At 67.0% G+C, this 56,191-nt stretch carries 58 protein-coding genes and 1 riboswitch (2 of these 59 only partly in view); of the genes, 34 read left to right on the forward strand and 24 right to left on the reverse strand.

The genetic code is table 11. The annotated features are described in order from the left end of the window. A protein-coding gene (locus QSJ18_RS09920) for a multifunctional oxoglutarate decarboxylase/oxoglutarate dehydrogenase thiamine pyrophosphate-binding subunit/dihydrolipoyllysine-residue succinyltransferase subunit (RefSeq protein WP_286326230.1) crosses the window boundary here: on the forward strand, positions 1-3,075 show its 3' portion. It extends 699 nt beyond the left edge of the window; only the last 3,075 of its 3,774 coding nucleotides appear in the window; its start codon lies off the left edge, out of view; its stop codon occupies positions 3,073-3,075. Positions 3,076-3,198: 123 nt separating this feature from the next. Here QSJ18_RS09920 and QSJ18_RS09925 read toward each other — a convergent pair whose 3' ends face one another. Further along, positions 3,199-3,780 (reverse strand): TetR/AcrR family transcriptional regulator, encoded by a 582-nt coding sequence (locus tag QSJ18_RS09925; RefSeq protein WP_286326364.1) that lies wholly within the window; start codon positions 3,778-3,780, stop codon positions 3,199-3,201. A 130-nt stretch (positions 3,781-3,910) separates the two neighbouring features. Between QSJ18_RS09925 and QSJ18_RS09930 the strand changes: the two genes are divergently transcribed. Together QSJ18_RS09930 and QSJ18_RS09935 are read left to right on the forward strand one after the other, a co-directional pair. Continuing rightward, complete coding sequence (locus tag QSJ18_RS09930) at positions 3,911-5,446, forward strand: flavin-containing monooxygenase (protein WP_286326231.1); 1,536 nt, start codon at positions 3,911-3,913, stop codon at positions 5,444-5,446. A 24-nt stretch (positions 5,447-5,470) separates the two neighbouring features. Then, positions 5,471-6,301 (forward strand): SDR family NAD(P)-dependent oxidoreductase, encoded by an 831-nt coding sequence (locus tag QSJ18_RS09935; protein ID WP_286326232.1) that lies wholly within the window; start codon positions 5,471-5,473, stop codon positions 6,299-6,301. 4 nt (positions 6,302-6,305) lie between these two features. Here QSJ18_RS09935 and QSJ18_RS09940 read toward each other — a convergent pair whose 3' ends face one another. After that, the gene (locus QSJ18_RS09940; RefSeq protein WP_286326233.1) at positions 6,306-7,226 is read right to left on the reverse strand and encodes a glycine betaine ABC transporter substrate-binding protein; all 921 of its coding nucleotides are present in this window, start codon (positions 7,224-7,226) and stop codon (positions 6,306-6,308) included. 89 nt (positions 7,227-7,315) lie between these two features. On the opposite strand from QSJ18_RS09940, the gene QSJ18_RS09945 reads away from it, so the two are divergent. Further along, positions 7,316-8,401 (forward strand): magnesium and cobalt transport protein CorA, encoded by a 1,086-nt coding sequence (locus QSJ18_RS09945; protein ID WP_286326365.1) that lies wholly within the window; start codon positions 7,316-7,318, stop codon positions 8,399-8,401. Positions 8,402-8,428: 27 nt separating this feature from the next. Here QSJ18_RS09945 and QSJ18_RS09950 read toward each other — a convergent pair whose 3' ends face one another. Continuing rightward, the gene (locus QSJ18_RS09950) at positions 8,429-9,004 is read right to left on the reverse strand and encodes a suppressor of fused domain protein (RefSeq protein WP_286326234.1); all 576 of its coding nucleotides are present in this window, start codon (positions 9,002-9,004) and stop codon (positions 8,429-8,431) included. 109 nt (positions 9,005-9,113) lie between these two features. Then, positions 9,114-9,177: riboswitch (guanidine-III (ykkC-III) riboswitch) on the forward strand. 9 nt (positions 9,178-9,186) lie between these two features. Between QSJ18_RS09950 and QSJ18_RS09955 the strand changes: the two genes are divergently transcribed. Then, a complete protein-coding gene (locus QSJ18_RS09955) occupies positions 9,187-9,501 on the forward strand; it encodes a DMT family transporter (RefSeq protein WP_286326235.1) in 315 nt (104 codons plus the stop codon). Between the two features lie 48 nt (positions 9,502-9,549). On the opposite strand, the gene QSJ18_RS09960 is transcribed toward QSJ18_RS09955, so the two are convergent. The 5 genes from QSJ18_RS09960 to QSJ18_RS09980 form a co-directional block, all read right to left on the reverse strand. After that, positions 9,550-10,722 carry an ABC transporter ATP-binding protein gene (locus tag QSJ18_RS09960; protein ID WP_286326236.1) on the reverse strand — a complete coding sequence of 391 codons (1,173 nt, stop codon included), beginning with the start codon at positions 10,720-10,722 and terminating at the stop codon, positions 9,550-9,552. A gap of 3 nt (positions 10,723-10,725) precedes the next feature. Continuing rightward, the gene (locus QSJ18_RS09965; protein ID WP_286326237.1) at positions 10,726-11,553 is read right to left on the reverse strand and encodes a carbohydrate ABC transporter permease; all 828 of its coding nucleotides are present in this window, start codon (positions 11,551-11,553) and stop codon (positions 10,726-10,728) included. Positions 11,554-11,556: 3 nt separating this feature from the next. After that, positions 11,557-12,756, reverse strand: coding sequence for a carbohydrate ABC transporter permease (locus tag QSJ18_RS09970; RefSeq protein WP_462476040.1), 1,200 nt, complete (start codon positions 12,754-12,756; stop codon positions 11,557-11,559). Next, positions 12,753-14,201, reverse strand: a complete 1,449-nt coding sequence (locus QSJ18_RS09975; RefSeq protein ID WP_286326238.1) for an extracellular solute-binding protein — start codon at positions 14,199-14,201, stop codon at positions 12,753-12,755. The genes QSJ18_RS09970 and QSJ18_RS09975 overlap by 4 nt, the downstream gene beginning before the upstream one ends. Positions 14,202-14,415: 214 nt before the next feature. Next, the gene (locus QSJ18_RS09980; protein WP_286326239.1) at positions 14,416-14,907 is read right to left on the reverse strand and encodes a YflT domain-containing protein; all 492 of its coding nucleotides are present in this window, start codon (positions 14,905-14,907) and stop codon (positions 14,416-14,418) included. 143 nt (positions 14,908-15,050) lie between these two features. Between QSJ18_RS09980 and QSJ18_RS09985 the strand changes: the two genes are divergently transcribed. The 4 genes from QSJ18_RS09985 (at position 15,051) to QSJ18_RS10000 (ending at position 19,515) form a co-directional block, all read left to right on the forward strand. Next, the gene (locus QSJ18_RS09985; protein ID WP_286326240.1) at positions 15,051-16,385 is read left to right on the forward strand and encodes a magnesium transporter MgtE N-terminal domain-containing protein; all 1,335 of its coding nucleotides are present in this window, start codon (positions 15,051-15,053) and stop codon (positions 16,383-16,385) included. After that, positions 16,382-16,912: a DUF1003 domain-containing protein gene (locus QSJ18_RS09990; RefSeq protein WP_286326241.1), complete on the forward strand. Its 531-nt coding sequence runs from the start codon at positions 16,382-16,384 to the stop codon at positions 16,910-16,912. The genes QSJ18_RS09985 and QSJ18_RS09990 overlap by 4 nt, the downstream gene beginning before the upstream one ends. 277 nt (positions 16,913-17,189) lie before the next feature. Continuing rightward, on the forward strand, positions 17,190-18,359 hold the full coding sequence (locus QSJ18_RS09995) for a lytic transglycosylase domain-containing protein (RefSeq protein ID WP_286326243.1): 1,170 nt from the start codon (positions 17,190-17,192) through the stop codon (positions 18,357-18,359). A gap of 10 nt (positions 18,360-18,369) precedes the next feature. Continuing rightward, positions 18,370-19,515 carry an Mrp/NBP35 family ATP-binding protein gene (locus QSJ18_RS10000; RefSeq protein ID WP_286326244.1) on the forward strand — a complete coding sequence of 382 codons (1,146 nt, stop codon included), beginning with the start codon at positions 18,370-18,372 and terminating at the stop codon, positions 19,513-19,515. A 50-nt stretch (positions 19,516-19,565) separates the two neighbouring features. Here the strand turns inward: QSJ18_RS10000 and tatB are convergent, their stop codons facing one another. The 4 genes from tatB to sigE all read right to left on the reverse strand — a co-directional run bounded on the left by tatB (position 19,566) and on the right by sigE (position 23,025). Further along, complete coding sequence (tatB, locus tag QSJ18_RS10005; protein WP_286326245.1) at positions 19,566-20,039, reverse strand: Sec-independent protein translocase protein TatB; 474 nt, start codon at positions 20,037-20,039, stop codon at positions 19,566-19,568. An 8-nt stretch (positions 20,040-20,047) separates the two neighbouring features. Further along, positions 20,048-21,592: a S1C family serine protease gene (locus QSJ18_RS10010; RefSeq protein ID WP_462476041.1), complete on the reverse strand. Its 1,545-nt coding sequence runs from the start codon at positions 21,590-21,592 to the stop codon at positions 20,048-20,050. A gap of 4 nt (positions 21,593-21,596) precedes the next feature. Continuing rightward, complete coding sequence (locus QSJ18_RS10015; protein WP_286326368.1) at positions 21,597-22,130, reverse strand: hypothetical protein; 534 nt, start codon at positions 22,128-22,130, stop codon at positions 21,597-21,599. Between the two features lie 289 nt (positions 22,131-22,419). Next, entirely contained in the window at positions 22,420-23,025 is a 606-nt protein-coding gene (sigE, locus tag QSJ18_RS10020; RefSeq protein WP_286326246.1) for an RNA polymerase sigma factor SigE, read from the reverse strand. Positions 23,026-23,352: 327 nt separating this feature from the next. Between sigE and QSJ18_RS10025 the strand changes: the two genes are divergently transcribed. Beyond that, positions 23,353-23,991, forward strand: coding sequence for an O-methyltransferase (locus tag QSJ18_RS10025; protein ID WP_286326247.1), 639 nt, complete (start codon positions 23,353-23,355; stop codon positions 23,989-23,991). Positions 23,992-24,007: 16 nt separating this feature from the next. Here QSJ18_RS10025 and manB read toward each other — a convergent pair whose 3' ends face one another. From manB to rfbD, 3 genes are all read right to left on the reverse strand, one after another. Beyond that, entirely contained in the window at positions 24,008-25,120 is a 1,113-nt protein-coding gene (gene manB, locus QSJ18_RS10030; RefSeq protein WP_286326369.1) for a mannose-1-phosphate guanylyltransferase, read from the reverse strand. A gap of 62 nt (positions 25,121-25,182) precedes the next feature. Continuing rightward, positions 25,183-26,085, reverse strand: a complete 903-nt coding sequence (locus tag QSJ18_RS10035) for a glycosyltransferase family 2 protein (protein ID WP_286326248.1) — start codon at positions 26,083-26,085, stop codon at positions 25,183-25,185. A gap of 4 nt (positions 26,086-26,089) precedes the next feature. Then, entirely contained in the window at positions 26,090-27,070 is a 981-nt protein-coding gene (rfbD, locus tag QSJ18_RS10040; RefSeq protein WP_462476043.1) for a dTDP-4-dehydrorhamnose reductase, read from the reverse strand. A gap of 201 nt (positions 27,071-27,271) precedes the next feature. Between rfbD and QSJ18_RS10045 the strand changes: the two genes are divergently transcribed. The 5 genes from QSJ18_RS10045 to QSJ18_RS10065 all read left to right on the forward strand — a co-directional run bounded on the left by QSJ18_RS10045 (position 27,272) and on the right by QSJ18_RS10065 (position 31,406). After that, complete coding sequence (locus tag QSJ18_RS10045; RefSeq protein ID WP_286326249.1) at positions 27,272-27,469, forward strand: hypothetical protein; 198 nt, start codon at positions 27,272-27,274, stop codon at positions 27,467-27,469. Further along, complete coding sequence (locus QSJ18_RS10050) at positions 27,466-29,331, forward strand: LCP family protein (protein WP_286326250.1); 1,866 nt, start codon at positions 27,466-27,468, stop codon at positions 29,329-29,331. Before QSJ18_RS10045 ends, QSJ18_RS10050 begins: the two co-directional genes overlap by 4 nt. Before the next feature lie 49 nt (positions 29,332-29,380). Beyond that, complete coding sequence (locus QSJ18_RS10055; protein WP_286326251.1) at positions 29,381-30,106, forward strand: TIGR03089 family protein; 726 nt, start codon at positions 29,381-29,383, stop codon at positions 30,104-30,106. Positions 30,107-30,168: 62 nt separating this feature from the next. Further along, positions 30,169-30,549 (forward strand): nitroreductase family deazaflavin-dependent oxidoreductase, encoded by a 381-nt coding sequence (locus QSJ18_RS10060; RefSeq protein ID WP_286326252.1) that lies wholly within the window; start codon positions 30,169-30,171, stop codon positions 30,547-30,549. Continuing rightward, positions 30,549-31,406, forward strand: a complete 858-nt coding sequence (locus tag QSJ18_RS10065; RefSeq protein WP_286326253.1) for a dienelactone hydrolase family protein — start codon at positions 30,549-30,551, stop codon at positions 31,404-31,406. Before QSJ18_RS10060 ends, QSJ18_RS10065 begins: the two co-directional genes overlap by 1 nt. Before the next feature lie 35 nt (positions 31,407-31,441). On the opposite strand, the gene purE is transcribed toward QSJ18_RS10065, so the two are convergent. Further along, positions 31,442-31,954 carry a 5-(carboxyamino)imidazole ribonucleotide mutase gene (gene purE / locus QSJ18_RS10070; protein ID WP_286326254.1) on the reverse strand — a complete coding sequence of 171 codons (513 nt, stop codon included), beginning with the start codon at positions 31,952-31,954 and terminating at the stop codon, positions 31,442-31,444. Further along, on the reverse strand, positions 31,947-33,224 hold the full coding sequence (locus QSJ18_RS10075) for a 5-(carboxyamino)imidazole ribonucleotide synthase (RefSeq protein ID WP_462476042.1): 1,278 nt from the start codon (positions 33,222-33,224) through the stop codon (positions 31,947-31,949). The genes purE and QSJ18_RS10075 overlap by 8 nt, the downstream gene beginning before the upstream one ends. 78 nt (positions 33,225-33,302) lie before the next feature. Between QSJ18_RS10075 and QSJ18_RS10080 the strand changes: the two genes are divergently transcribed. Further along, positions 33,303-33,863, forward strand: a complete 561-nt coding sequence (locus QSJ18_RS10080; RefSeq protein WP_286326256.1) for a GtrA family protein — start codon at positions 33,303-33,305, stop codon at positions 33,861-33,863. Here the strand turns inward: QSJ18_RS10080 and QSJ18_RS10085 are convergent. From QSJ18_RS10085 to QSJ18_RS10095, 3 genes are read right to left on the reverse strand one after another with little or no spacing between them, the layout of a single operon-like run. Further along, positions 33,835-35,202, reverse strand: coding sequence for a sensor histidine kinase (locus QSJ18_RS10085; protein WP_286326257.1), 1,368 nt, complete (start codon positions 35,200-35,202; stop codon positions 33,835-33,837). The two genes, QSJ18_RS10080 and QSJ18_RS10085, sit on opposite strands and share 29 nt — an antisense overlap. A 35-nt stretch (positions 35,203-35,237) precedes the next feature. Further along, a complete protein-coding gene (locus tag QSJ18_RS10090; protein ID WP_286326258.1) occupies positions 35,238-35,912 on the reverse strand; it encodes a response regulator transcription factor in 675 nt (224 codons plus the stop codon). After that, on the reverse strand, positions 35,909-36,463 hold the full coding sequence (locus tag QSJ18_RS10095; RefSeq protein WP_286326259.1) for a PH domain-containing protein: 555 nt from the start codon (positions 36,461-36,463) through the stop codon (positions 35,909-35,911). Before QSJ18_RS10095 ends, QSJ18_RS10090 begins: the two co-directional genes overlap by 4 nt. A 197-nt stretch (positions 36,464-36,660) precedes the next feature. On the opposite strand from QSJ18_RS10095, the gene QSJ18_RS10100 reads away from it, so the two are divergent. Next, entirely contained in the window at positions 36,661-37,332 is a 672-nt protein-coding gene (locus QSJ18_RS10100) for a DUF6069 family protein (protein ID WP_286326260.1), read from the forward strand. Positions 37,333-37,348: 16 nt separating this feature from the next. Here the strand turns inward: QSJ18_RS10100 and QSJ18_RS10105 are convergent, their stop codons facing one another. After that, positions 37,349-38,140 carry a biotin--[acetyl-CoA-carboxylase] ligase gene (locus QSJ18_RS10105; protein ID WP_286326261.1) on the reverse strand — a complete coding sequence of 264 codons (792 nt, stop codon included), beginning with the start codon at positions 38,138-38,140 and terminating at the stop codon, positions 37,349-37,351. 181 nt (positions 38,141-38,321) lie between these two features. Between QSJ18_RS10105 and QSJ18_RS10110 the strand changes: the two genes are divergently transcribed. From QSJ18_RS10110 to QSJ18_RS10120, 3 genes are read left to right on the forward strand one after another with little or no spacing between them, the layout of a single operon-like run. Further along, on the forward strand, positions 38,322-39,950 hold the full coding sequence (locus tag QSJ18_RS10110; RefSeq protein ID WP_286326262.1) for an acyl-CoA carboxylase subunit beta: 1,629 nt from the start codon (positions 38,322-38,324) through the stop codon (positions 39,948-39,950). Further along, positions 39,947-40,180 (forward strand): acyl-CoA carboxylase subunit epsilon, encoded by a 234-nt coding sequence (locus QSJ18_RS10115; RefSeq protein ID WP_286326263.1) that lies wholly within the window; start codon positions 39,947-39,949, stop codon positions 40,178-40,180. The genes QSJ18_RS10110 and QSJ18_RS10115 overlap by 4 nt, the downstream gene beginning before the upstream one ends. A 5-nt stretch (positions 40,181-40,185) precedes the next feature. Then, positions 40,186-40,857, forward strand: a complete 672-nt coding sequence (locus tag QSJ18_RS10120; RefSeq protein ID WP_286326264.1) for a Maf family protein — start codon at positions 40,186-40,188, stop codon at positions 40,855-40,857. Positions 40,858-40,922: 65 nt separating this feature from the next. Here the strand turns inward: QSJ18_RS10120 and QSJ18_RS10125 are convergent, their stop codons facing one another. Continuing rightward, positions 40,923-41,630, reverse strand: a complete 708-nt coding sequence (locus QSJ18_RS10125) for a neutral zinc metallopeptidase (protein WP_286326265.1) — start codon at positions 41,628-41,630, stop codon at positions 40,923-40,925. Positions 41,631-41,640: 10 nt separating this feature from the next. Between QSJ18_RS10125 and QSJ18_RS10130 the strand changes: the two genes are divergently transcribed. The 7 genes from QSJ18_RS10130 to QSJ18_RS10160 all read left to right on the forward strand — a co-directional run bounded on the left by QSJ18_RS10130 (position 41,641) and on the right by QSJ18_RS10160 (position 49,486). Beyond that, positions 41,641-41,886 (forward strand): hypothetical protein, encoded by a 246-nt coding sequence (locus tag QSJ18_RS10130; RefSeq protein WP_286326266.1) that lies wholly within the window; start codon positions 41,641-41,643, stop codon positions 41,884-41,886. Between the two features lie 196 nt (positions 41,887-42,082). Beyond that, positions 42,083-42,985, forward strand: coding sequence for a sulfurtransferase (locus QSJ18_RS10135; RefSeq protein ID WP_286326267.1), 903 nt, complete (start codon positions 42,083-42,085; stop codon positions 42,983-42,985). Next, positions 42,985-43,428 (forward strand): SufE family protein, encoded by a 444-nt coding sequence (locus tag QSJ18_RS10140; protein WP_286326268.1) that lies wholly within the window; start codon positions 42,985-42,987, stop codon positions 43,426-43,428. Before QSJ18_RS10135 ends, QSJ18_RS10140 begins: the two co-directional genes overlap by 1 nt. Continuing rightward, entirely contained in the window at positions 43,425-44,930 is a 1,506-nt protein-coding gene (locus QSJ18_RS10145; protein WP_286326269.1) for a condensation domain-containing protein, read from the forward strand. Before QSJ18_RS10140 ends, QSJ18_RS10145 begins: the two co-directional genes overlap by 4 nt. A gap of 190 nt (positions 44,931-45,120) precedes the next feature. Beyond that, positions 45,121-46,917, forward strand: a complete 1,797-nt coding sequence (locus QSJ18_RS10150) for an acetyl/propionyl/methylcrotonyl-CoA carboxylase subunit alpha (protein ID WP_286326270.1) — start codon at positions 45,121-45,123, stop codon at positions 46,915-46,917. A gap of 12 nt (positions 46,918-46,929) precedes the next feature. Then, complete coding sequence (locus QSJ18_RS10155) at positions 46,930-47,292, forward strand: hypothetical protein (RefSeq protein WP_286326271.1); 363 nt, start codon at positions 46,930-46,932, stop codon at positions 47,290-47,292. Between the two features lie 616 nt (positions 47,293-47,908). Beyond that, complete coding sequence (locus tag QSJ18_RS10160; RefSeq protein WP_286326272.1) at positions 47,909-49,486, forward strand: HNH endonuclease signature motif containing protein; 1,578 nt, start codon at positions 47,909-47,911, stop codon at positions 49,484-49,486. Between the two features lie 8 nt (positions 49,487-49,494). Here the strand turns inward: QSJ18_RS10160 and QSJ18_RS10165 are convergent, their stop codons facing one another. Continuing rightward, a complete protein-coding gene (locus QSJ18_RS10165) occupies positions 49,495-50,082 on the reverse strand; it encodes a nucleotidyltransferase family protein (RefSeq protein WP_286326273.1) in 588 nt (195 codons plus the stop codon). 146 nt (positions 50,083-50,228) lie between these two features. Here QSJ18_RS10165 and QSJ18_RS10170 point away from each other — a divergent pair, with 146 nt between their 5' ends. From QSJ18_RS10170 to uraH, 3 genes are read left to right on the forward strand one after another with little or no spacing between them, the layout of a single operon-like run. Beyond that, the gene (locus tag QSJ18_RS10170) at positions 50,229-52,247 is read left to right on the forward strand and encodes a solute carrier family 23 protein (RefSeq protein ID WP_286326274.1); all 2,019 of its coding nucleotides are present in this window, start codon (positions 50,229-50,231) and stop codon (positions 52,245-52,247) included. A 9-nt stretch (positions 52,248-52,256) separates the two neighbouring features. Next, positions 52,257-52,835: a 2-oxo-4-hydroxy-4-carboxy-5-ureidoimidazoline decarboxylase gene (gene uraD / locus QSJ18_RS10175; protein WP_286326275.1), complete on the forward strand. Its 579-nt coding sequence runs from the start codon at positions 52,257-52,259 to the stop codon at positions 52,833-52,835. Further along, positions 52,832-53,158 (forward strand): hydroxyisourate hydrolase, encoded by a 327-nt coding sequence (gene uraH, locus QSJ18_RS10180; RefSeq protein ID WP_286326276.1) that lies wholly within the window; start codon positions 52,832-52,834, stop codon positions 53,156-53,158. Before uraD ends, uraH begins: the two co-directional genes overlap by 4 nt. A 26-nt stretch (positions 53,159-53,184) precedes the next feature. Here uraH and QSJ18_RS10185 read toward each other — a convergent pair whose 3' ends face one another. Beyond that, complete coding sequence (locus tag QSJ18_RS10185; RefSeq protein WP_286326277.1) at positions 53,185-54,312, reverse strand: nitronate monooxygenase; 1,128 nt, start codon at positions 54,310-54,312, stop codon at positions 53,185-53,187. 72 nt (positions 54,313-54,384) lie between these two features. Between QSJ18_RS10185 and QSJ18_RS10190 the strand changes: the two genes are divergently transcribed. The 4 genes from QSJ18_RS10190 to QSJ18_RS10205 all read left to right on the forward strand — a co-directional run. Beyond that, complete coding sequence (locus QSJ18_RS10190; protein WP_286326278.1) at positions 54,385-54,777, forward strand: hypothetical protein; 393 nt, start codon at positions 54,385-54,387, stop codon at positions 54,775-54,777. 76 nt (positions 54,778-54,853) lie between these two features. Continuing rightward, a complete protein-coding gene (locus QSJ18_RS10195; RefSeq protein WP_286326279.1) occupies positions 54,854-55,228 on the forward strand; it encodes a hypothetical protein in 375 nt (124 codons plus the stop codon). Between the two features lie 294 nt (positions 55,229-55,522). Next, complete coding sequence (locus tag QSJ18_RS10200) at positions 55,523-56,131, forward strand: hypothetical protein (RefSeq protein WP_286326280.1); 609 nt, start codon at positions 55,523-55,525, stop codon at positions 56,129-56,131. Between the two features lie 43 nt (positions 56,132-56,174). Then, positions 56,175-56,191, forward strand: the 5' portion of a protein-coding gene (locus QSJ18_RS10205) for a hypothetical protein (RefSeq protein WP_286326281.1). It continues 139 nt past the right edge of the window; the window shows 17 of its 156 coding nt (coding positions 1-17); it begins with the start codon at positions 56,175-56,177; its stop codon lies off the right edge, out of view.

Here is a 56,191-nt window from a genome sequence, read left to right on the forward strand (position 1 = left end):
ATCGACCTCGTCGGTAAGGACGGCAACCGCACGCTCGTCGTCGCTGCCATCAAGAACTGCGAGACGATGGGCTTCGCCGAGTTCTACACGGCGTATCAGGACATCGTCCGGCGGGCTCGTGACGGCAAGCTGACCGCCGAGGACTTCAGCGGCGTCACCATGTCACTTACCAACCCGGGCACCATCGGCACCGTGCATTCGGTACCTCGCCTGATGAAGGGTCAGGGCGCGATCATCGGCGCGGGCGCGATGGAGTACCCGGCCGAGTTCCAGGGCGCCAGCGACGAGCAGATCGCCGAACTGGGTGTCGGCAAGCTGATGACGCTGACCTCGACCTACGATCACCGGATCATCCAGGGCGCCGAGTCCGGCGACTTCCTGCGCACGGTCCATCAGCTGCTCCTCGACGACGCTTTCTACGACGAGATCTTCACCGCCTTCCACATCCCCTACGAGCCGATCCGCTGGCGCCGCGACATTCCCGCGGGCACCGTCGACAAGAGCACCCGGGTGCTCGAGCTGATCGCCGCCTACCGCAGCCGCGGCCACCTGATGGCCGACATCGATCCGTTGATGATGGACAGCGATGCCCGCACCTCGCACCCCGATCTGAACGTCCTCACCTATGGTCTGACCCTCTGGGACCTGGACCGCAGCTTCAATGTCGGCGGCTTCCACGGTCAGGACCGGATGAAGTTGCGCGACGTGCTGGCCGTGCTGCGCGACGCCTACTGCCGTCACATCGGTGTGGAGTACACCCACATCCTCGAACCCGAGCAGCAGCGCTGGATCCAGGAACGTGTCGAGATCAAGCACGTCAAGCCGCCGGTCGCCGAACAGAAGTACATCCTGAGCAAGCTCAACGCCGCCGAGGCGTTCGAGACCTTCCTGCAGACCAAGTACGTCGGCCAGAAGCGCTTCTCGCTCGAAGGCTCCGAGTCGGTCATCCCGATGATGGATGCGGTGATCGACCAGAGTGCCGAGCACTCACTGCGCGAGGTCGTCATCGGCATGCCCCACCGCGGTCGGCTGAACGTGCTCGCCAACATCGTGGGCAAGCCGTACTCGAAGATCTTCACCGAGTTCGAGGGCAACCTGAACCCGTCACAGGCGCACGGTTCCGGTGACGTGAAGTACCACCTCGGCGCCGAGGGCAAGTACTACCAGATGTTCGGCGACAACGAGATCAACGTGTCGCTCACCGCCAACCCCAGCCACCTCGAAGCCGTCGACCCGGTCCTCGAAGGCCTCGTGCGCGCCAAGCAGGACCTACTCGACGAGAACGACGAGTTCTCGATCCTGCCGCTGATGCTGCACGGCGACGCCGCTTTCGCGGGTCAGGGTGTGGTCGCCGAGACGCTGAACATGTCGATGCTGCCCGGCTACCGCACCGGCGGCACCGTGCACATCGTGGTCAACAATCAGGTCGGCTTCACCACCGCACCCGAACATTCACGTTCCAGCGAGTACTGCACCGATGTCGCGAAGATGATCGGCGCGCCGATCTTCCACGTCAACGGCGACGACCCGGAGTCGGTGGTGTGGGTGGCCAAGCTGGCCGTCGACTACCGCGAGGCCTTCCACAAGGACGTCGTCATCGACCTCGTCTGCTTCCGCCGCCGCGGCCACAACGAGGGCGATGACCCGTCGATGACCCAGCCGGCGATGTACGACGTCATCGACACCAAGCGCGGCGTGCGCAAGAGCTACACCGAAGCCCTAATCGGCCGCGGTGACATCTCGACCAAGGAGGCCGAGGACGCCCTGCGCGATTACCAGGGCCAGCTCGAGCGGGTGTTCAACGAGGTCAAGGAACTCGAGAAGTACCGGCCCGAGCCGAGCCCGTCGGTCGAATCCGATCAGGCTCTGCCGACCAAGCTGGTGACCGCGGTCGACAAGCTGACGCTGCAGACCATCGGCGACGCCTTCGTCAACGTGCCCGACGGTTTCACCCCGCATCCGCGCGTCAAGCCGGTCCTCGACCGCCGTCAGTCGATGTCCCGCGACGGTGGCATCGACTGGGCCTTCGCCGAGCTGCTGGCCTTCGGTTCACTGGTCCTGGAAGGCCGGACGGTCCGCCTGTCGGGCCAGGATTCGCGACGCGGCACGTTCACCCAGCGCCATTCGGTGCTGATCGACCGCGACAGCGGCACCGAGTACACACCGCTCAACCACCTCAAGCCGATCGACGGCGAACACGGTGGCGGACAGTTCATGGTGTACGACTCGCCGCTGTCGGAGTTCGCGGTCGTCGGTTTCGAGTACGGCTACTCGGTCGGAAACCCGGACGCGCTGGTGCTGTGGGAGGGACAGTTCGGCGACTTCGTCAACGGCGCCCAGTCGATCATCGACGAATTCATCTCCTCCGGCGAGGCCAAGTGGGGTCAGCTCTCCGACGTCGTGCTGCTGCTGCCGCACGGACACGAGGGTCAGGGCCCCGACCACACCTCGGGTCGGATCGAACGATTCCTGCAGCTGTGCGCCGAGGGATCGATGACAGTCGCACTGCCGTCGACCCCGGCCAGCTACTTCCATCTGCTGCGCCGCCACGTGCTCGACGGCATCAGCCGCCCGCTGATCGTCTTCACCCCCAAGTCGATGCTGCGCAACAAGGCCGCGGTGTCGCCGATCGAGGAGTTCACCGAGGACAAGTTCCGTTCGGTGCTCGACGATCCGCACTTCGCCTCGGCCGGCGCCGATCGCAGCAAGGTCAAGCGGGTGCTGCTGGTCAGCGGCAAGCTGTACTACGAGCTGGCCGCCCGCCGCGACAAGGAGAACCGCGAGGACATCGCGGTGGTTCGCGTCGAGCAGCTGTACCCGGTGCCGCATCGTCGTCTGCGCAGCACCCTGGAGCAGTACCCCAATGCGACCGACTTCGCGTGGGTCCAGGAAGAGCCGGCCAACCAGGGTCCGTGGCCGTTCCTCGGCCTCTGGCTGCCCGAGGTGCTCCCGGACGTCCTGCGTGGCCTGCGGCGGATCTCCCGGCGCGCCATGTCGGCGCCGTCGTCGGGATCGTCGAAGGTGCATGCCGTCGAGCAGCAGGAGATCCTCGACGAGGCTTTCAAGCCCCAGTGATCTTCGCCGGCCGGTGATCACCCACCGACCCAGACAACAACGGTGCCGCGTGTCGTTCTCGACACGCGGCACCGTTGTGTTTCTGGCATCAGGTCCTGACGGCCCTCGATCACCGGCGGATCGTCAGGTGGTGACCGGCGCACCGCTGGCCGCGATGATCGCGGGCAGCGCGGCGGTGATCATCCCGAGCAGTTCGTCGCGGCTCATGACCGGATCGGTCAGCCATCCGATGGCCACCTCCTCGACGAAGGACATCCAGCCGTGGACAGCGACCTCGACGATCGGCGTGACGGTGATGCCGAAGGCCGGTCCGTGGTCGAGGACTCGGGACGCCATCACCTGGCGGGTGCGGTCGAAGATCTCGCGCATCGCGGGATCGGCGCTGGCCGCACCGCGTACGAAGACCTGGTAGGCAACGCTGTTCTCGCTGATGTAGTCGACGAAGTTGGCGAGTGAGGACCGCAGGATCTCCAGCGGATCCTGCAGGGATTCATCCGGCGCGGTACAGACCAGCATGTCGTCGGCCTGCTTCTGCGCGATCGCGATGTGGAAGTGCTGTTTGGATTCGAAGTAGTGGAACAGCAGCGCGCGCGAGACTCCGGCGGCTTCGGCGATCGCCTCGATCGACACCTGTTCCAGCGGGCGCTGCGCGATCATCTCCATGCCGAGGGTGAGCAGTTGGTCTCGTCTGGCCTCCGGACTCATCCGGGTGCGCTTGTTCTGCGTCGCCGTCACCATCACTCCTTCCACCAGCCTGTCATGCCAGCCTAACCTCCTATTGACTGATGATCAATTGGCTATTGACACTCGTTCAGTAAGCCCATATGGTGGCTCCATGACAACGAACGATGTAGAGATCGCGATCATCGGCGCCGGCTTCTCCGGTCTGGGTGCCGCCATCAAGCTCCGACAGAATGGCGTCGACGACTTCATCGTCCTCGACCGCGGACAGGACTTCGGTGGTACCTGGCGCGACAACACCTACCCCGGCGCCGCCTGCGACGTCCCATCCCAGTTGTACTCGTACTCCTTCGCCAAGAATCCCGCCTGGTCGCGGTCGTATTCCCACCAGCCCGAGATCCACCGCTACATCAACGACGTCGCCGCCGAGCACGGCATCGGCGCCAAGACCCGCTTTCGCACCGAGGTGACCAACGCCGCCTGGAGCGAGGACGACCAGCGCTGGATCATCGACATCGAGACCGACGGCACGCCCGGCCAGGTTCGCGCCCACACCCTCATCGGCGGCGTCGGCCCGCTCTGCGAACCCAACCTGCCCGACATCGAGGGCATCGACGGCTTCGGGGGCAAGATCGTCCACTCGGCCCGCTGGGACGCCGACTACGACTTCGCAGGCAAGCGCGTCGCCGTCATCGGCACCGGCGCCTCCGCCATCCAGCTGGTCCCCGAGGTTGCCAAGGTCGCCGCACACCTCGACGTCTACCAGCGCACCGCACCGTGGATCGTCCCGCGCACCGAACGCGCCTACAGTGGCGCCGAGCATTGGGCCTTCCGCAACATCCCCGGCTACCAGAGCGCGCTGCGCGGCCTCGTCTACGCGGCCAACGAGGCCACCGCCTTCGGTCTGACCTACTCCCCCCGCGCCCTCAAACCCGTCGAACTCGTCTGTCGTGCCAACATCGCCCGCGGCATCCGTGACAAAGCGCTGCGCGCCAAGGCCACTCCTAAGTTCCAGGTCGGCTGCAAGCGCATCCTGCGCTCCAACGACTGGTACCCGGCCCTCGACCGCGACAACGTCGACCTGGTCACCGACGGTATCGACCGCATCACCGCCACCGGCGTCGTCACCAAGGACGGCACCGCGCGCGACGTCGATGTCATCGTCGTCGCCACCGGTTTCCACGTGACCGACTCGCCGGTGTTCGGCAAAATCGTCGGCGCCGACGGCCGCAGCCTTGCCCAGGTGTGGGACGAGATCGGGATGCAGGGGTACAAGGGATCGTTCGTCCACGGCTTCCCCAACCTGATGCTGATGATCGGACCGTCGACCGGATTGGGCCACACCTCGATGGTCTACATGATCGAGTCGCAGCTCAACTACCTCGTCGACTACGTGAAAACCGTTCGGCGCGAAGGCATCACACGCACCGAGGTGACCGAGGACGCACAGCGTGAGTTCAATGCCGGTATCCAGCACAACCTGCGCAACAGCGTGTGGGTGAACGGTGGCTGCGCCTCCTGGTACAAGGACGCCAACGGCAACATCACCACCCTGTGGCCCGGCTTCACCTTCAACTTCCGGCGGGCCACGCGTAAATTCGACATCGCCGCATACCGTGTCGAACGGGGCGCCTCCCCGGTCCGCGCCTTGCCCACGGCCGACGAAACACCGGCCGGCGCCGGCGTCTGATCACGAGCCCGACAGGAGAACACAATGAAGGACTTCACGAACAAGGTCGTCGTGATCACCGGCGCAGGCTCGGGCATGGGACGGGATCTGGCCGTGAAACTCGCGCGCCGTGGCGCCCGTCTGGCCATCTCGGATATGAACCCCGAGGGCCTCAAGGTCACCGAGAAGCTCGTCGCCGAAACCGGCGCCGAGGTGCATGCCCAGATCCTCAACGTCGCCGAACGGGAGGCCGTACTCACCTACGCCGACACCATCGTCGCCCACTACGGCGTGGTCAACGTGGTGTTCAACAACGCGGGTATCGCACACCACGGTGAGGTCGAACGCACCGAGTTCAAGGACATCGAGCGCGTGATGGACGTCGACTTCTGGGGTGTGGTTAACGGGACCAAGGCATTCCTGCCGCACCTCATCGCCTCCGGCGACGGTCACCTGGTCAACACCTCCTCGCTGTTCGGCCTGCTGTCCGAGCCCGGTCAGGCCGCGTACAACTCGGCGAAGTTCGCCGTCCGCGGATTCACCGAATCACTGCGCCAGGAAATGATCATCGCCAAGCACCCGGTCAAGGTGACCTGCGTACACCCGGGCGGCATCAAGACCGCGATCGCACGCAACGCGACGGTTTCCGGCGACCATGACCAGAAGGCCACCGCAGCCTTCTTCGACAAGTACCTGGCCCGGATGACCTCCGAGGACGCGGCCGACGTGATCATCAACGGGGTCCGGAAGAACAAGGCCCGCGTCCTGGTCGGCGCCGACGCCAAGGTCCTCGACATCTGGGTCCGTCTCGTCGCATCGCACTACCAGTGGGTCACCGCCAAGGTGACCGGCTGGGCGCTGACCAAGGCGAAGTAGCGCGTCACAGACCGTGATCGCCGAGCCAGGTGATCGCGACCTCCCGCGGATTCTTGCCCGCGTCGACCTGCCGGGCCATCGCGGCGAGATCCGCGGTGGTGATCTCGCCTGCCACCTTGTTGACGGTCTTGACATCCTCGCGCGAGAGCGCCGCCGTCCGGAACACGGGCACCAGGATCTGCGGGCGCGGCCCGACGATCGGAGGTACCGGACCGGTCTCGAGCGGCGCCTTCAACGCCTGGACTCCGTCGGCCTCCTCACCGAGTCCGGCCACCGCCAGCGGCGAGAGCACCCCGATGGCCCTACCCTCGGCCAGGCCGTTCAACAGTTCGACGACGTCGCCGACGACCCGTACCGGCCCGAGCCGACAACCGGCCGTGACGAAGGCGCGCAGCGTCTCCGGTGACGGGTCGGTGATCGCGAGTACCGGTAGATCCGTCGGCAGTCGCGAGCAGTCGCCCAGCGACCCGACCCCGGATTGTTCGGCGAGCCGGGTGGCCACGAAGATCTGCGGCGCCGCCGACACCGGCGTCGGGTCGCCCACCGAAACACCTTGTGGCAACGAGCGATTGACGTCGTCGTAGACCTCGTCGGCCGATCCGATGCGCGGCTGCCCGGTCACGCCGTGGGTGGCATAGGCCGGGGTCAGCTCCGACAGCAGCCCACCGGTGAAGGCCGGGAAGAGATCGAGTTCGGCGTGGTCCATCTCGTCGAGCAAGCGCGCGTCGTCGCCGGTCGTCATCTCCCCGGCGACCTCGCTGCCGCTGTTACGCAGGGCGCCCGCGTAGATCTCCGCCATCACCCGCAGCGCCGCCGTGTCGGCCGATCCGATCCGGATCGGATCGGTCGGCGCCGAACTCGGCTGCGCACAGCCGGCCAGACCCAGCGCGACGGCGACCACCACGGTCAGGATTGCTTTCCTCACGCGACCAACCGTAGCCGGTTGGGTGGACCTGCCGCGCCGGTCGTCCCCCGCCAGCGCGCCGCGCGCGTAGCATCCTTGGAGTGCCATCGATGCCCAATCTGCGCCCCGGTCGCCGCGGGTCGGAGGTTCCCGCGCGCGAAGGCAGGCCCGCGACACGGATCCCGGTACCGGTGGCCCGTGCCGTGGTGGACTGCGCCGTCTATGTCGACGGCAAACGCCAACCCGGCCGGATCGGCTACGCCGAGGCCCTCGGACAGGTGCGCGCCACCGGACGCGGTTTCGTCTGGGTCGGACTGCACGCACCCGACGACGCCCAGATGGCCGACGTCGGCACCGCATTCGGCCTGCACGAACTCGTCGTCGAGGACGCGGTCCACGCACATCAGCGCCCGAAACTGGAGATCTACGACGACACCCAGTTCCTCGTCCTGCGCACCGTCAAATACGTCGAACACGAGTCGATGGCACATGCCAGCGAGGTCGTCGAAACCGGTGAGATCATGATCTTCGCCGGTACCGACTTCGTGGTCACAGTCCGCCACGGCGATCACACCCACCTCTCCGGCGTGCGTCACCGACTCGAAGAGAATCCCTCTCGGCTGGCCCTCGGGCCGACCGCGGTGCTCCACGCGATCGCCGACCGGGTGGTCGACAGCTATCTCGCCGTCACCGAGCGGATGGACTCCGATGTGGTGGCCACCGAGGAGGCGGTCTTCGGCCGACATCGACACGGTCTGCAGATCGACCCGGTCTATCTGCTCAAGCGGGAGGTGTTGGAGATGCGGCGTGCGGTCTACCCGCTGACCACACCACTGGCCCGGCTCACCGACCCACAGAATCCGATGGTGCCCAAGGAGATCAAGCGCCACTTCCGCGACGTCGCCGACCACCTCGCGACCGTCGTCGAGCGGGTCGTCGAGTACGACGAGGTGCTCACCTCGTTGCTCGACGCGGCGGCGGCGAAGGTCGGGCTGCAACAGAACACCGACATGCGCAAGATCTCGGCCTGGGTCGCCATCGGTGCGGTGCCGACGATGGTCGCCGGCATCTACGGCATGAATTTCGACCACATGCCCGAACTGCACCAAACCTGGGGCTATCCGGCGGTACTCACCGCCCTGATCATCGTGTGCACCGCACTCTTCGTCGTCTTCCGCCGACACGACTGGCTGTAGCAGCCAGATCCTTCGGTGCGTTGCCGGTCAGGGATTGGCGGTAGCCCGCTTCGGCGCGGTGACGTCGATGCCTGCTTCGGCCCACGCCTCCCGCAGGGCATCGGCACCTTTCAAGCGCACCCAGGCCGCCTCGTTGGCGGTGATCGGCACCGCACGCAGCAACGTCACCGGTTCCATCGGATCCGGCAGTGCGACGGCACCGAGGTCGTCGGGTGCGAGCAGTACGGCCGTGCAGATGGATCCGTCCCAGAGCGGTTCACCCAGATCGATCAGCGAGTCCGGCCCGAGGATCAGCCCCTCGACGGCCGGCGCGGCGGCCAGCGCGGCCATCCGCTTGTGCAGTCCGGGCAGCGGAGTTCCCGGGCGCATCCGCACGACGAGTTCGGCGCGCGGGCCGAGCACCGGGTCGGCGTGCAGATCGGTGGGATCGGTCATCGGGTGACGTGCGCAACCCGAGGTCACGTAGATCACCTGATCGTCGGTGCCGAATCGCAGCACATCGATCGGCTCCACCCCGAGAAACGTCACCGACGCACGTTGCGGTTCGACGCCGATCGCCTCGTGTAGATGTTTGCCGACGGTGTCGGTCACATTGTCGCTCACCCGTGCCAGCCTAGTTGTTCGGTTTCGACGGATCCGTGATGCGGGCTTGACGCCGGTGGGCGCACGAAAATTGCGCTCGTCACCGTTATTTCTGTCATTTGATAGAATTAGGCGGTCGACAACGACAACCGGACGAGGTGCGCCGTACCCGACTCGCGACAAGACGACGCAGGAGGTTTCTCATGTCGTGGCTCGTTCTGGTCGTTTCAGGTGTGTTCGAGGCAGTCTGGGCCACCGCCCTCGGCCGCTCCGAAGGATTCACCCGACTCGGCCCGTCGATCATCTTCGGGGTCGCACTGCTGGTGTCGATGGGCGGTCTTGCCTACGCCATGCGCGATCTTCCGACCGGCACCGCCTACGCGGTCTGGGTCGGTATCGGTGCGGCGCTGACAGTCGGCTTCGCCATCGTCACCGGCGCCGAAAGCGCGTCCGTGCTACGGATCGCGTTCATCCTGGCCATCGTCGCATCGGTGATCGGCCTCAAAATGGTGTCCTGAGCGGACCGGCGCAGGTGGCGCGGAACCACGCCACCTGCGCCGGAAAACTCAGCCGCGCAGGGTTTTACCCGAGGCCTGATCGAAGACCGCGACCTTGGCCGTGTCGAAGAACAGTTCGGTGTTCGCGCCACGAGACACCCGCGACTCGGGCGAGAGGCGTGCGATCAGCTGACCGCCGCCGAGGTCGGCACCGGTGTCGGCGGACAGTTCGGCGAGCGCATCGCTGGCCGCCCGTGGCGACCCGACCGAGAAATGGGCGTAGATGTCGGAGCCCATCGACTCCACCACCTCCACCGACGCGGCGAACACCGAACCCCGCGAACGGGTGTCGGCGTCGAGCAGGGCCGCGTCCTCGAAGTGCTCGGGCCGGATGCCGACGAGCACGTCACCGTTGCTGCCGACATCGCCGGCCCGCGAGACGACCTGCTGCTGGTCGGCGAGTTCGATCACCCCGATCGGCGTCTCGACGCCCTCGGCGCTCAACCGTCCGGGCAGGAAGTTCATCGACGGTGATCCGATGAAGCCGGCGACGAAGACGTTCGCCGGGTTGTTGTACAGCTCCTGCGGGGTACCGATCTGCTGGACATGACCGGCGCGCAGCACGACGACCCGATCGCCGAGGGTCATCGCCTCGGTCTGATCGTGTGTCACATACACGGTTGTGGTGTTCAGCCGATGCTGGAGCTGGGCGATCTCGGTCCGCATCTGCACACGCAGTTTGGCGTCGAGGTTGCTCAGCGGTTCATCCATCAGGAAGGCCTTGGGCGAACGCACGATCGCACGTCCCATCGCGACGCGCTGACGCTGGCCGCCGGACAGATTGGCGGGTTTGCGATCCAGATACGGTCCCAGATCGAGGATGCGCGCCGCCTCGTCGACCTTGGCCGCGATCTGGTCCTTCGGCAGCTTGGCCAGGGTCAGTGGGAAAGCGATGTTCTGACGCACCGACATATGCGGATAGAGAGCGTAGCTCTGGAACACCATCGCGATGTCTCGGTCCTTCGGTGCGCGATCGTTGACCCGCTCACCCCCGATCCGCAGTTCACCGGTGGTGATGTCCTCCAGACCGGCGATCATGTTCAGCGTCGTCGACTTACCGCAGCCGGACGGGCCGACGAGGATGACGAACTCGCCGTCGGCGATCTCCAGATCGATACCCGCCACCGCCGTCGAACCGTCGGAGTACTGCTTGCTGACGTTGTCCAGCACGATGTCTGCCATGGGTTATCCCTTCACGGCGCCGGAGGTCAGCCCGGCCACGATTCGACGTTGGAAGAAGAGCACAAAGATGATGATCGGCACCGTGATCACGACGGCGGCCGCCGCGATCGATCCGGTCGGATCCTCGAACTGACTACTGCCGGTGAAATTCGCGATCGCGACCGGGGCGGTCATGGCCCGCTCGGTCGAGGTCAGCGACAGCGCGAGTAGCAGGTCGTTCCAGGCGAAGATGAATACCAGGATCGCCGCGGTCACCACACCCGGCGCGGCCAGCGGGGCGATCACTCTGGTGAATGCCTGCCACGGGGTGGCACCGTCGATCTTGGCCGCCTTCTCCAGCTCCCACGGGATCTCCCGGAAAAAGGCCGACAGAGTGTAGATCGCCAGCGGCAGCGCGAAGGTGATGTAGGGCAGGATCAGACCGGGCCAGGTGTCGAACAGGCCGAGTCGCCGTTCGATGTTGAACAGCGGTGTCACCAGTGAGATCTGCGGGAACATCGCGATCAACAGCGATGCGCCGATCAGGATCTTCTTGCCGGGGAAACTCAGCCGCGCGACCGCATAGGCCGCCATGGTGCCCAAGATGACGGCGATCAGCGTGGTGATCAAACCGATTCCGATCGAGTTGATCAGCGCCGAGGTGAACATATTCGTGTCGAAGATGCCCTGGTAGTTCTCCCACGTCCAGGTCTCCGGGATGAACCGGCCGTCGTCGATCTGCTGCGGCGGTTTGAAGGACAGGCTGATGATCCACAGCAGCGGGATCAGCACATAGAGCAGCACCAGGAGGTTGGCAATCGTCCACCAGGCCTTGGATTTCACGCTGTGCATCGCCTACCGCCCCTCGTCCTCGGCACCAGGCGCCGCAGTACCGAAACCCTTGATGAACACGAATGCGATGATCGCCACACAGATGAAGATCAGGATCGAGATCGCCGAGCCCACACCGAGGTTGAACGCCTTGAACAGATTGTCATAGCCGAGCATGGACACCGAACCGGTGTTGTTGGCACCGGCGGTGAGCACGTAGATGTTGTCGAAGATCCGGAAGGCGTCCAGGGTGCGGAACAGCAACGCCACCAGGATGGCCGGCTTCATCAGCGGGATGATGATGCGCCACAGTCGAGTCCATGCACCGGCACCGTCCACCTGAGCGGCCTTGAGCAGATCGTCGGGCACCAGGGCCAGACCGGCGAGCAGTAGCAGCGCCATAAACGGCGTGGTCTTCCACACCTCGGCGAGCACGATGATCGCGAGTGACGGCCATTGCTCGGTGAGCGGCGCCGTCCCGTCGGGGAGCAGATTCGCCAGGTAACCGGTTTCCGGAGTCCACGCGTAATACCAGGAGAAGGCCGCCGCGACGGTCACGATGCCGTATGGGATGAGCACCATCGTGCGGATGACACCCTTGCCGAAGATGGTGCGGTGCATGACCAGAGCGATGGCCATACCCAGCACCAACTCGATGAGGACCGACACCAGCGTGATGCCCAGCGTCACCCCGAACGCGCTCCACCAGTAGCCGTCGGTGAGCACCGTCGCATAGTTGGAGAACCACACGAACTCGCGTTCACCCGGCGCCGACAGGCTCGCCTTGTTCAGCGACAGCCAGACCGCGTAGACGATCGGATATCCGGTGACCACTGCCATCATCAGCGCGGCAGGCGCGATCAGCCAGAAGGCGAGTTTGCGTTCGGCCGCCTTGCCTTCGCTGAGTTTGCGCTTTCCCGCCGGTTCGGGCGTACGCGATGCCTCGGTGTCCCGGGCGATGACCGCGGTACCCGCGGTCGTCGGCACCGCGGCGCCTACCGCCTGCGGTGCGGCGTGGGCCGGTGGTGCCGGGCTGGAGGACGCCGGTGGCGTCCAGATGTCGGAATGGACGGTCGGCGTGTCGGATCCGGGCACCGCCGGAATCGAACCGGTCCGCGTGGTGGCGTCCTCGGGCAGCGAATGGCGTCCCGCCCGCTGCGGCGAGTCACCCCCGTCGGCACCGTCTGCCGACGGTGCCGTCGGGTTGTCGTCTCCGGTTGTCACGGAACCAGCCCTTCTCCATCGATGGCCTTCTGGACTGCATCGGCGAGTTCATCGACGAGCGTCTCCGGATCCCACTGGCCCACCGGACTCAGCTTGGCCACCACGAGGGTCGAGATCGCTTGGTAGACCGGCGTCTTCGGACGCACTGCGGCGCGCCCTTCTTTCAGTTGTTTGAGCACCTCGTCGGCCATCGGATAGATCGCACGGAACTCGGCGTCGTCACTGTAGAGACTTCCGATCACCGGTGGCGGGCCTGCGTTGAGCGCGAAGTACTTCTGCGACTCCTTGCTCGTGATGCATTCGGCGGCCTTGAACGCCAGTTCCTGCTGCTGCGAGGTACCGGCCACGGCGATGTTGAACCCGCCCAGAGTCGCCTTGCCGGGCCGGTTGCCGACCCCTGGATAATTGGTGAAGTTGAACTTCTTGCGCATCTCGATGTTCAGCGGCCGTAGCTGTTCGGGCTTCGGCTTGTCCGCGCCGTCGGCGTACAGCCCGGAATACTTCTGCAACTCCGTGAGAAAGTCGACGCTGCCCTTGGCCGCGTTCTCCTGCATACCGGCGAAGACGAAGGGCCAGTTGACCTGGTAGAGCGCTTTGCCCTTCTCCATTCCGGTCCGCGCGGTGCCCTCGTCGGAGTTCGTCAGCGACGGGTCGTGACCGGGAGCTGTGGCGACCGCCTTCAGGACCCGCAATGCCTCCACCGTCGCGGCCCGGTGCGCCGGAGTGTCATTGAGCGCCTGCCGATCCGGGTTCTGCGGGTCGACGATCTCGCCACCCACGGTGGCCAGGACCGAGTTGAACCAGACCATCAACCCCTCGTACTGCCTGGCGGTCACCATGATCTGCGACGGCCCGCCCCTCGCCAGACTCTGCTGGGCGTCGACGATCATGGCCTCCCAGGTACGCGCGGGACGGCTCCCGATCTGAGCCAGGACATCCGTTCGGTACCACAGCAATTGGGTGTTGGTGGACATCGGGATCGCGTAGAGGCGCTCGCGCTCGTCGCCCTTCTTACGCCAGATGGCGGTGTCCAAAGGTCCCGCGAGAGTACGGGATTCGACGCCCGTGGCGATGCCGTCCGGCACCGCGACCGCCCACCCCGCATCGGCGAACTCGGCCGTCCACACCACGTCCATGGCCATCAGGTCGAGCGTCTTGTCGTCCCCGGCCAGACGTCGTGCCAACTGCAATCGCTGATCGTCGGCCGATTTCGGCAGCACCGTGTTCTCGATCCGGTATTGCCCACCGGACTCGGCCGAACACTTCGCCGAGATCTCCGCGAAGGTGTCCGCGCCGTCGGCCGGTGAATAGAAATTGAGTACGCCCGCCTCGTAGTCGGTTCCGCAGGCGGTGAGAATGGGGAACGTCGTCGCCAGTGCCGCAACGGCAATGGCCGCCTTACGTCCGAATCCGACGGATCTGGTCCGTCCCCGTCTCCTGTTCACCGATGGTCGATCGCCCCCGCCTGCAGCGCTGACCGAACTCCGCACGGAGCCTCCTTGTGTCCTACGCGGTGCGCTCGATCCGAAACAACCGCGAGCGTCTGGAGGGCTACGCTATACGCCGCGATTCGTGACTGGCAACACATTCGGCATGGGCGTGCCACAATCCCGTATTTCCCCGGGTGCGCTGGCGACACGCCCGGCCGTACCGGGTGGTTCAGACAGCCAGGCGGGCAAGCATGTCACGAGCCTGGGTCGCGCTCTTCGGGTCGCACAGCACGTCGTAGCGCCCCGCCACCAGCTGCATCGTCGACGCGAAATCACGCTGCCCACGTGTGGCCGCATACGGCACGACCGCCGTCACCAGACCGAAGATCACACCGCCGATGATGCCCATCACCAGCGGCGCCACCGGTGACCCGCTGACCACCAGCGACACCAGCAGACCGAAGAACAGACCCAGCCACGCCCCCGACACGATGCCGGTCCCGATGACCTTGCCCCATGTCAGACGCCCGATGACTCGCTCGACCTGCATCAGATCAACCCCGACGATGGTCACGTCCTGCACGGTGAAATCCTGTTTGGCCAAATGCTCCACGGCACGCTGCGCCTCGGCGTATGTGCGGTAGGAGCCGACCGGCCAGCCCTGCGGCGGAGTGGGTAACCCGGCGCCGCGGCGACCGCCGCCACCCATGGGATTCGTCATCAGCACACCTCTGATCCTTCTCGCCCCCGGCGTCGGCGATCACCGATCGGCAACCGGCCGCCGGGCCGGCCGGGATGCCGGTGACGTCACCCACACGCCGTGGTGACATCATCGACAACACCCTTGCCACTACCCTTACTCCCATGTCGGTGAGCAAGGTGTTCGTGGCCAGATTAGTCGGATTGGCCGTCCTTGGTCCCGATGGTGAATCCATCGGCCGGGTACGCGACGTCGTCATCGGCGTCCGGCTCTCCGGCCAACAGCCGCGCGTCCTCGGACTGGCCGTCGAATTGACCACCCGCCGAAGGATTTTTGTGCCGATGCTGCGCGTCACCGCCATCGAGCCGAATGCGGTGACCCTCAACACCGGAACCGTCAGCCTGCGTCGGCTGCACCTGCGGCCCGGCGAGGCGCTGGCCATCGGGCAGGTTCTCGACACCCAGGTCCGCATCGACGATCCCGACCTACCCGACTTCGCCGACATCGACGTCACCATCGTCGATCTCGGCATCGAACAAACCCGAACACGCGACTGGATGGTCGCCCGCGTCGCGATCCGCGGTCACCGTCGCGGCCTACGCCGCCGCGGCGACACCCACGTCGTCGAGTGGTCGCACGTCCACGGCCTGACACACAGCGCGCTGAACCTACCCGGTCAGGGCGTCGCGCAGGTGCTCCTGCAATTCGAGGGTATGCGCGCGGCCGACGTCGCCAACGCCCTTCGTGAACTGCCACCCAAACGGCGCGACGAGATCGCCGCGGCCCTCGACGACGAACGGCTCGCAGACGTCCTGCAGGAACTTCCGCCCGACGACCAGACCGACGTGCTCGCCCAGTTGGACACCGAACGCGCGGCCGACGTCCTGGAGGCGATGGATCCCGACGACGCCGCCGACCTGCTCGGCGAGTTGCCCGATATCGAAGCCGAGGCGCTGCTGGAGAAGATGGATCCCGAGGATTCCGCCCCGGTGCGTCGGCTGCTGCTGCACTCCCCCGACACCGCGGGTGGTCTGATGACCTCGGAACCGATCATCGTCACCGCCTCCACCACGATCGCCGAGGCCCTCGCCCGCGTACGCGATCCCGATCTGACGCCGGCCGCGGCCAGCATCGTCTTCGTGGTCCGACCGCCGACCGCCACGCCGACCGGAAAGTACCTGGGCTGCGTCCACATACAGGCCCTGCTCCGCGAACCGCCCGCGAATATCGTCGGCGGCATCCTCGACACCGACCTGGCGCACCTGCGCCCCGACGACTCCTTGGAAACCGTGACCCGCTACTTCGCCACCTACAACCTGGTCTGCGGACCGGTCGTCGATGACGAACGCCACCTCCTCGGCGCGGTCAGCGTCGACGACCTGCTCGACGAGATCCTGCCGCGCGACTGGCGGGAGAGCGAACCCGGCGAACCCGGTGTCGGCGAATCGCCTGTCGGGGGTAACACCGGCACCGGAGACCGGCGAGCGGGTGGCCGATGAGCGAGCCACGCGGACGCCGCCTCGACACCCCCAGTCCCCGCCGGCGGTTCTCCTTCAATCTCGATTCCGACGTCGTCGGTGTCTACGGTGAGCGGGTAGCACGGTTCCTCGGCACCGGCCGCTACCTCGCGATCCAAACCGTCGTCGTGGTGGTGTGGATCCTGCTGAATCTGGTCGCGGTGACCATCCGCTGGGATCCGTATCCGTTCATCCTGCTCAACCTGGCGTTCTCCACCCAGGCCGCCTACGCCGCACCGCTCATCCTGCTCGCGCAGAACCGGCAGGAGAACCGCGACCGGGTCGCCCTCGAAGAGGACCGCAGCCGGGCCGCGCAGACCAAGTCCGACACCGAGTTCCTGGCGCGCGAACTGGCCGCGGTGCGGCTCGCGGTCGGCGACACGGTCAGCCGCGACTATCTCCGCAAAGAGCTCGACGACCTGCTCGACGAACTCGTCGACCGGCTGCGCGAGCCGTCCGACGCCGACTCCGACAGCGCACCCGACACGAATCGTCGGCGTCGGGACTGACCTCTACCACCGTCGCGCCCGGCACACCCCGGGCCACCACACCGCCATATGCCGTCAGCAAAGAATTGTCGGGTTCGTGCATCTCCGGTTTCCGGGTCTCTGTATGGTGTGGGTCACACGACCGAATGGTTACAGGGGCGGGGTCCTACGTGGTGAGCAACACAGCGGTGAGCAACACAGTGGTGAGCAAGACAGCGGTGAGCAAGACAGCAACAAGAGGTGTGACGGTGACTGATGTGCGCGTAGCGGAGACGATGACGTCCCGGGAGTCGTGCCGATGAGTCCGCGTCTCTTCCGCAGGTCGCAGGGCCCGCGGCGTCTTCACCTGCACACCCGCACCGTCGGGGTCGGACTCGGCAGCGTTCTGGTCGGGGCGCTGGTCCTGGGGACCGCCACCTCGAGTGCGCATGGCGACGGGCTGCAGTCGGCGTCGACCGCCGATCCCGCGCACCCGGTCGTGCTGGCCGAGGTGGTCGCCGCCGAACCCGCGTCGCTCGTCGGCTTCGCGCCACCACCGCCGACGAATGTCGCAGCCCCGGTCCTGCCGCAGTTCCGGGTGGCCGGCGATCTGCCGTCCGGTCCGCTCGGCATTCCCGGTGTCGTTCTCCAGGCCTACAAGCTGGCCGCCAACCGGGTTGGTGCCGAATCACCGCAGTGCAAACTTCCGTGGTTCTTGCTGGCCGGGATCGGCCGGATCGAATCGGGCCATGCCAGCAACGGATCGGTCGATCAGTACGGCACCACGATCAACCCGATCGCGGGCCCGGTCCTCGACGGTTCGCTCGCCGGTAACGCCGTCATCCGCGACACCGACGGCGGCCGGATCGACGGCGACGCCGCGCACGACCGTGCGATGGGCCCGATGCAGTTCATCCCGAGTACCTGGGCGAGCTGGGGCACCGACGCCAACGGCGACGGTAAGGCCGATCCGAACAACGTCTTCGACGCAACCTATTCGGCCGGGCGTTATCTGTGCGCCGGGGTCTCCGACATCATGAACGACCGCAACAAGGTCGCCGCGGTGCTGCGCTACAACCACTCGATGGATTACGTCGCCAACGTGCTCAGTTGGGCGGCCGCCTACGCGACCGGCGTCATGCCGACCAACCCGATCCCCGAGTCCCGGCGACCGGTGGCCAAGAGCAGTTCGTCCAAGTCGTCCAAGCCGTCACGGCCCAGCGATCGGTCCTCGTCGTCGAGTGCACCGTCGTCGAAGCCGAAGAAGGTCACGCCCGCCCCGCCGCCGTGTGTGATCATCTGTATCCCGACGACGATTCCGCCGCTGCCGTTGCCCGGCCAGCCCGCGCCGCGGACGACCAAGCCTGCCAAACCGACCGGACCCGCGACGGCGAAGCCATCGGCGAAGAAGCCCGGGGCCCTCACCCCGAACGGTGCAGTGCGGCGTACAACGCCCGCCGACGACGGGACCTCGGTACCGCGACGGTAAGCTGGCGATGATGACAACCGGAGTCGCCCCCACCGAGCCCACGGTCCGTGCTGCGCTGAGCAAGGTACGTGACCCCGAGATCGGCAAGCCCATCACCGATCTCGGCATGGTCAAATCCATCGCGATCAACGACGACGCCAGCGTCGACGTCGCGGTCTATCTGACCACCTCGGGCTGTCCGATGCGCACCGAGATCTCGGGCCGTGTCGAACAAGCCGTCGCCGATGTGCCCGGCGTGGGTACCGTGCGCGTCGAACTCGACGTGATGAACGACGAACAGCGCACCGAACTCCGCAAGAAGCTGCGCGGCGACAAGGCCGAACCGGTCATCCCGTTCGCCCAACCCGGTTCCCTGACCCGTGTCTACGCCGTCGCCTCCGGCAAGGGCGGTGTCGGCAAGTCGAGCGTCACGGTGAACCTCGCCACCGCGCTCGCGGCCCGCGGGCTCAGTGTCGGCGTGCTCGACGCCGACATCTACGGCCACTCGGTACCGCGGATGCTCGGCAGCGACGCCAAGCCGACCCAGGTCGAGAAGATGATCATGCCGCCGATCAACCACGGGGTGAAGTTCATCTCGATCGGCCAGTTCACCGACGGCAACACCCCGGTCACCTGGCGTGGCCCGATGCTGCATCGTGCGCTGCAGCAGTTCCTCGCCGACGTCTACTGGGGCGATCTCGACGTCCTGCTGCTCGACCTTCCGCCCGGCACCGGTGACGTCGCGATCTCCATCGCGCAGCTCATCCCCGGCGCCGAGATCCTGGTGGTCACCACCCCGCAGCAGGCGGCCGCCGAGGTGGCGGAGCGGGCGGGCGCGATCGCACTCCAGACACGGCAGAAGATCCTCGGCGTGGTGGAGAACATGTCCTGGCTCGAACTGCCGGACGGCAGCCGGATGGAACCCTTCGGTTCCGGCGGCGGCGCCAAGGTGGCCGAACGGCTCACCCGTGCGGTCGGCGCGAATGTCGAACTGCTGGGACAGGTCCCGCTCGAACAGTCACTGCGTGAGGGCGGCGACGCCGGCGTGCCGGTGGTCTTGTCGGCACCGGACTCGGCGTCGGGTTCGGCATTGCGCGCCATCGCCGACAAGCTCGCGGTCCGCAAGCGTGGTCTGGCGGGCATGAGCCTGGGCATCGACACCACCCGGCACAACTGATCGGCGAGCACTACGGCGTCGGGGACCCGACGACCCGTGCGGCCGGAAGATCAGGTCGCGTCCCAGTCCCCCACCGCGGGCCGTCGATTTCCGGGCTCACGCGTCGACCGACCGACCTCCGACGCCGGGGATGAGGGCACCTCGGGAGTCGGCATCGGCGCCGACACCGGTTTGATCTCGGGAGTCTGCGTCAGTTTCGTCGGATCCAACGATTTGAGGTCGTCGCCGACGCCCTCGGCCATCCGGAACACCGAATCGTCACCGTCGAGCAGATGCTTGGTCACGATCGAGCGCGGAGTCATCCCGCGGAGTTCGTTGAGCTGCGACAGCGGTTTGCGGAGGTCGTCGAAATCGGAACCGAGATCCTCTTTGAGCTGCCCGGTGGCACCGGTCGCGTAATCGCGGACCTGGCGGATCGACTTCATCGTCCATGTCACCGCACCGGGCAGTCGCTCCGGCCCGAGGACGACGAGCGCGACGACCACCAGGACGGCGATCTCGCCCCATCCGATACTGCTGAACATGGTTGGCCTCAGTCACTGACCGGGGTGATGGTGCCGTCGAAAGTCCGGCCATCACGCCAATATTTGAACGGTGTTTCCTTACCGATTGTCGCCGTCCGGACCGCGACGTTCAACTCGTCGGCGCTCTCCACCGGCCGGCCATTGAAGGACACGATCACATCGTTCTCCCGAATACCAGCACGGGCGGCCGAACCACCGGCCACGACGTTGCGGATGAGCGCCCCCAGCACACGTTCGTTGCGCACCGAGCTGGCATTCACACCGATCGCGGGATGTTTGACCGTACCGGACTTGATCAGCGACTCGGCGATCGATTTCGCCTGGTTGATCGGGATCGCGAAACCGAGGCCGATGGATCCACCGCCACCGCTGCGAATCGCGGTGTTGATACCGACCACCTCGGCACGGTCGTTGACCAGCGGACCACCGGAGTTACCCGGGTTGATCGCGGCGTCGGTCTGGATGGCGTCGATGACGGCGTCGGTATCGGTGTCGGCGTCCGGCGGTAACGCGATCGCCCGGTTCAGGGCGCTCACGATGCCGCTGGTCACCGTACGGTTCAGGCCCAGCGGAGCGCCGAAGGCGACGACTTCCTCGCCGATCTGGAGGTCATCGGAATTGCCGAGTTTCGCCACCACCAGGTTTTCCACGTCATCAACCTTGACCACCGCGAGGTCGGTCTTGATGTCACGCCCGACGATCCGTGCGGGAACGCGGGTGCGGTCGGAGAAGACCACTTCGAGCTTCGCCTGCTTGTCGTTGGCCGCCATCGAGATGACGTGATTGTTGGTCAGGATGTAGCCCTGCGGATCGATGACGAATCCGGACCCGGTGCCGCCCGAACTGGCCGTGCGTACGTCGATCACGACGACGGACCGTTCGACCGCCTGCGCGACCCGGGCGACCGATGATCGCGGCTCACCGCCCTGGGCGTCGCCGGTCGACAGGGACACCGTGTCGCTGTGTAGCGCGGACTCCGACGGCCCGACGGTCAGTCGCCCGATCAGGGCCCCGATCATCCCGATCAGCAGCGCGATGACCGTCAGGGTCACCAGCGCGACCCAGGTGATGCGCTTGCCGAACAAGACGTCGCGGACACCGAGTTTGGCTCCGGCCACGGTCGGCGCCGCGGCCGTGGGCGTCCCGACCGCGGGCCGCGTCAACTGCGCGGGACTTTCCGGGTCACGCCAGGGATCGGCGGGTTCATCGGGTTCGTCCGGCTGCCCGTAGGTGGCCAGCGGGTCACGTTGAAGCGACTCGTCGCTGTCGGCCGGACGGCCGAAGGCCTCGGCGAGCACCGGGTCCGGCGCGGCGACGGTGGGCTGGGTGCGTCCGGTGGGCACCGCGCCGTCGGCGAAGGACCCCTGCACCCCGTCGGGGCGCCCGAAGACCTGCGCGGTCTCCCGGGAAACCGGCGCATGCCGTGGTGCGGGCAGCGGCTCGCGGGCCGGCACCTGCGATCGATCGGCGGTCGACGCCGACCATCCGTCGGAGGTGGGGCGGACGTCGGTGCGGTTGTCGGTGTCGATGTTCTCGGTACCTTCGTTGCTCACGGTGTCAGCGGCCCCATCGGCGGGTCATCCGGCCACGGGTCACCGTCGGGAACGGGTTCGGCGGCAGTTCCGGGAATCGGGCACCGTCGAGACGATCGGTGGTGGCCTGTGCAGCGGTCAGGTCGATCTCCCTGGTCGGGATCTGGGCGAGCTGGCTCAGCAGCGACGCCGGGATCGCGACCTGCGCGGAGTCACGCAGCCGGGCGCGCGCGGCAGCCTGCTCCTCGACCGCGCCTGCGCATTCGGGGCACAGTGCCAGATGGTGGGCGGCCCGCCCGTGCGCGGTCATGCCGAGTTCGCCGTCGACGAAGGCGGCGACGGCCTCGGGGGCCAGATGTTCGGTGGAGGCGAAGGCACGTCCGCCGGGGGTGCCTGCCGGACGGTAGCCACGGTTCGGCTCGATCGACGACGGCGCGGGCGACCAACTGGCCGGATTCCATGCCGACCGGCGGCGACGCAGGTCCGGTGCGGGTACGGGATCCGTCGGTCCCCGTCCGCGGACTGGTCGTCGACGTTGGCCACTGATCGGAGGGTCCATCTGCGGGCCGTCCATCATCGGGCCGTCCATCATCGTCGCCAACCCCTTTCCACGACGTCCCCGTCGCATCCGCCGCTCCGGCGTCCACATCCGCTCATGCCACGCTACTCACCGTTTGCGCATATCGCCGTCATCAGACGCCGAACATGCGCGGCGGGAACGAGGCTTGACGGTCCGACCAGCGATGATCGGCGACAGGCAAGCGACCCGCGCGACTTTTCAGACTATCCGAACGACACAACGATCGACGCGGTGCCCGGGTTCCCGGTCGCGCGCAGATGCCGACCGGTCAGCGGCCGACGGCGACCGATCGGCTACTGGTATGTCCGGCCGCGGCCAGACTCTCCCGAATCGCCTGCCGACCACGGTGGATACGGCTGCGAACGGTGCCGAGCTTCACCCCGAGGGTGGTCGCGATCTCTTCGTAGGACAGGCCTTCGACGTCACAGAGGACGACGGCGGCACGGAAGTCCGGCGGCAGCGCGTCGAGCGCGTACTGGAGATCGGAGTCGAGGTTCGCGGCGTCGAGGATCTCCTGCGGGTCCGGCGTCTCGGCGGGCACCCGGTCATAGTCCTCGGGCAGCGCTTCCATCCGGATCTTGTTGCGTCGCCGCACCATGTCGAGGAAGAGGTTGGTCGTGATGCGATGCAGCCAGCCTTCGAAGGTGCCCGGCCGGTAGTTCGACAACGAGCGGAAGACACGGATGAAGGTCTCCTGGGTGAGATCTTCGGCATCGTGCTGATTACCCGACAGCCGATAGGCGAGCCGGTAGACGCGGTCGGCGTGTTCACGCACCAGTTCGTCCCAACTCGGCATCAGGAGCTCGTCGCCGGTGGCGTCGAATCCGGCAGTCCCGTGCAGGACGGTGTCGGTGGACTCCAGGGGGGCGGTCATCGTGGGTGGCGTATCCCTTCTCGAATCACTGCTAGCTCGTGATCACTGTTTGGTCCACGGCCACGTCGGCCGAAGACGAACACTCGTCGAGGTGAACGTCGAATCCGCCAGCGGATATTCCGGACCCGGCATACCCGCTGTGTGGTCGACATCTATCGCGGTGTTGCGGATAAGCCTTTCCTATCGCGGTGTGGTCGCAGTGTGAGAGACCTGAGGTTTCGCTGAGGAAGTGGGACGGCTGCCCGACATCGTCGTCGACGAACCGATCTGCGCTGGTCGGGCGCGCCGGGTGTCCGATCCGCGAACCCTCCGACTAACCTCATCCGCGTGACCGAGTCAACTCCTGCCGCCCTGATCGCCTACGCGGAATCGGCGATCGTCGAAGATGACGCCCTGATCGCCGCCCGGGCGCGCGCCACCGAACTCGGCGCCGAGGCGGTCAGCCCGGCGGTGGGTGCGCTGCTCGCCCTGCTCGCCCGCGCCACCGACGCACGTGCCGTCGTCGAGATCGGGACCGGCACCGGCGTCAGCGGCCTGTGGCTACTCGGCGGCATGGCCACCGACGGTGTGCTCACCACCATCGACCCCGAACCCGAACACCACCGTGCCGCACGTGCCTCCTTCGCGGCCGCCGACATCCCGCCCGGCCGGACCCGGCTCATCAACGGGGCACCCGCCGAGGTCCTCCCCCGACTGACCGACGAGTCCTACGACCTCGTCTTCGTCGACGGCCCGCGGATCGACCTACCCCGCTTCGTCGGCGAAGCCATCCGGATGCTGCGGCCGGGCGGCATCGTGGTCGTTCACAACGCGACCGCCAACGGCGCGGTCGGCGATCCGGAGCGGACCGACCCGATCACCACCGCCGCCCGCGACGCCGCGCTGCTCATCGCCGACGACGATCGCCTGCTCCCCGTCGTCATCCCGCTCGGCGAAGGTGTCCTCGCCGCAGCCAAGGCACGCTGAACTCCGGCGGAACCGCTCAGACGTCGGTGGAGAACCGGATCCCGTTGTCGGGGATCTGAATCCCCGGCCAGACCCGCGCACCGCGCAGAAGTTCGCAGCGCGCACCGATGTCGGCGCCGTCGCCGATGACCGTGTCGCGGACGAGCGCGCGCGGGCCCACCCGGGCGCCGAATCCGACGATGCTGCGTTCCACCACGGCACCTGCCTCGATGACCGCGCCGTCGAAGATCACCGCACCGTCGAGCCGGACCCGCGGACCGATTTCGGCGCCGCGTCCGACGACCGTGCCACCGATCAGCACCGCGCCGGGGCCCACCCCGGCGCCCTCGTGGACCAGCGATTCGCCGTGCCGGTCACCGAGCGCGGGTGACGGCGCGATACCCCGCACCAGGTCGGCCGAGCCGCGCACGAAATCCTCGGGTGTGCCCATGTCCCGCCAGTAGGCATGGTCGACGTGGCCGTGGACGTGCTTACCCTCCAGCAGCAGCCGCGGGAACACCTCACGCTCCACCGACACCGGCACCCCCGCCGGAATCGACTCGATGATCTCGCGGCGGAACACATATGTACCGGCGTTGATCTGGTCGGTCGGTGGGTCCTGGGTCTTCTCCAGGAAGGCCGTCACCCGGCCGTTCCCGTCGGTGGGCACGCAACCGAACGCGCGCGGATCGCCGACCCGGACGAGATGCAGGGTGACGTCGGCCTGGGCGACCCGATGACCTTCGATGACGTCGCGTACATCGGTGCCGCCGAGTACGTCGCCGTTGAACACCACGATGGTGTCGGCGGTGAGTTCGTCGAGCACGTTACGTATGCCACCGCCGGTGCCCAGCGGCGTCTCCTCGGTGACGTAGCGCAGCCGCAGCCCCAACTTGGAGCCGTCACCGTAGTACTCGCTGAAGACATTCGCCTTGAACGACGTGCTGAGCACCACGTCGCGGATGCCTGCGGCCTGAATTCGGGAGAGCAGATGCGTCAGGAACGGCAGGCCTGCGGTCGGCAGCATCGGTTTGGGCGCCGACAGCGTCAGCGGCCGCAGCCGTGTGCCCTTGCCCCCGACCAGTACGACCGCCTGCACCGAGTCGCCGTAGCCGTCGTCACCGGCTCCCTCGATCACCGGACCCCCCACGGTGTGATCAACCACTTGTCTGTTCCCTTCGTCTTCTCGCCAGGCCACAACTTCACCACCACTCAGTGCGCTTCGCGCGCCAAGGCCCGCTTGGCCGAGCGCACCGCAAGCTTCGAGCGGACCGCCAGCCCGGCCCGCAGGGCCAGGCGAAGTGGGGCACGCAGCAGTCCCGGGTTGCGGTCGGCCTGGAAACGGTAGGCACTGCGATGGTGTGCCGGCAGCATCTTCTCCGGGTTGCGTCCGGCGGTGTGGCCCTTGGTGTGGATGACCTCGGCGGCCGGGATGAACACGTTGAGCCATCCCGCGCGGCCCAGCCGGTCCCCCAGGTCGACGTCCTCCATATACATGAAGTAGCGCGAGTCGAATCCGTCGATGGCATCGAAAGCCTTGCGGCGCACCAGCAGACACGATCCAGACAACCAGCCTGCGGCACGTTCGGCGCTGGGGTCCTCCTCGTCGCCACGGTAGGCGGCGGTCCATGGGTTCGACGGCCACACCGTGCCGAGAACGGCGTGCCCGGTACCCGACACGAGGTCGGGTACGCGTCGTGCCGAGGGATACACCGAACCGTCGGGTTCGCGGATCAGCGGCCCGAGCGCACCCGCCCGCGGCCATCGGTCGGCGGCGGCGAGCAGTTCGTCGAGGGAGCCGGGCAGCCACTCGATGTCGGGATTCGCGATCACGATGAACTCGATCGCCGGATCGATCTCGGCAACCGCCCGGTTGATGGCACCGCCGTAGCCGATGTTGCCCCCCGTCCGCAGCAGCGTGACGTGGTCGTTGTCACGTTCGGCGGCCTCCGGGGCACCATCGGTGGATCCGTTGTCGGCGATGATCACCTGCGGACGCGCGGTGGTGGCCTCGGCCAGGCTGCGCAGGAAGGTTCCGAGATAGTCGCCGGAGAAATAGGTCACCGTCACCACAGCGAAGGCGGGTGCGGCAGAGGAGTCGGCGCGATCAGTCACCGGGTTAGGGTAACGAACCGTCGGCGGCGACCGGCGCGGCGATAGCCCGGTGTAGGGCCGCCGACCACTCCGGCAGCGGTGTCAGTCCGGCATCGGCCCAGGAAGCCCCGGACAGCACCGAGAATGCGGGCCGGGGCGCGGGCCGGGGGAATTCGGCGGTGGTGCACGGATGGACGCGATCGGCGTCGGCGCCGACCTCGATGAACACCGCGCGCGCCACGTCGCACCAGGTCGCCCGGCCGCCGTTCGTCGCATGCAGGGTCGCCCCGGCGATACCGCGGACCGGCCCGATCGAGACGAGTTCCCACAGCCCGTCGGCCAGGTCGAGGGCATACGTCGGTGAACCGAGCTGATCGTCGACGACCGATACGGTCTCCCGAGTCTGCTCCAGACGACGCATCGTCCCGACGAAGTCCCGACTGTCGGGTCCCCCGGTGTACACCCAGGCGGTCCGGACGACGGTCGTTCGCCCGTCGGCGGCGAGCGCGGCCCGCTCACCGGCCAGTTTGCTCGCGCCGTAGACGGTCGCGGGGACAACCGCACCCGATTCGTCCGGTTCATAGGGTGTGGTCCGCGGTTCGGGTTCCTCGTCCGGGCGCTCCGATGTCCCGCCCAGGGCGCTGCCACTGAAGACGTAGTCGGTCGAGATGTGGATCAGCCAGGCGCCGACGGCCGCGGTCGCACGGGCCAGATGCGCAGGCCCGTCGGCGTTGACGCGGTATGCCGCGGCGCGATCGGTCTCCGCGGCGTCGACGTCGGTGTAGGCGGCTGTGTTGATCACCACATCGTCCGCGGTCAGACCGGCCAGCGCCACGGCAACCGACGTGGCGTCGGTGATGTCGATGTCGGCGGAGGTCAAGGGGCGTACCCGCGCCGGTTCCCGCGTGTCGGGGATGCGTGCGATGAGTGCGCGGCCGAGTTGACCCGCCGCCCCGATCAAGTAGACGCTCCCAGTTGATGCCGACGTGTTCTGCATGACGACCATGGTGCCGTACGGCGTTGCGTTCTCGAATTGGCGAATCACTTCAGTAGCCTGGCGTCAGAACAACAACATCAGAAACGCCAATCACTTCACTACCGGCAATTACTCATAGGCCCAGATGTCACCGCGACATCAGGGCCGCCACCGGTTGCCGGGTGATCCGAGTCGAAAGGTCTCGCCAGCTCGTGGACTATCCATCCGACGATGCCCGAGGACGTCCGCGTGCGCGCGGTGACGCGTCCGGAGATCCTCGTCGTCGTCGCCCGGCGGGCCCCAGCGCGGGAACCCGGCGCAATTCGGACGATCCACCTCGACGCAGGCCCGAAGACGCACCCCGGCGAAAGCCAGAAGACAAGTACCACCCAGACAGGTCCCGCCCAGACCAGCATCGCCCCGACATGAGCCGTGAGGACGTGTACCGCGGGGAGCCCCAGCGCCCCCGTCGGCCGCGTCCGGCAACCGACGACCGTCCGCGCCGACGGCCGACCGGCGAGACGCCGGCCGAGCGTCGGCCGCGCCGCATCCCCGCGGACGGCGGCCCACCCCGGCGGCCGCGCCGCGCCGCCGTACCCGACGGACCCGACCTGCACCACGAACACGGCGACCGATCCTCCGGTGAGATCCACACCCGATCGGCCAAACATGCCGCCGGTGCGCCGAAGTCGCGCCGGGTACGACCGGCATCCGCCCGCACCGCCGAAACGGTCCGCCCGGACAAACCCGCCCGGCCACGCCGACAGACGCGTCCCGCCGAATCCGCCGCGGCCGCCGACGTCATCGACACCCCGCCGCCCACCGACCGCGGCACCCGCCGCGGTGCCGCACACCCCGATCCGCGCCGGTTCGGTGGCTCGCACTGGGGTCGCGGCATCATCGCCCTCGTTTCGGCGGCGGTACTGGTGTGCACCGGGTACGCCTGGAACACGATGACCAGCCTGCAGAACGACATCACCCAGGCCAGCGGCCTCGGACTCGGTGGCGCCAAGGACGGCGCCGTCGACATCCTGCTCGTCGGAACCGATTCGCGGACCGATGCCAAGGGCAATCCGCTGTCGGCCGACGAACTCAAGATGTTGCGCTCGGGCAACGAGATCGCCACCAACACCGACACCATCTTGCTCATCCGTATCCCGGAGGACGGGTCGTCGGCGACCGCCATCTCGATTCCCCGCGACTCTTATGTCGACGTACCGGGCATCGGCAAGTCGAAGATCAATGCCGCGTACGGCGCGACCCGCGAAGGGGTCCGGGCCCGGGAAGTCGAGGCAGGCACCTCCGAACGAAAGGCGGAGGAGGACGGCACGCGCGCCGGCCGGAAGGCACTCATCGACACGGTCGCCAACCTGACCGGGGTGCACGTCGACCACTACGCCGAGGTCGGGCTGCTCGGCTTCGTGCTGCTCACCAAGGCGGTCGGCGGCGTCGACGTTTGCCTGAAAGCCCCGGCTCGGGATCCGTTCACCGGCGCACGATTCCGCGGCGGCCGACAGACGCTCAACGGTCCGCGCGCTCTGAGCTTCGTGCGGCAACGCCACGGGCTGCCGCGCGGCGATCTCGATCGGATCACCCGGCAGCAGGCATTTATGGCGTCGCTCACCCAGAAGATCTTGTCCGCAGGCACGCTGACCAGTCCGAGCAAACTCGACGATCTGCAGAATGCGGTGTCCCGCACGGTCGTCATCGACGACAACTGGGATGTGCTGTCCTTCGCGCAACAGTTCAAGGATCTCAGCGGAGGCAAGGTCAAGTTCGCGACCATCCCGGTGGTGACCGACCAGGGCTGGAGCGAGGACGGCCAGCAGAGTGTCGTGCAAGTGGACCCGCGTGCGGTCGCGAAGTTCACCGCCGACCTACTCGACAACAAGAGCGCCAAGAACCAGCGTGCCGAGTACACGGTCGACGTGAGCAATGCCGGCACCATCGACGGGCTGGCGGGCAATGTCGCGAACATCTTGACCAACAAGGGTTTCAAACAGGGCCAGATCAACTCCGAACCGGCCGACACCCGAGATTCGCTGGTGATCGCACATGACGAGAACGACGGGGCGCGGGCCTTGGCCAGGGATCTAGGCGGCGCGCGTATCGTCGTCGACGACAAGCTCGACGAGCATCAGCTCAAGGCTGTGCTCACCAACACCTACACCGGACCGGGATCGATCTCCGATACCGGATCGCAGGCGGACAACCGTCCCGCCAGCGAACGTGTCGGCAACAACCGCCCGCCGATCACTGCCGGCGGCGACGGCCCTGCCTGCGTGAACTGACCTGTGCGCGAGCCGATCTGCGCGCACTGATGCCGAGGAGATCACCGCGATGACCGCCACCCGCACCGTCACCGACGCGGTGTTCGCCGCCGTCGGCGACTGGACCCGACCACTGCTGACGTACTACAACGACGACACCGGGGAGCGGACCGAACTCTCCGGGGCAACCCTGGGAAACTGGGCGGCGAAGACGGCGAATTTCCTCGTCGACGAGATCGGAGTACTTCCCGGTGATCGCGTGCGAGTCGACCTACCCGAGCACTGGCAGAGCGCCGCCATCCTGCTCGGCACCTGGTGGACCGGCGCGCATATCGTCCTCGGCTCTGCCGACGACACCGACACGGACCGTGCGGTGTTCACCTCGGTAGCACGCATCGACGATCATCCCGACGCCGACGAACTGATCGTCGCCTCGTTGGATGCCTTCGCGCTCCCGCTCCGCGACCTGCCGCCGGGTGTCGCCGACTACGCGAGTTCGGTTCGCGTACATGGCGATCAGTACGCCTCGCGCGCTTCCGGCGAGACGGTTCTGCCCGGACCCGACGGCAGCCTGCCTGCCACCATCGCGGCAGCGACCGACGCCGCCGGACGCGACGCCATCCACGCGGGAGCGCGTGTGCTCACCACCCGGGAATGGCATACCGCCGACGGCGTGGTGAACCATCTGCTCGCACCACTGCTGGCCGGGGCGAGTCTCGTGCATGTGGCCGGCGCCGATCCCGGGTCGTTGGGTGGGCGAGCCGAATCCGAACGCGCCGACCTGATCTTGACCTGAACGACAAGAATCGGTCTGAACACACACTTTCCCTGCCGCCCGACTTGCGGCACAGTGGAACTATGCGACTGCCCAGGACCGTGGCCCGGATCAACAAGGCCGTCACCAATCCGATCCAACGACAGTGGGCGCCACATGTGGCGCCCTGGGCCATGGTCGAACACGTCGGCCGAAAATCCGGCGCGCACTACTCGAATCCGGTCCTTGCCTGGGTAGACGACGATCGCCTCTCGATCGTGCTGACCTACGGACGGCACACCGACTGGGTTCGTAACGTGCAGGCCGCCGGACATTTCGACCTGATCCGGAAGGACAAGCGCTACCAGGTCACCGGGCCGCGCATCATCCCGGCAGACTCCCCCGATGTGGTCCGCGGCGCACGTCTGCCCGCGCGGCTGTTCGATTCGGTTCTCATCGGAACGCTGTCCCCGGCGGACGCCTGATGACCGCCGCTCCGCAGCGCACTTACGGCGACGATGAACTGTCGGATTTCGCCGTCGAGGAGCGCACCTACGAAGGTGCCACCCGTCGTGTGTATCGCAAGGGCACCGGCCCTGCCGTCATCGTCATCGCCGAGATTCCCGGCATCACCCCACGCGTCGCCGACTTCGCGCGCAAGGTCGCCGATCGCGGCGCCACCGCGGTGCTGCCGTCGTTGTTCGGCGTCGACGGCCGCGACCCGCACCCGCGGACCGTCGGGAACGTCCGCTCCGGAAAGATCATGCTCGACACCATTGTCCGGGCGTGCATCTCACGCGAGTTCACGGTCCTGGCGACCGGACGCTCCTCACCCGTCACGACCTGGCTGCGGGCACTGGCCACCGAGGAGCACGAACGGTGCGGCGGCCCGGGTGTGGGGGCGGTCGGGATGTGTTTCACCGGTGGTTTCGCGCTGGCGATGGCCGCCGACGACCGACTGCTCGCGCCGGTGCTGTCACAGCCATCCTTGCCGTTCGCGGCACTGCCGGGCCGCAGGCACGCGATCGACATCGACGCCGACGACCTGGCGACGGTCCAGAACCGGTGTGCGGCCGGACTTCAGGTGCTGGGGCTGCGCTTCGACGGTGACCCGCTGTCGCCGCCGGGACGGTTCGAGTTCCTGTCGCAGCAACTCGGCGACGCATTCATCGGCGTCAGCCTGCCCGACTCCGCGGCACATCCGGAATCGATGCACCCCAAACCACATTCGGTATTGACCGAAGATCTCATCGACGAGCCGGGCCAGCCGACCCACGACGCGCTGACGCAGGTACTGGAGTTCTTTGCCACCAAACTCGAGATTCCCGCACCGCCGCGCTGAACGCCACGGCGACCGGGGCTCCCGACCCGAAGGAGCTACTCCCCCAGCAGTTTTTCCTGAAGCGCGGCGTCCTTCTCGAGCACCATGCGCTCGAGTCCCTGCTGGAATTCGACCATCCGCGCCTGCAGCGCGGGATCGGTGGACCCCAGGATGCGAACCGCGAGCAGGCCCGCGTTGCGCGCACCACCCACCGAGACCGTCGCGACCGGGACACCGGCAGGCATCTGCACGATCGACAGCAGCGAATCCATGCCATCGAGGTAGCGCAACGGCACCGGGACGCCGATCACCGGCAGCGGCGTCGCCGAAGCCACCATGCCCGGAAGGTGTGCGGCACCACCGGCTCCGGCGATGATCACCTCGATGCCGTTGTCGGCAGCACTCGCCGCATAATCCAGCATCCGCTGCGGCGTGCGATGCGCCGAGACGACGCCGACCTGGAACGGGACGTCGAATTCCGCGAGCGCCTCGGCCGCCGCCTCCATGGTCGGCCAGTCCGAATCGCTGCCCATGATCAAGCCGACACGCGGCCGCAAACCCTCACTCACCGTGCACATCCCATCCATCGGTCCAGACCGCGTGCGACATCCAGTGCGCCGCACGCTCGGCTCGCTCGCGTACATCGGCCGGTGAATCGCCCGCCCGGCCAACGACGTTGACGTGCCCGATCTTACGATCGGGCCGCTCGCCCTTGCCGTATAGGTGGATCTTCGCGTCGGGCAGCCGGGCCATCAGATGATGAACACGCTCATCCATCGACATCTCCGGGGCCTGTGCCGCACCGAGCACATTGGCCATCACGGTGAACGGCGCCCGCGGCGCGGTGTCGCCGAGCGGATAGTCCAGCACTGCACGCAGATGCTGCTCGAACTGCGAGGTGACCGCACCGTCCATGGTCCAGTGACCGCTGTTGTGCGGCCGCATCGCGAGTTCGTTGACCACGAGGTCACCAGCGGTGGTCTCGAACAACTCCATCGCCATCACCCCGACCACACCGAGTTCGTCGGCCAGTCGCAACGCCATCTGCTGGGCGCGGGCCGCGGTCTCGTCGTCGAGATCCGGTGCGGGTGCGAGCACCACCGCGCACTGTCCGTTGCGCTGGACGGTCTCCACCACCGGCCACGCCGCCCCCTGTCCGAACGGGGACCGGCCGATCATCGCCGACAGTTCGCGCCGCATGTCGACCTTGCTCTCCGCGATCAGCGCGGGCGCGGCGTCGGGGTGGGCGTCGAAGACGTCGAGTGCGGCCTCCCGGTCATCGACCAGCCACACCCCCCGGCCGTCATAGCCACCACGCACCGTCTTGAGCACGATCTGCCACTGCTGGGCGTCACCGAAGTCGAGCAGCCGCGCCCGGGCCTCGTCACGGTCGCCAGCCAGATCGGCGAAGGCAGGCACCGGAAGTCCCAGCTCTGCCAACCGCTGTCGCATCGCGAGTTTGTCCTGCGCGAAATGCAGGGCACGTGACGGCGGGCGCACCGCCACCCCGGCTTCTTCGAGTGCCTGCAAATGATGCAGCGGCACACCTTCGTGGTCGAAGGTCAGTGCCACGGCACCCTCGGCGGCACGCAGCAGATCGTCGTAATCGTCATGTGAGCCATAGACCACATTCGCGCTCACCTGCGCGGCCGGATCACTCGACCCCGCCGCGAGGACCCGCAGGCATTGACCGAGCGCGATCGCGGCCTGATGGGTCATACGCGCCAGCTGACCACCGCCGATCATCGTGACAGTCGGGAGCCCGACCTCGTTCACCGACGATCGCGGGGCGGCGGGACCAGCTTTTCCGGCTTGCTCGGATGAGTTCACGCGACCCATCGTGGCATGCCGCACACTCGCCGTGCATGACCGCCCGGTGATGGGTTCCCTCAGTTTTGTTTCGTACACTCGGATCTTGTGCCATTCATCGACGAGCTGGTCGCTCGCCTCCCCGAGCCCATTCGTCGGCTCACGATGCGCCACCACGAGCTCATCAAATTCGCTCTTGTGGGTGGCACCACCTTCGTCTTCGACGCAGCCATCTTCTATGCGCTCAGCCTGACGATCCTCGAGCCCAAACCGGTGATCGCGAAGATCATCTCCGGCGTCCTCGCCACCATCCTGAGCTACATCCTCAACCGCGAGTGGGCCTTCAAGAACCGGGGCGGTCGCGAACGCCATCACGAGGCACTGCTGTTCTTCGCGATCAGTGGCGTCGCGGTGATCCTGCAGGCCACGCCACTGTGGATCGCGAACAACATGTTCGACCTGCGCACCAACCTCGACGTCACCGAGGTCGTCGTCATCGACTTCATCCTCGGATTCATCATCGGCAACCTGCTGGGTATGGGATTCCGGTTCTGGGCGCTCCGCAAATTCGCCTTCCCCGAGGAGCAGTTGCGTGGCGGCGACACCGGATCCACCGACGTGCACCCCAATCTGGCCGAACTCAACGATGAGGAACTCGGTCACGCATAGGCGTCCCACCCGGCGGACCCCCGTCCGGGCCGTCGGCGACCCCATTGGATGTGCCGACCGTCGCTCCCGACGGCACCACGATCGCGAAGATCGGCGGACGCCGCGTGGTCAACTCCAAGCGACCGCCGTCCGCCTCGACCAGCGCGCGTGCGAGCGACAGCCCGACACCACGTCCCGCCGAAGCCTCCGCATCGGGTCGTACGGTGGAGAACCCCCGGCGGAAGATGTGCGCGGCGATGGGATCGGGCACCCCGTCCCCCTCGTCGCTGACGCTGATGCGGACCATATCCGCCGACGGCAGGTCGCCCACGCTGATCCGGCAGCGCCCGGCTCCGTGCTGTAACGCGTTGTCGACGAGCACGCTGACCGCTTCCCGCAGTCGGCCCGGCCGGGCGCTCAGCGCCCTCGCCTCCCCGTCGAAGGCGACCGTTAGTTCCCGGCCCTGCGCATCGAAGGCCTGGCGGAAGTCGCCGGCGAGGGTCGTCAGCATATCCCGGACATCGATCACCGCGGGCGGTTCCCGGTCCGCGCGGGCCGCCGCCACCATGTCGTCGAGTTCACCGGCCAGCCGCTCCACCTGGGCCAGCGCCGCCTCAGCTTCCACGACGACCCGCGGGTCGTCGTGCAGAGACAGTTCGTCGAGCCGCAGCTGGATGGCGGTCAGCCTGCTGCGGAGCTGATGCGACACGTCGCCGACGATCTGTCCCTCGCGTTCGAGCCGCAGTGCGATCTCGGCGTTGGCGTCACCCAGCGCCGACGACACCCGGTCCAGTTCGGGGATGCCGTAACGCTTCCATTCGGTGCCGAAGTCCCCGCGCGCCATCGCGGCGGCCCGGTCGGCGAGATCGGTCAGCGGATCGGCGAGCCGGCCCGCGGTCACCGCCGCGACGACCGTTCCGGCCGCCACCGACGCGGCCACCGCGACCGCCACGATCGCCACCGCCGTCGTCTGATCGTCCCGGAGTCGCGCGCGCGGGATCTCCAGGATCAGCGTCCCGGCGTCGCCGAGACCGATCGAATCCGCGACGGTCGGCCCGTCGATGACCGCACCCACGGCCACCTCATCGACTCGACCCGACACGTGATAGCGAAGCGTGAGCCGACCATCGTCGGGCAGGATGACCTTCAACGACGGGGCGGTGAGCGCGCCCGGTGCGACGAATCCGGCCTCATCCTCCTGCCGGATCAGCTGGTCGGCGATCACCTTCAGTCGCGAGTCGAGATCCTGATGGGCGTTGTCGGCGACCCAGCGCCAGGCGATCACACTCAGCGGGATACCCAGCAGGGCACCGACCGCCAGCAGCATGGCGATCATCACGGTGAGAATTCGGCGGCGCATCGGTGCTCGTCAGTCCGGTTCTGGTGGACGGCAGATCAGGGATCGAACCGGAAGCCGACACCGCGCACGGTGATGATGTGCCGGGGCCGGTCACGCCGATCGTCACCGATCTTGCGGCGCAACCACGAGATGTGCATGTCGAGGGTCTTCGACGGACGCAGGTCGGTCGACCCCCACACCTCGCGCAGGATCTCGTCGCGACTGACGACCTCCCCGGACCGTTCCATCAGGAAGCGCAGCAGGTCGAACTCCCGGTTCGCGAGAGTCAGGTCGCGGCCTTCCACCAGAACTCGCCGACCCCGGGCGTCGAGCCGGATGTCGCCACCCTCCAGCACCTCGTCGTCGGCCTGCCGCCTGCGCAGCAGGGCACGCACCCGCGCCATCAGCTCGGCCAGCCGGAAGGGTTTGCCGACATAGTCGTCGGCGCCCGCGTCGAGCCCCACCACGAAGTCGACCTCGTCGGTGCGCGCGGTCAGCATCAGCACGGCCAGCGACGGCCGCTGCTGACGCAGCCTGCGACACACCTCCAGCCCGTCCATCTCGGGCAGCCCCAGGTCCAGGATGAGGAGTTCGAAACGCGAGTCCAGAGCCTCGTTGAGCGCCGCGGTCCCGGTGGAGACGACCGAACAGCCGTAGCCCTCCCTGGCCAGCGCGCGCGCCAGCGGCTCGGCGATGGCGGTGTCGTCTTCGGCGAGTAGTACCTCTGTCACCGGTCCCCGACTCCCCGCTGATGCAGCTGAGACGTCATCGGATCGTCGTCGTCGTTGATCGCCAGCACCTCGTGATAGAGCAACGAATGCACCTTCTCGACCTGGGGAATGTCGTCGAAGGACAGCGGATCGTCCGAGGCGGATTCGATGACCAGCGTGCCGGTACGCAGGATGCGGTCGATCAATCCGTGCCGGAACTCGACCGTGTTGATCCGTTTGATCGGGATGTCGATACCCGACCGCGTGATGACACCGTTGCGGAAGATGACGCGACGGTCGGTGAGCACGAAGTGGGTCGTCTTCCAATGCACCAGCGGCTTGACGAAATACCAGCCGAGCGCCACGAGCCACAGCACGCCGATGATGATCCCGAGGACCAGCTTGGGCGTGGATCCGAGGCTGTCGGTCCCGGTCACCACACCGAGCAGAAGGCCGGCGACGGCGGTCGCGAGGACGAACAGCAAGAAGGGTGCGAGCAGACACTTCCAGTGTGGGTGACGATGCAGGACGATACGTTCGCCGGCTGCCAGGTTCTCCCGCGGAAAGGCCATGGCTTCATCGTAGAGCGACACCCGGTCCGCGTGAGAGCGCAGACGCCGATTCCACTGCCCGTAGACGGTCGATCGCCCGACGGCGGGTGACTACAGTGAGCACCTACAGGTCCCACACACGAGATCCACGCGTGGGCATTCACGCAGGCGCGCCCGGTGACATGCGGGAAGCCCAACGCGAACAAGGAGCGTCAGTCATGACCTATCGCGATCCCCGCGATCCGCGCACGCACCGCTACGAGCCCGGATACGACCCCGACACCCGCAATCAGCAGTATCGGGACGACCAGTACCGGGACGACACCTATCGGGATGACCCGTATCGCGATGACCCACGGTATCGGCCGTCCACCCAGGCGTATTCGCAGTCCTATGCGCGTGAACCCGAACCCCCACGCCCCCAGCCCCGGTACGCCGCGACCCCCGACACCCGGCCCCGTCGTCGGGGACCCGACATCAACCCCGGGATGTACGCCGGCGGCGTCGTGATGACCGGCGTTGTCACCGGTCTGGCCGCGTGGCTGGCCGCCTGGATCATCCGCGCCATCGTCGAGCAGGTGAACGCCACCGGCAAATACGGCATCTGGAATCCGGTGTCCCGCGACGAATACTGGTTCGCCGTGGTCGGTTTCGGCTGTGCACTCGCGGCCGGTGCCCTCTGGTACGTCCTGCAGATCATCACGCCGTCGCCCGATCAGTTCTACCGCTGGATCGTGGGACTGCTGGTGGCCGCCGCGGTCGTCATCCCGCTCATCCTCTCCGATCAGGTGTCGGTGAAGATCGGCACCGCGGTGATGCATCTGATCATCGGCATACCCGTGCTGACGCTCATCCCGACGATGGGACACAAGAGTCGCAACCGCCGCTGAGGCTCGCCCCGGGCGCCTACAGCGGACGCAGGTGCGTGACGTCGCCGGCCGCGGCGATCACCTGCCTGCCGTCGGCGTCGACGATGATGCGACCGTCGGCATCCACCCCGACCGCTGTACCGATCACCTCCTGGTCGCCGGGCAGGATCAGCCGCACCCGCGCCCCGAGGGTGTCGCAACGTTCCCGATACCGCTCGGCAAGCGCCTCGATGTCGGCGGGCCAGTGGCCCAGCAGATCGTCGAGGGCCCGGAGGAACCCACCGGCCAGTTCGTCCAGGTCGACCACCCGGCCGGTCGCCAGTCGCAGCGAGGTCGCGGTGGCGACCGGCAGCTGATCCTGCGCCATCTCGGTGTTGATCCCGATCCCGATCACCGCCAGCCCGCCCCGCGGTGTCATCGTGTACTCCGACAGGATGCCGGCGAGTTTCCGGCCGTCGATGAGCACGTCGTTGGGCCATTTCAGGGTCGGTCGCAGCGCGCTGGCCGTGCCGATCGCACTCGCCGCCGACATGCCGGCGATCAACGACAGCCAGCCCAGGTGCGCGGTGTCGTCGGCGCCTACGGCGACCGCCGCCGAGATCGCGATCTGCGATCCGGGCGGGGCCTGCCACACGCGCGCGTGCCGCCCGCGTCCGGCGGTCTGGTCGGTGGTGATCAGGACGGTTCCCGCCACCTCGTCGGTCGCCGACCGTTCGATGAGATCGGCGTTGGTCGACCCGGTACTGGCGACCACCTCGACGCGCTGCCACCGAGTGCCGGACAGCAGAACGCGTAGACGGTCGGGATCGGGCCGGATGTCGGGGCTCATGAGTTCGAAAGCCTACTGGGCCGACTCCGGTGGCCGACCGGAGTCGCCGTCGGGATGCCACGGAACCCGCCTCGGCACAACCCGCTGACCAGCGGACCGACCGATCGCTCGGAAACCTGAGGGATATCTCACGTTGATCCGGTTGACGTGGCTCACACTCGGGTCGTTAGCATCGATGTTCATGACCACAGCTTCGCGCTCCGACGGCGCTGCCCCCGACATTCACACCACCGCGGGAAAGCTTGCTGACCTGCGTCAGCGCCTCGACGAGGCCAACCACCCAGTCGGCGAGGCCGCCGTTGAGAAGACCCACGCCAAGGGAAAGCTCACCGCACGCGAGCGCATCACTCACCTGCTGGATGAGGGTTCTTTCGTGGAACTCGACGCGCTGGCACGCCATCGCAGCACCAATTTCGGGCTCGCCGACCGCCGCCCGGTCGGTGACGGCGTCGTCACCGGTTACGGCACCATCGACGGCCGCGAGGTCTGCATCTTCAGCCAGGACTCGACCGTTTTCGGCGGCAGCCTCGGCGAGGTGTACGGCGAGAAGATCGTCAAGGTCATGGACCTCGCGATCAAAACCGGCCGGCCGCTGATCGGCATCAACGACGGCGCAGGCGCCCGCATCCAGGAGGGTGTCGTCTCGCTCGGCCTGTACGGCGAGATCTTCCACCGCAACGTCCGCGCCTCCGGCGTGATCCCGCAGATCTCGCTGATCCTGGGTGCGGCGGCCGGCGGCCACGTCTACTCCCCGGCACTCACCGACTTCGTGGTGATGGTCGACCAGACCAGCCAGATGTTCATCACCGGCCCCGACGTCATCAAGACCGTCACCGGTGAAGAAGTCACCATGGAGGAGCTCGGTGGTGCGCACACCCACATGAGCAAGTCCGGTACCGCCCACTACGTCGCCCAGGACGAAGAGGACGCCCTCGAATACGTCAAGGAACTCCTCGGATACCTGCCGAGCAACAACCGCGCCGATGCGCCGCGTCTGCCGGTCGCGCAGCCCGCCGCCGGTTCGATCGAGGAAACCCTCACCGACGAGGACCTCGAACTCGACACGCTGATCCCGGATTCGCCGAACCAGCCCTACGACATGCACGAGGTCATCCGTCGCATCCTCGATGACGACGAATTCCTCGAGGTGCAGGCCGAATACGCCGCCAACGTTATCGTCGGCTTCGGACGCGTGGACGGACGCAGCGTCGGCATCGTGGCCAACCAGCCCACCCAGTTCGCCGGCTGCCTCGACATCAACGCCTCGGAGAAGGCCGCGCGCTTCGTCCGCACCTGCGACGCCTTCAACATCCCGATCATCACCCTGGTCGACGTCCCCGGCTTCCTGCCCGGCACCGAGCAGGAGTACAACGGCATCATCCGCCGCGGCGCCAAGCTGCTGTACGCCTACGGTGAGGCCACCGTCGGCAAGATCACCGTCATCACCCGCAAGGCCTACGGTGGCGCCTACGACGTCATGGGGTCCAAGCACATGGGCGCCGACGTCAACCTCGCCTGGCCGACCGCGCAGATCGCCGTCATGGGTGCCTCCGGCGCCGTCGGCTTCGTCTACCGCAGCCAGCTCAAGGAGGCCGAGCGCAACGGCGAGGACGTCGACGCGCTGCGCCTGCAGCTGCAGCAGGAGTACGAGGACACCCTGGTCAATCCGTACGTCGCGGCCGAGCGCGGATACGTCGACGCGGTCATCCCGCCGAGCCACACCCGCGGCCAGATCGCGACCGCGCTGCGTCTGCTCGAGCGCAAGATGGTCACCCTGCCGCCGAAGAAGCACGGGAACATCCCGCTGTGAGCGCGCCGGAGAACGACACCGTGGCCGAGAAGCGCCCGTTCCTGCAGGTGGTCAAGGGCAACCCGACCGATGAGGATCTCGCAGTCATCGTCTCGCTGATCGCCGAGGCGGCGGCCGGCGGTGGCGCGGCCGACACCTCGACCGAACCTCGCAACGAGTGGGGACGCCCCGTCGACCGGCTGCGTCCGAGCTGGGGCGCACCGTCGAGTTTCACCAACCTGCGCTACTGACGACCGTGCACACGCCGGTCTTCGTACTCGGCTCCCGATCGCCCGCGCGCCTGCGAATTCTGCAGGCGGCGGGCGTTCAGCCGTTAGTCCGTGTTTCCGATGTCGACGAGGATGCGGTGCTGGCGGCGCTACCCGCGGGCACCGATCCCGCCGATGCCGTCACCGCCCTCGCCCGCGCCAAGGCCGAGGCGATCGCGGCACTGCCCGACGTCGCCGCCCTGGCCGGTCACGTCGCGGCTCCCGCCGGGGCCGACGCACCGCGTCCGGTGGTGGTGATCGGCTGTGATTCGATGCTGTCTCTCGACGGCGCCCTGCTGGGCAAACCGCATACGGCCGAGCGTGCGTTGGCGCAATGGCAGTCGATGCGCGGCGGCCAGGCGACGCTGCTCACCGGCCATCACCTGATCCGGCTCGACACCGCACCCCCACGAACCGCGGCGGGGGCCTCGGGTACCACCATCAGATTCGCCGACGTCCCGGACACGGTCATCGAACGTTATGTGGCCACCGGCGAGCCGTTGCAGGTGGCCGGCGCATTCACCCTCGACGGACTCGGCGGCTGGCTCATCGACGGCATCGACGGCGATCCCTCGTCGGTCATCGGTATCGGGCTGCCGCTGGTGCGGTCCCTCGTCGAGCGCGTCGGACTGCAGATCGCCGACTTCTGGACCGGCTGACGCCGGTTCCCGCCGGTGCCGTTCCCGCTTCGCCGCCGCTGCGCGATCGCTCCGCGCGGCCGCCCTCAGAAGGCTTCCGGCCAGTACCTGGTCAGGCAGTCGCCGGGCTGACCCTGGCGGTTGAACTGCGGGCCGGTCAGTCCGACGGTCAGTGCGGTCGCACGTTCCCGGATGGTGCCGTGTCCCTGGTTCGGACCGGGATCGCCGATCACCGGCAAGAGGGTGGCAACCTCGATGATGTCCTTGGGCGACAACGCATCCCGCTGGTAGACGGTGGCCGCCCAGTTGCCCGCCAGGCAGTCCGCGAGGAGTTCCGGATTGTTTCCGGTGGGGAAGGACGACCGGGACAGTCCGAGCACGTCGGCGATGCGGTACATCACGTTGTGGCCGTATTCGTGTGCCACCACGGTTGCCGCGGTGAAGTCACCGGCGACCGGGGTGGACACACCGAAGACCTCGTGATTCCAGATGCCCTGGAAAGTCTTGACGGGCAGGACGATCGAGCCCTTGGTCGACTTGCCATCACCGTTGGCCTGCACATCGAGCGAGCAGAAGAACGCGTTGGGCAGGTCGGAGGGGATGTTGCTGTCCGACGGATCGTCACCGGCGGTGCATTCGGTCCGGAACCTGGTACCCGGCTCGATCAGCACGCGCCCCGGCGCGGGGTCTCCCCAGCCGAGCCGCGTGAACCATCCACCCCACGTCTCGTCGAGATCGTCGAGGAGCGAATCCAGGTAGTGCGGGACCGTCGAGTCCGCGTTGGCCGCGGTCACACCGCTCGCCTTGACCTGCCCGGACGGCGTCGGCAGGCTCGGGCAGGCACTGGACCGGCAGACCGAGGCGTCGGCCGGAGTGCTCGGTGCGGGACCTGACGGGGTCGACTCGACCGTGGACGACGCCGACCCGCCGACGGAAGTCGGGGTGGTCGTCGATGCAGACTCGTCGTCGCCCGAGGACGAACATCCCGCCAGCGCGGTCAACGACACCACTGCCGCGACCGCCACACCCATCCGCACCCAACCCCTGTGAATCATGGCAAGAAATCTACCAAGGACCCACGCCTGTTCGGACCTGGTACCAGCCGGTTGAATGAGAACGGCCCGCGCGTCGCAGCACGGTCACCGGCACGTCCTCGTCGTGACCAACTACGCTTACCGTCGAGGGGTCGACACCTGGTCGGCACCGCATAGCCCAGCAGCAGTCCCATGGGAGTTGGAGAACAGACGTGAGTGTTGAAACCGACCCGAACCCGGCGTTCGCCTCGTACGCCCATCCCGAGCGTCTGGTGTCCACCCAGTGGCTGTCGGCGCATCTGGGCGCCAAGGGACTCAAGATCATCGAGTCCGACGAAGACGTCCTGCTCTACGACATCGGCCACATCCCGACCGCACAGAAGGTCGACTGGCATCTCCACCTCAACGATCCGGTCACCCGCGACTACATCAACGGCGAGCAGTTCGCGGAACTGATGCGCAGCAAGGGCATCGAACGCGACGACACCATCGTCATCTACGGCGACAAGAGCAACTGGTGGGCCGCCTACGCCCTCTGGGTCTTCACCCTGTTCGGGCATGAGGACGTCCGCCTGCTCGACGGTGGACGCGACGCCTGGATGGCCGAGGACCGCGACACCTCCTTCGACGTACCCGACTATCCGCGTTCGGACTACCCGGTCGTCGAACGCGACGACAGCAAGATCCGCGTCTACGCCCGCGACGTCCTCGGCGCGCTGGGTACCGAGCCGCTCATCGATGTCCGCTCGCCGCAGGAGTACACCGGCGAACGCACCCACATGCCCGACTACCCCGAAGAGGGCGCACTGCGTGGCGGGCACATCCCGACCGCCGTGTCGATCCCCTGGGCGAAGGCCGCCGCCCCCGACAGCCGGTTCCGTTCGCGTGCCGAACTGGCGGAGATCTACGGAGATTTCGCCACCGACGATCCGACGATCGTCTACTGCCGGATCGGTGAACGTTCGAGCCACACCTGGTTCGTGCTGACTCATCTCCTCGGTCACAGCTCGGTGCGCAATTACGACGGTTCGTGGACCGAGTGGGGTAACGCGGTGCGGGTACCGATCGCGATCGGTGCCGAGCCCGGTGCGGCCCCGGGTGCCGCGGACGCCTGATGAGCCTGCCCTCGGCGTTGGCGGAGATCGTCGACGACTTTGCCGCACTGGGTGATTCCGACCGGGTCACCCTGCTCCTCGAATTTGCCGGCGAACTTCCCGCACTCCCCGGTCATCTGCAGACCGAGGCGATGGAACCGGTACCGGAGTGCCAGTCCCCGGTGTTCCTGTCGGTCGACGCCTCCGACGCCGACGACGTGCTGCTCTACTTCAGCGCACCCCGTGAGGCGCCAACCACGCGCGGGTTCGCCGCCATCCTCCATCAGGGGCTCAACGGCTCGTCGGCCGCCGAGATCCTCGATGTCCCCGGCGATTTCTACTACGACCTCGGGCTGGGTGCGGCGGTCAGCCCGCTCCGTCTGCGAGGTATGGCCGGCATGCTCGGACGAATCAAGAATCAGGTTCGCGCGCAGCAGCCCGGCACTCCCCCACCCGGGGCATGAAGTTCATCCAGATCCGCGACGAACCGATCGAACCCGGCGGTCTCGTCGAATGGACGCCGTTTTCGCCGGGCGGGCTCGGCGGATGGACGTCCGACACCCGGCTCACGTCACACAACCATGAGCAGCATCTGCGCGCCGCGGTCGACTACCGGGCCCGCACGAATCGCGAGGGCGGCCGCGAGTCCTGGCTGGGGCTGACCATCGAGTTCGACGAACCGCTGTCCATCCCGGCGATCAGATCGGTGCTGACGCAATGGATCGACCGGCACGAGGTGTTACGCAGCCATGTGCTGGTGTCCGACGAGGGCCTGCACCGCATCACCACACCCCCGGGGACGGTGCGGCTGAAGATGGGCCGCATCGGCTGGTACCCGCAGGCCGGTCCGCTCATCGACCAGTTGGCAGGCGCATTCGATCGGGCCACCGCGCCCGTGCAGTGGCCCGCGTACATGTTCGCCACCGTGGCCCGCGAACATTCCTTCACGTTGCTGTTCGCGGCCGATCACTCGCTGGTCGACGGATACTCGCTGATCATGGCGCAGCAGGAGCTGGTCACGCTGTATCGGGCAGCCCGCGAACACCGCCACGCGAATCTCCCCGATGTCGGCAGCTACGTCGATTTCAGCGCCGAGGAACGACTGCTGGCCGATCAGAGCGGCAGCGATCATCCGGCGGTGGCGAGCTGGTCGAGGTTCCTGACTGCGGGCGCAGGCGGCATGCCGGGACTGCGGACCTCCACGCCGATCACACGAGACCCCAATCCGGCCACCGACGACCCGCAGGAGTCGCTCTGGGGGCTGATCCTCGACGAGGATGCGGCCAACCGATTCACCGCGGTCTGCTCGGAGGCGGGCGGCACGCTGACCGCCGGGGTCCTGGCGGCCTTCGCGCTGGTCCACCACCGGCAGACCGGCGATCCGGAGTTCCGTTGTGTGCTGCCCCGCCACACTCGCGACGACGTCCGCTGGCTCAACGCGCTCGGCTGGTTCGTCGCCCTCGCCCCGTTCGCCATCGACGTCGCCGATTCGCCGACCTTCGACCAGGCCGTCGAACGGGCCACCGCCGAACTCAAGGTCGGCAGGCAGGGTGCCACGCTGCCGTTCCTGCGCGTCGCCGAGTTGCTGCGGTTCGAGGGGGCGCCACGGTTTGTGATCTCGTTCATCGACACCCGCTACGCCCCGGGGGCCGGTGTCGCCGACGCCGGTCGTGCGAAGGTCATCCGCTCTCAGAGCTACGCCCCCGACGAGGTGTACGTGTGGATCAACCGGACGCCGTCGGGGATGCGATTCACGGCACGGTTCCCGCGCGAGTCACCGTCGCCGGACGCGGTGTCTCCGGAGTCCGGCACGCCGTCGGAGCCGAGAGTGAAGAATTCCACTCCACCAATCGAGACGGTGTCCGAGGTCGACCCGACCCCCGGTCTCGTTCACGCCTACCTGCATGATTTCGCCGAGTTGGTCCGTCAGCTCGGTGACGCGAGCACATACCGAAGCCGGATGTGACATACGGCTCCACCGAACGATTGCTCGGTGGGCTAGGGTGATGCACGGAACGTACGACGCCTACACTCCCCAAGGTGTCGTGCGTCACCCGTAACGGCCACACCCCGGCTGTCGGGTGCAACCGATGACTCCATACGAAGTCGATGCCGCGTCAGCGGTGTCCCAGCACGAGTAAGGCCCAGGAGAACAAGTGCCCAGTCCCGCTGCGAACACCCCGTCCGCAATCAGCAAGGTCCTCATCGCCAACCGCGGCGAGATCGCCGTCCGCGTGATCCGCGCGGCCCGTGACGCCGGTTTGGCCAGTGTCGCCGTCTACGCCGAGCCGGACGCCGAGGCGCTGTTCGTGAAGCTCGCGGACGAGGCCTTCGCCCTGGGTGGACAGACCTCCGCCGAGTCGTACCTCGTGTTCGACAAGATCCTCGACGCCGCCGCCAAGTCCGGTGCCGACGCCATCCACCCCGGCTACGGCTTCCTGTCCGAGAACGCCGACTTCGCCCAGGCCGTCATCGACGCCGGGCTGATCTGGATCGGGCCCTCACCGCAGTCGATCCGCGACCTCGGTGACAAGGTCACCGCCCGCCACATCGCCCTCAAGGCCGACGCCCCGATGGCGCCCGGCACCAAGGATCCGGTCAAGAACGCCGACGAGGTCGTCGCCTTCGCCAAGGAGCACGGCGTCCCGGTCGCGATCAAGGCCGCCTTCGGTGGCGGTGGCCGCGGGATGAAGGTCGCCTACACCATCGAGGAGATCCCCGAACTCTTCGAGTCGGCCACCCGCGAGGCCGTCGCCGCCTTCGGTCGCGGCGAGTGCTTCGTCGAGCGCTACCTGGACAAGGCCCGCCACGTCGAGGCCCAGGTCATCGCCGACCAGCACGGCAATGTCGTCGTCGCGGGTACCCGCGACTGCTCGCTGCAGCGCCGTTTCCAGAAGCTCGTCGAGGAGGCCCCGGCGCCGTTCCTGACCGAGGAGCAGCGCGCGCGCATCCACTCCTCGGCCAAGGCCATCTGCCGTGAGGCAGGCTACTACGGCGCGGGCACCGTCGAGTTCCTCGTCGGATCCGACGGCCTGGTCTCCTTCCTGGAGGTCAACACCCGCCTGCAGGTCGAGCACCCGGTCACCGAGGAGACCGCGGGCATTGACCTGGTGCGCCAGCAGTTCCGCATCGCCAACGGGGAGAAGCTGGAGTTCTCCGAGGATCCCGCGCCGCGCGGACACTCCTTCGAGTTCCGCATCAACGGCGAGGACGCCGGCCGCAACTTCCTGCCCGCACCGGGCCCGGTCTCGGTGTACAAGGAGCCGACCGGACCCGGCGTGCGCGTCGACTCCGGCGTCGTCCAGGGTGACGTCATCGGCGGCCAGTTCGACTCGATGCTGGCCAAGCTGATCGTCACCGGCGAGACCCGTGAGCAGGCCCTGGAACGCTCGCGTCGCGCCCTGGCCGAGTTCCAGGTCGAGGGCCTGGCCACCGTGCTGCCCTTCCATCGCCACATCGTCTCCAACCCGGCCTTCATCGGCGACGGCGAGAAGTTCGACATCTACACCAAGTGGATCGAGACCGATTGGGAGAACCCGATCGAGCCCTACACCGGTGGCGAGCCGATCGAGGATGATGACGCCGCACCGCGTCAGCAGGTCGTCGTCGAGGTCGGTGGCCGTCGTGTCGAGGTGTCGCTGCCCGGCGATCTCGCCGTCGGCAACGGCGGTGGCGCGGGAGCCATCCGCAAGAAGCCGAAGGCCCGGTCACGCAAGAAGGGCGGCGGGGCGGCAGCTTCCGGCGATGCCGTCGTCGCGCCGATGCAGGGCACCGTGGTCAAGGTCGCCGTCGAAGAGGGCCAGGAGGTCGCCGAAGGCGATCTGGTCGTCGTCCTGGAGGCCATGAAGATGGAGAACCCGGTCACCGCACACAAGGCCGGTGTCGTCACGGGCCTGTCCGTCGAAGCCGGCGCCGCGGTCACCCAGGGCACCGTGCTCCTCGAACTGAAGTAGTTCACCCCGGTCATGGAACCGGTCGAGATCAACGCCGGGACGTGGTATCTGCGTGCGCTTCGTGCGGACGAGCGGATCACCGACGTCCCGGCGTTGTCCGATATTGGGGTCGATGATCCCGCCGCCTATGTCGCGGCCGCCGACGCCGGCTGGGCCGCCGAAACCGGCTATGTGTGGGCCATCTGCATCCCGACCACCGGCGAACTCATCGCACTGATCGGTGTCGCCACCGACGCCGACCGAGGACAGCTCTGGGGCCGCGCCCGCACCGGCTACGACGAGGCGCTCGCCGTCGCGATCGGTCCGGTCACCCGGTTCGCCGAAGGTGCGTTGGGATTGGTCGTGACCGAACCGATCGCCGACGGCATCCGCTGAGCGGTCAGGCGACGGTTCCGGCGAGAATCGCCACGAGGCCGGCACGATAACGCCTGTCCCGGTCGTCACCGAGGATGGTGATGGCGTCGGAGGCACCGTCCGGTTCAGCTGATGGGTCACCGGGCGGCATGCGTACGAGAGACGCCCGGCCGGGAGTCGACCTACGTCGTGGTCCCCCTCCTTGCCGCCGCCGCCCTTCTCGGCCTGTTCGCACTCGTCGAGCAACGCAGCCCGAAACCGCTTGTGCCATTGCCGATCCTTCGCCGACGCAGCATCGTGGTGGCGAACACCGCCATCGCGGGACTCGGCGCGATCATGACCGCCACGATGTATCTCCTGTCGCTCCACCTGCAGCAGGTCGTCGGACTGAGCCCCCTGCGAACCGGCCTCGCATTGGTCCCGATGAGCATCGTGCTCACACTTGGAGCACTCGCCTCGAAGTCATTGCTCGCCAGATTCGGGGTTCGCATCCTCATCGCCACCGGGGGCCTACTGATGGCGACCGGACTCGCCTGGCTCGCGATCACCCGACCACACCGCAGCAGAGGAGCCCACCCGAGGAGAGATAAGGCGTACCAGCCCTTGACTCGAACAGGTGTTCGAGTACACTTAAACCATGTCGCAGGCAGCGGAGGTCGACCCCACCGGTTCGGTGGATGCGAACGAATCCGTCGAGCCTGAGCTTCGCGCCGATGACGAGCTCGGCGCCGCCGAGCTGATCGAGGTCCTCAATCACTGTGCAGGCCTTGCCTCCTCGACGGCACACCGAATGATGACGGTGGCCAGCCTCATTCACGACGAGCGCGAGATCGACTCCGCCCAACGTCGCGCGCAGACACACGACGGAGAACTCGACTCGATCGAGGCCTTCGAGGAACTGTCCGCCCGGGCCGCCGCGGGCGAGGACCCCTGCGCCCGGTTCGGACCGAGCGGCCTGGAGCTGGCCGTCGCGGAAGTCGGTGCCACACTGACGGTTACGCCCACCGAGGCCCGAGAGCTCATCGCCGCCGGAGATGCGCTGCGCTACCGACTGCTGTTCACCGGGCACGCGCTGGCATGCGGGCGGATCGACAAGAAGCGCTTCCTCATCGCACTCAAGCGGACCGACCTCGTCACCGATGCCGACGAGATGCAGACGGTGGATGCCCATCTGGCCGAGGCGATCTTCGCGCGGGCGCCGATGTCCACCACACGGTTCACCGCGATGGTCGACGCCATCGTCGCGAAATGGGCACCCGACGCGGTGCGCAGACGTCGGGAGCGCGTGACCGACAACCGAAAGGTGACGGTCGCACCGGATCGCTTCACGCCCGGCCAGTCCCGGGTGTCCGGTTCACTGCCGATCGCCGATGCCGCCGCATTCGACGCCCGCCTCTCGGCGATGGCCACCTCGGTCCACCCCGCCGACCCCCGCACCCTCGCGCAGAGGCGCGCCGACGCACTGATCGCGCTCGCCCGCGGTGAACAACAGCTCGCGTGCACATGCGACGACTGTTCAGCCCGTGAGACCAAGTCGCCGGAGCCCCAGACAGAAAGCGTCACTCCCCCATCGGCGCCGCGCGCCACATTCCACATCGTGGTGAATCTGTCCACCCTCGTCGGCGCCGACGACGATCCGGCCTTCCTCGACGGCCACGGCGTCGTCGACGCCGACACCGCCCGCACCCTGCTCGCCGAAGCACGGCGCACGTACCTCCACCCAGGTACACAAGCGCACTCCGAGGGCTCACCGGATGCCATCACCACGTCGATGTGGAACCACACCCCGTCGAAGAAGCTGCAAGCCCTGGTGCGGGCAGGCGAACTGTGCTGCACCTTCCCTGGCTGCAACGCACCGGTCTGGCAGATCGACGTCGACCACACGGTGCCGTTCGACCACCGCCGACCCCGCCGAGGCGGACCAACTGCCGAACGAAACCTGAAGCCACTCTGCCGCTTTCACCACCGGATCAAGACCTTCACCAGCTGGCAGGACTATCAGGACGAGTTCCTGACCGCCTGGTTCACCACCCCCACCGGACACATGTTCGTCGGCAACGCCTACAGCGGCCGCGATCTGTTCGGCCGGCTCGCGCCGATCCGCCCGCCCGATCATCCCGCGCGGGTCCGGCACGACACCCTGCGCGACGACGGCGCCCGGCGACAGCGCCGCGTCGACGATCGCTGGAATCGGGCCAACCCGCCACCGTTCTGACGAGAGCGTCAGTCCGCGTAGTCCACATCCCGCCCGGTCGCCAGATCTCCGCATTCGACCGCGACAACATCATCGCGGCCGGACAGATACGACCGCAGCCCCTCGTCGCCGTGCAACACCGCCAGCGCACCATCGAGGTGATCGGCGCCGAGGTACACCGGATGCCCGGGCTCACCGCCGAAAACGGCACGCACCAGCACATCGCGCCGGCCGTCCGCAACGCGCAGCACACGGGTCACCACCGGCTCCCCGACGTCAGGGATGTCAACAACGTGTAAAACCACACCGGCGAGGCCGGGTCGCCCACGGACCGCCCGGAGTGCCGCGCCGACCGTCGCCCCCAGCCCCGCCGACCATTCCGGTACCGCCAGCGCGGTCGCCCCGGCGGGCGGTTCGACCACCGCCGCCCCCATCGCCACGAGCACCTCCGGACAGCCCGCCAGACGCAGTTCGGCAACCGCAGATTCCAGCCAACCACCCTGCTGGGCAAGTATTTTCGGCATTCCGTAGCGGGTGCCCGCACCAGCGGCGAGAACGACGCCGACGACGCCGGGCACCACCGCACCGACCGGCTCGACGGCCTTCTCAACACCCATTGTCACCGCCTCCTGCCGCGATCCGCCCAACCCACGCTCAGCACGATTAACCCTTCTGCAATATACGATCGGCGCCGCGCACGAACACCTCCACCGGTGCAAGATCGTCCTGCCCCACTGCTATTGCAACCCGGTAGGAGACCCCCATGGCAACGGATGCTGTGCCCGCCGCGACCCCCCCGGCACCCACCGCGCCGAAGTTCCGGCGCAAACGCGTCCACCCGGTCGACCAGGTGCCTCCGGTCGGCAAACTCGTCGGCCTCGGCGCCCAGCACGTCGTCGCCTTCTATGCCGGCGCAGTCCTGGTCCCGATCCTCATCGCCGGTGCCATCGACCTCGACGGCGAAGCACTGACGATGCTGATCACCGCCGACCTGTTCACCTGCGGCATCGCCTCCCTCCTGCAGGCGGTGGGCATCTGGAAGATCGGGGTCCGGCTGCCATTGCTGCAGGGCATCACCTTCGCCACGCTCGCGCCGGTCATCAAGATCGCCAACGATCACGGCGGCGGCCGCGTTGGTCTGCAAACCGTCTACGGTGCGGTGATCGCGGCCGGCATCTTCACCTTCCTGATCGCCCCGTACTTCGCCAAGCTCATCCGATTCCTGCCTGCCGTGGTCACCGGCACCCTGATCACCATCATCGGTATCTGTCTGATACCCATCGGCGCAGGCGACGCGGTCAGCGACCCGGCCACCCACCAACACGACCCGGCCAATCCACGCTGGGTGATGTACGCGCTCGGCACCGTCCTGCTCATCGTCCTGATGCAGCGATTCTTCCGCGGATTCATGGCGACCATCTCGATCCTCCTCGGACTGGCCGTCGGCACCTTCGTGGCGTGGATTCTGGGCGACGCGAACTTCGACAAGGTCGGCGACGCCGGCTGGGTGGGGGTCACCCCGCCGTTCGCCTTCGGCGCACCACGGTTCGACATTGTGGCCATCGTGTCGCTGATCGTGGTGCTGCTCGTGGTCATCGTCGAATCCACCGGCTCGGTCTTCGCGACCGGCGAGATCGTGGGCAAACGGATCAAGAAGGACGACATCGCGGCCACCGTCCGCGCCGACGGTCTGGCCACCGTGATCGGCGGCTCGTTCAACTCGTTCCCGTACACCGCGTTCTCGGAGAATGTCGGCCTGGTCCGACTGACCGGCGTCAAGAGCCGCTGGGTCGTGGCCTGTGCCGGGGTGATCATGATCCTGCTCGGCCTGTTGCCGAAGATGGCCAAGGTGGTCGAATCGATCCCCGCACCCGTCCTCGGCGGCGCCGCGCTGATCATGTTTGCCACCGTCGCCATCGTCGGAATCCAAACCCTGACCACCGTCGATTTCACCGACCACCGCAACCTGATCATCTCGGCGACCTCACTGGCCGTCGCGCTCTACGTCGAACACTCCCAGTCCTCGGCGCCCACCACGATGATCGACAAGGACGGCGCGACCGTCGAGGTGCCTGCACTACCCGGCATCAATCAGGCGATGCCGAACATCTTCCTGGAAATCCCCTTCTCCACCGGCATAACAATGGGCGCGCTGACCGCGATCCTGTTGAATCTCCTGTTCTTTCACGTCGGCAAGCGCGGCCCGGCAGTGGCCGGCGGTGGTTCCATCACCCTCGACGAGGTGAACGCGATGACCGCGGAGCAGTTCCGCGTCACCTTCGGCAACGTCGTGCAGGATGTCGGCTGGGTGCTCGACCGCGCCTACGACCAGCGTCCGTTCTCCGACGTCCACGACCTCCGCAGCGCCTTCCAGGAGGCGATGCTGACCGGCACCGACGACGAGCAGCTCGAACTCATCCGATCGTTCCCCAATCTGGGTGCCGAGGACGAGGAGACCGGCGAACTCGTCGCCATCGATCACAAGGGGCTCTCCCATCTGGAGGAGACCGAGCATCGCAATGTCGTCGAACTCGCCACTGCCTACCGCGAGCATTTCGGTTTCCCGCTGGTCATCTGCGCGCGGGAGACCGAACGCTACGACCGCGTGCTCCGGCACGGCTGGTCGCGGATGGACAACGCCGAACTGTCGGAGAAATCCTTCGCGCTCATCGAGATCGCGAAGATCGCAAACTATCGGTTCGACGATCTCGTCGCCGACGCCAACCCGTTCACCTCGGCTCGTTTCGGCCGTGGCGCGCAGCTTCCCGACATCCGAAACTAAACTGGACATATGCGACGAGTCGACTGGCGCGGACTGGCCAGCTTCAACGAACTCGGCGAGAAGCAGGCCCTCGCCGCGCTGTACGAGTGCTGCAGTTCGCGGATCTGGGCCCTACGGGTGGCCACCGCGCGCCCCTACGCCGACGAGGCGGCGCTTCTGGCGCGCGCCGACGATGTCCTCGCCGAGCTGACCGACACCGATCTGGCCGAGGCACTCGACGGACATCCCCGCATCGGTGACCGCCCCGACAATCCGTCCTCCACACGGGAACAGTCGGGGGTCGCCGGCGCAGACCCCGCGGTACTCGCCGAGCTCAGGGAACTGAACCGCGCCTACGAGGATCGGTTCGGTCAGGTCTACCTCGTCTTCGCCAACGGACGCCCGGCGGCACAATTGCTGGCCATCCTCAAGGACCGCATGGGCAATGACCCGGACACCGAACGCCGCGTGATGCGCGGCGAGCTGGCGAAGATCAACCGCAGCCGGCTGCTGCGTATGCTGGCTCCCGCGGGGCGTTTCGCCAACGACGACGCCGACCCGGCGGCAGCCGGCACCGCATCGTCCGATGCAGCAGAGGTAGATGCATGAGCGGGTTGTCGACCCACGTCTTGGATGCCGTAACCGGCTCCCCGGCAAGCGGTCTGGAGGTTGCGTTGCAGGATGCCAGCGGCACCGAGCTGGCCTCGGCGGTCACCGACGCCGACGGCCGGATCGGCGCGGTGACCACCGACACCCTCGAGCCAGGCATCTATCACCTGGTCTTCGACACCGGGAACTGGTTCGCCGACAACGACATCGACGGCTTCTACCCTGAGGTCGACATCTGCTTCGAGATCGCCGACCCCGAATCACACCATCACGTCCCGCTACTACTGAGCCCGTTCGCGTATTCCACCTATCGCGGCAGCTGACGGTCGTGCGGTAGGGACCCGGCGAACTAGCTCGTCGCGTTCGCGAAGGACTCCAGGCCACTGGTGGCGTCGATGTACTCGGTCACCCAGCGTTCGATGACCGCGGCGGTCTTCTCGACCTTGCGGAACTGGCCGACGACCTGCCCGACCGGGTTGAACGCGACATCGATGCTCTCATCGGGATACCGATGCGTGGCCGCGACGGCCATACCGGACACCATGTACTGCAACGGCATTCCCAACGGGTCTGGGTTCTTCGGGTCCTCCCACGCCTCCGTCCAGTCGTTGCGTAACATCCGGCACGGCTTTCCGGTGAATGACCGGCTGCGCACGGTGTCCCGGCTCGACGCGTCGATATAGGTCTGCTGCTGCACCGGCGTGTTCTCCGCCTCCTCCACCATCAGCCACTGCGATCCACTCCACGCACCCTGGGCACCGAGCGCGAGCGCGGCAGCGATCTGTCCGCCGCCGCCGATCCCGCCGGCAGCCAGAACCGGTACCGGCGCAACCTCTTTGACCACCTGGGGCCACAACACGATCGACCCGACCTCACCGCAGTGACCACCGCCTTCACCGCCCTGCGCGATGATGATGTCCACGCCGGCATCGGCGTGTTTACGCGCTTGCTGCGGGGATCCACAGAGCGCCGCGACCTTGCGTCCGGCCGCCTGAATCTTCTCGATCATGTCGGCCGGCGGAGTACCCAGCGCGTTGGCGATCAGCGTGACCTTCGGATGTTGCAGCGCCACTTCGACCTGTGGCGTCGCGGTCGCCTCGGTCCAGCCGAGAAGTTGCAGCGAGTTGTCGCTGTCCTCGTTGAGCGGGACACCGTGATCACGCAGCAGCGTCCTGCCGAACTCGAGCGTCTGCTCCGGCACCATCGACTGCAGCAGCTTGGTCAGGTCGTCCGCCGACATGTCGGCGTCCATCCCCTCGTATTTGTTGGGAATCACGATGTCGACACCGTAGGGGTGGTCGCCGATGTGCTCATCGATCCAGTTGAGTTCGACCTCGAGCTGCTCGGGCGTGAAGCCGACCGCACCTAGCACCCCGAAGCCCCCGGCCTTGCTGACCGCAACGACGACGTCACGGCAGTGGGTGAACGCGAAGATCGGGAACTCGATCCCGAGGTCGTCACAGATCGGGGTGTGCATGCAGACTCCTTGCTCAGTCGGAATGAGGCCAAGTCAGAATTGGGCCGGCCCGAAATTAGAACGTGTTCCACTTTGATACCAGGCCGGCATGGGGCGCACAAGGGCCGCGCCGCACGCCGAACATCCCGGCCGAATCCGACTCTCAACGGATTCGTCCTCGGCACCCGGAAGAAGGGCCGTAACGCGACCCCGGCCGAGAACTTCGCCGGGCTCACCTATTCCGACCCCTTCTACCGCGAACCACGCGTCCCGGCCGGTGCAAAGCCCGGAACATTGCTGCGCGCCAAGAAGGTTGACGTTCTCTTCACCGGATTCAAGCCGGGGAACGTGTCGGCCTGGAAGATCATGTACGTCACCGAGAACACCCGGCGGACGGCCAACGACATCTCGACGGGAATCATCCTGCTCCCCGAGGATGGCCGGCCGAACAGCACGCGTCCGATCGGCGCATTTCGTCTTCGGTGATCTGACCGATCACGGACACCACTCCCTGAGCAGTCCAAGTATTAGCGCATGTCATTGCGAGAGAAGGAATTTGACGATGACAACCCCAACTCGAGGAACCCGTCGGACACCCGGCCGGATGACGATGGCGACGCTGACGCTGTTGTGCGCGTTACTCGGCAGCACCTTGGTGACCACCCCAGCCCAGGCCGCCGACTATCATCGGTATCTCGATCTTCCGCTCACCAACCGATTCGCCGACAAACACGGCGGCGGGGTCAATCGCGCACTGCCCACCGATCTGCGGACCCTACGGAAGCTCGTCGACGCCGCACGCGCCGGCGGCACAGATCCCCACCGCTATGCCGCACTGTTGTTCCAGTACCGGCTCGTACAGGCCACCACCGAGGCGGCATCGACCTCGCCAGTTGGGATCCGGCCAAGGGATTCCACGCCACCCGGGCCACCATGATCAAGGCCTACCGCTACTAGCTCGATCTCCAGATCGAACATCGCGAGTTGCAGTGGGCGGGCATGGCCGGCACTGTCGGCGCCGATTTCGGCGGCGGCATCGCCGACGTCGTCCTCGCAGGCGACATCTACGCCTTCACCCGCCTGCAGCCCATCGCGGCCCAGATCATCGAGGCCGCGACAACTGTCTCCCGCGAGCTGATCAACACTGTTCCCCAAAGGTTTTCAAACGCTCGCCTACGGCGCGGACAAACTGACCCCGGCCGACCTCGCCTGGTTCGCCAAGCAGATCCTGGTGATGCAGAAGGCCATCTTCTCCGATCTGATGCCGCTGCATTACGGCTACGTCCACGACGGGTTGGCGGCGGTCCGGGATTTCCGTTCCGCAGGACTCATCGACGACGAAATCGTCACCGCCTGGACGAATATCGCCTCCGGCAAAAAGAATCTGATCGCGACGGGCAACGCCACCCTGTTGCACCGTGAACAGTACGACGTGGTCGGCTGGCAGTTCGACAACGTGCGTGCGTACCGCCAGGCCGACGGCATCGGCGCGGCACTGACCTACGCGATGACGCTCGCCGGTTCGCCATCGATCGCGGGCGTTCCTGCCCTGCGCAACTTCATCCCCTTCCATGTCACCCGGCGACTCGCCGACGGCCGGACTGTCGACATCAAGACCCCGATCCCGAATTGGGACTGTTCCTACTTCAATCTGCGCTGGAAGTACGTCACCACCGAACTTCTCCCCCGCTACCAGGCGATGGTCGAACACGACTGGAACGCCACCGTCGAGCGGATGCGAGTCCCCTACGAGCAGCAGTTCGAGTCGCACCGGCCGATCTACAACCTGCCGAAGATTCTTGGCGACGCCCTGGCGAACACCGTCGTCACCGTCCGCTGATGCTCACCCCCACCGCCGGAACCACAACCGAAAGGCACACGACATGGTGCAAGCCGGAAA

Source organism: Gordonia heveisoli (assembly GCF_030315745.1).
In the GTDB taxonomy this organism is placed as follows: domain Bacteria; phylum Actinomycetota; class Actinomycetes; order Mycobacteriales; family Mycobacteriaceae; genus Gordonia.

Bases quoted from the DNA above. Each gene is read 5' to 3' on its own strand.
- QSJ18_RS09925 (WP_286326364.1), bottom strand. From the start codon at position 3,780: ATGAGTCCGGAGGCCAGACGAGACCAACTGCTCACCCTCGGCATGGAG.
- QSJ18_RS09930 (WP_286326231.1), top strand. From the start codon at position 3,911: ATGACAACGAACGATGTAGAGATCGCGATCATCGGCGCCGGCTTCTCC.
- QSJ18_RS09935 (WP_286326232.1), top strand. From the start codon at position 5,471: ATGAAGGACTTCACGAACAAGGTCGTCGTGATCACCGGCGCAGGCTCG.
- QSJ18_RS09945 (WP_286326365.1), top strand. From the start codon at position 7,316: ATGCCCAATCTGCGCCCCGGTCGCCGCGGGTCGGAGGTTCCCGCGCGC.
- QSJ18_RS09955 (WP_286326235.1), top strand. From the start codon at position 9,187: ATGTCGTGGCTCGTTCTGGTCGTTTCAGGTGTGTTCGAGGCAGTCTGG.
- QSJ18_RS09960 (WP_286326236.1), bottom strand. From the start codon at position 10,722: ATGGCAGACATCGTGCTGGACAACGTCAGCAAGCAGTACTCCGACGGT.
- QSJ18_RS09965 (WP_286326237.1), bottom strand. From the start codon at position 11,553: ATGCACAGCGTGAAATCCAAGGCCTGGTGGACGATTGCCAACCTCCTG.
- QSJ18_RS09980 (WP_286326239.1), bottom strand. From the start codon at position 14,907: ATGACGAATCCCATGGGTGGCGGCGGTCGCCGCGGCGCCGGGTTACCC.
- QSJ18_RS09985 (WP_286326240.1), top strand. From the start codon at position 15,051: ATGTCGGTGAGCAAGGTGTTCGTGGCCAGATTAGTCGGATTGGCCGTC.
- QSJ18_RS09990 (WP_286326241.1), top strand. From the start codon at position 16,382: ATGAGCGAGCCACGCGGACGCCGCCTCGACACCCCCAGTCCCCGCCGG.
- QSJ18_RS09995 (WP_286326243.1), top strand. From the start codon at position 17,190: ATGAGTCCGCGTCTCTTCCGCAGGTCGCAGGGCCCGCGGCGTCTTCAC.
- QSJ18_RS10000 (WP_286326244.1), top strand. From the start codon at position 18,370: ATGACAACCGGAGTCGCCCCCACCGAGCCCACGGTCCGTGCTGCGCTG.
- tatB (WP_286326245.1), bottom strand. From the start codon at position 20,039: ATGTTCAGCAGTATCGGATGGGGCGAGATCGCCGTCCTGGTGGTCGTC.
- QSJ18_RS10015 (WP_286326368.1), bottom strand. From the start codon at position 22,130: ATGGACCCTCCGATCAGTGGCCAACGTCGACGACCAGTCCGCGGACGG.
- sigE (WP_286326246.1), bottom strand. From the start codon at position 23,025: ATGACCGCCCCCCTGGAGTCCACCGACACCGTCCTGCACGGGACTGCC.
- rfbD (WP_462476043.1), bottom strand. From the start codon at position 27,070: ATGGTCGTCATGCAGAACACGTCGGCATCAACTGGGAGCGTCTACTTG.
- QSJ18_RS10045 (WP_286326249.1), top strand. From the start codon at position 27,272: ATGCCCGAGGACGTCCGCGTGCGCGCGGTGACGCGTCCGGAGATCCTC.
- QSJ18_RS10050 (WP_286326250.1), top strand. From the start codon at position 27,466: ATGAGCCGTGAGGACGTGTACCGCGGGGAGCCCCAGCGCCCCCGTCGG.
- QSJ18_RS10055 (WP_286326251.1), top strand. From the start codon at position 29,381: ATGACCGCCACCCGCACCGTCACCGACGCGGTGTTCGCCGCCGTCGGC.
- QSJ18_RS10060 (WP_286326252.1), top strand. From the start codon at position 30,169: ATGCGACTGCCCAGGACCGTGGCCCGGATCAACAAGGCCGTCACCAAT.
- QSJ18_RS10065 (WP_286326253.1), top strand. From the start codon at position 30,549: ATGACCGCCGCTCCGCAGCGCACTTACGGCGACGATGAACTGTCGGAT.
- QSJ18_RS10075 (WP_462476042.1), bottom strand. From the start codon at position 33,224: ATGGGTCGCGTGAACTCATCCGAGCAAGCCGGAAAAGCTGGTCCCGCC.
- QSJ18_RS10085 (WP_286326257.1), bottom strand. From the start codon at position 35,202: ATGCGCCGCCGAATTCTCACCGTGATGATCGCCATGCTGCTGGCGGTC.
- QSJ18_RS10095 (WP_286326259.1), bottom strand. From the start codon at position 36,463: ATGGCCTTTCCGCGGGAGAACCTGGCAGCCGGCGAACGTATCGTCCTG.
- QSJ18_RS10100 (WP_286326260.1), top strand. From the start codon at position 36,661: ATGACCTATCGCGATCCCCGCGATCCGCGCACGCACCGCTACGAGCCC.
- QSJ18_RS10105 (WP_286326261.1), bottom strand. From the start codon at position 38,140: ATGAGCCCCGACATCCGGCCCGATCCCGACCGTCTACGCGTTCTGCTG.
- QSJ18_RS10110 (WP_286326262.1), top strand. From the start codon at position 38,322: ATGACCACAGCTTCGCGCTCCGACGGCGCTGCCCCCGACATTCACACC.
- QSJ18_RS10140 (WP_286326268.1), top strand. From the start codon at position 42,985: ATGAGCCTGCCCTCGGCGTTGGCGGAGATCGTCGACGACTTTGCCGCA.
- QSJ18_RS10145 (WP_286326269.1), top strand. From the start codon at position 43,425: ATGAAGTTCATCCAGATCCGCGACGAACCGATCGAACCCGGCGGTCTC.
- QSJ18_RS10155 (WP_286326271.1), top strand. From the start codon at position 46,930: ATGGAACCGGTCGAGATCAACGCCGGGACGTGGTATCTGCGTGCGCTT.
- QSJ18_RS10160 (WP_286326272.1), top strand. From the start codon at position 47,909: ATGTCGCAGGCAGCGGAGGTCGACCCCACCGGTTCGGTGGATGCGAAC.
- QSJ18_RS10165 (WP_286326273.1), bottom strand. From the start codon at position 50,082: ATGGGTGTTGAGAAGGCCGTCGAGCCGGTCGGTGCGGTGGTGCCCGGC.
- QSJ18_RS10170 (WP_286326274.1), top strand. From the start codon at position 50,229: ATGGCAACGGATGCTGTGCCCGCCGCGACCCCCCCGGCACCCACCGCG.
- uraD (WP_286326275.1), top strand. From the start codon at position 52,257: ATGCGACGAGTCGACTGGCGCGGACTGGCCAGCTTCAACGAACTCGGC.
- uraH (WP_286326276.1), top strand. From the start codon at position 52,832: ATGAGCGGGTTGTCGACCCACGTCTTGGATGCCGTAACCGGCTCCCCG.
- QSJ18_RS10185 (WP_286326277.1), bottom strand. From the start codon at position 54,312: ATGCACACCCCGATCTGTGACGACCTCGGGATCGAGTTCCCGATCTTC.
- QSJ18_RS10195 (WP_286326279.1), top strand. From the start codon at position 54,854: ATGACAACCCCAACTCGAGGAACCCGTCGGACACCCGGCCGGATGACG.